Consider the following 53,655-nt stretch of genomic DNA (forward strand, 5'->3'; position numbering starts at 1 on the left):
TCCACAAATGGCATCGGAAGCCCTCCCTCCGACACACTATGACTTGTCGACCATCAACCCGGTTCATTCTGTCAGGTATCAGCCCGGGCTGTACCTCAGGCTGCCCCTCACCCTAGCCCTCTCCCCGTAAAAACGGGGAGAGGGGACGTGCCAAACGCAACGTCGAGGCTCAACGAAACCGGTGCGGCATATCCCCTTCGCCCCGTTTACGGGGAGAAGGTGGCGGCAGCCGGATGAGGGGCCGGCCACACGGTGCACCGTCAACGACACATCCGAAAATACTACCGCTTCGGGGCCACCAGGCAGAAGAAGGCGCCCTGCGGGTCGGTGGCCTGGATGATCCAGCTGCCGCCGGGGACTTCCATCGGGCCGTTGACGACCTTGCCGCCGCCCGATGTGACGCGTTCGATCGCCGCGTCGATGGCGGGGACGATGAAATAGTAGCTCCAGCAGGGCATGGGCACGCTGTCGGGCTTGGTCATCATGCCGCCGATCTGTCGGCCGTCATGGGAGAAGAGGTAATAGACGCCAATCGGCCCCATATCCATCTCGCTGTCCTTCGTCCAGCCGAACCGCTTGGAATAGAAGTCCAGCGCCTCTTTGCCGTTGCCGGCATAGAGTTCGTGCCAGCCGATGTTGCCGGGCGCGTCGGGGGCGAGTTCCGGCCAGGTCTGTTCCATCGGCGCCGGCGTCATGATGCAGATGACGGCGCCATGCGGATCGGCGACGACAGCGAAGCGGCCGACGGTCGGGATGTCCTGGGGCGGCCGGCGGACTGCGCCGCCATTGGCGGCGAAATCTCTCGCCGTCTGATCGACGTCGTCGACGCCGACATAGCCCGTCCAGTTCGGCGGGATGCCTTGGCCTTCGAGCTCGGCCGGAAACTCCATCAGGCCGGCGACCCCGATGCCGTTCGCCTCGAAGATCGTATAGGTCGGCATGCCCTCCACCTGCATGTCCGAGGTGGTCCAGCCGACGACGGAGCTGTAGAATCTCGCGGCGGCTGCGGTGTCGGGGGTCATCAGCTCGCACCAGATGAACTTTCCATGCGTCTTGGACATCATGTTCTCCCTCTTCTGACGCCGCCCTTTCGCTTGGGGGCGCCGTGATTGTCAGATTTTGCGGATGTAATGCGCTTCCATGAACTGCTTCCACGAGCCGTCCTCCTGCTTGGCGCTGGAGGTGAAAGTGCGGTGATTATCGTCGATGAAGGTGATCTGCTCGCGGTAATCGGCAAGGCCATCGCCGCTGAAATCGGGTCCAGTCGTATAGAGGTCGAGAACATTGCCGGAGGCGTCGACCTCGCCCTCATAGACCCACATATAGTCCATCATGCTGCCGATCCAGCTGCCGACATATTTGCCCTTCTCGGCGTTGTAGCCGAGCGTCAGGATCGTGGTGGCCGGCTTGCCGTCGGGCATATGGCCGGTCCCTTCGGCGACGAACCAGATGCCGTGAAGGGAGCGGACGGTCTCCGTCCAGTCGTGGCCGTCGGACATCTCGGGTGCGGTGACGCTCCAGTCGCCGACCAATCTTTCCAAAAAAGAATGCTCTTTCAGCACTTCGGCGGCCTTCATCATGCTCTCCTCCCTTCGAATGACGATATCCCAGATGTTTGATTGCTCAGTGACAGCAGGACGATGTCTTCGGAGCATCCTCATATTCATCATGGCGGCGTACGAAATTCATCGTGCTCTCCTCGTTGCGGCCCTTCGGCGCGCGGTCGAGGATCATCAGGGTCCCGATCAGTTCCTCCGGCCCGCGGGCATAACTGGAATAGGTATGAAAGACCTCGCCCTTGTCGTTGCGGTAGAAGGCGCTGAGGCCCGGCAGTTCGTCATGCGCCTCAGCCGGCTCGATAGAAGTGAAATTGTAGAAGACCTTGTCTTTGGCAAGGTCCTCCGGACTGAAAGAGACGTGATAATCGAAATTGAAATCGCTGCCGAAGGACGAGACCCAGGGAAATTTCCAGCCCATGCGCCTTTTGTAGGCGGCGATCTTGTCGAGTGGAGCACGCGAAACGGCCACCCAGGTGACGTCGTGATGGTTGAGATGCGGCAGCGCGCCATCGACGTGATCCGACAGGAAGGAGCAGCCGGGGCAGCCGGCCTGCCAGTCGGGACCGAGCATGAAATGATAGATCAGAAGCTGGCTGCGGCCATCGAAGAGATCGGCGAGCGATTTCTTTCCCTCGGGCGTTTCGAAGACATAGTCCTTGTCGACCTTCACCCAAGGCAGCGCCATGCGCTCGGCGTTGATGCTGTCGCGCAGCTTCGTCGCCTCCTTTTCCTTCAAGAGCAGGGCACGCCGGGCCTCCAGCCATTCCTCACGGGAAACAACTTCGTTCTGCATGAAATGCGCCCTCCTCCGGCGCTGCCGGCGAGCCGGCTCATCCCCTTCTCCTTGACTAATTACATTGATATCAATATAAAATGAGCATGTCAAATTCGATCGAGATTCCCTTTTCGACGACGCTGATGGTGCGCGACACCTGCCTCTGTCTGCATGTGCAGCGCGCGGCACGCGCGCTTGCCCGGCTGTTCGACGATGCACTGCGGCCGGCCGGCCTCACCAACGGACAGTTTTCCCTGATGATGTCGCTGAACCGGCCGGAACCGCCACCGATGGGGCCGGTCGCCGCCCTGCTCGCCATGGACCAGACGACGCTGACGGCGGCGCTGAAGCCCTTACAGCGCAGAGGCTGGGTGGCAGTGGTGGAGAACCCGAAGGACAGGCGCGGCCGGCTGCTCAGCCTTACCGCAGAAGGCAAGGCGGTACTGGCAAGAGCACTGCCAATCTGGGAAAGCACGCATGCGGCCCTTGACGATGAATTGCCGGGCGGCGGCGTTCTACGGCTGCGGCAGGATCTGCAGGCGCTGTCGGGGGTGGCGGTGGAAGCGCCGAAGCCGGCTGAGGCGTCGCGCCGGCCGCGTCAAAGTGGACGGGCGACGGGTGATTAGGGCGACCTGCCCCTCATCCGCCTGCCGGCACCTTCTCCCCATTTTGACGGGGAGAAGGGATATGCCGCAACCTCTCCGTCCCACGCCGACCTTTCGCAGGGCACGTCCCCACTCCCCGTCAGAACGGGGAGTGGGTCAGGGTGAGGGGCAATTCCAAGGCGCTGAATCGCCGTGATCAGGCAACGGTGACCGGAACTTCGGTCGAGGTGCGCATGGCGTGGCTGTAGGGGCAGACGATGTGGGCCGCGGCAGCAAGTTTTTCGGCGGTTTCGCGGTCGAGGCCGGGGATATCGACCGTCAGCGCTACTTCGATGCCGAAGCCGGTGCCGTCTTCGCGCGGGCCGATGCCGACCTTGGCGGAGACGGTCGTCTCTTCCGGAATCTTGACCTTCTGCTGGCCTGCAACAAATTTCAAGGCACCGAGGAAGCATGCGGAGTAGCCGGCAGCGAAGAGCTGTTCGGGATTGGTGCCGGTCGCGCCGTCACCGCCGAGTTCCTTGGGAACGGTCAGTGTCACGTCCAGAACGCCGTTTTCGGAAACGGCGCGGCCGGCGCGGCCGCCGGTGGCAGAGGCTTTGGTCGTATAGAGAATAGGCATGACGATCTCCTTTGGTTGGCCCTTAGATCGGGTGGAGTTTTACTATCGCACAATTAAGTTGTACGCAAGTTAATTTTGCAAATTGCATTTCACGAATGGAAAGAGGACAATCGCGGCCTCAGGGATGACGGATATGAAAGCGCAAACGGTAAAGACGATGGAGATACCTGAGGAAGAGAAGCGGCTGGAAAAGCAGCTGTGCTTCGCCGTCTACGCGACGGCGCATGCTTTTACCCGCGCCTATAAACCGATCCTCGACAGGGTCGGCCTCACCTATCCGCAATATCTGGTAATGCTGGTGCTGTGGGAACGCAGCGCCCTACCGGTGAAGACGATCGGCGAGCAGTTGGACCTCGATTCCGGCACGCTGTCGCCGCTGTTGAAACGGCTGGAGCAGAGCGGGCTGATCAAGCGCATCCGCGATCTGCGCGACGAGCGACAGGTGATCGTGTCGCTGACGCCGAAAGGCGAAGCGATGAAGTCAGAGGTCGATACGATCATGACGGCGATCGGAAAAGCCGCCGGCTGCACGATCGAGGAAATGGCCGAGATGCGCGACATGCTGCATCGGCTGCGGGCCAATCTCGGCCGGGCCGGCGACGGCTGAAAGCCCCTGCCCCAAGCCGGTATGACGTCTGCGGCGGGATCAGGACCGCCGAGTGGCGGCCTTCGCCGTCGTGCGGCGCTTTTTTGCAGGCGCAGGTGCGGCATCCGCGTCCTCGGCCGCCTGCTGCAGACGAAGCGCCCTCAGCTTCTCCGTCTTCTTGTCACGCGCCGATGCCTCGGCGGCAATGATGGCGCGGGCCGTGTGATCGGTCGCTTCGGCCTTGTCGCGAGACGAAAGCTTGGCGGGATTGAAGAATTCTCCCTTGGTGGCGGTCATGTGCCCCCTTTCTCGGGTAGTGTCGGCGTTTGATCCTTGCATTTCGGATGCCAACATCATTTTACGGCCGGGACGTACTTCCACAAGGCCGAGATGTGTCGACCGGCCCGTGACATTAGGCCCGGCATGCCACGGCCGGATCAGCGAGCGCGGACAGCCTTCTTCGGCGCCGGCAGCAGGCCCTCGCGCTGCAGCTTCTTGCGGGCAAGTTTGCGCTGGCGGCGAACGGCCTCCCCCTTTTCCCGGGCACGCTTCTCCGACGGCTTCTCATAAGCGCTGCGCGCTTTCATTTCCCGAAAAAGCCCCTCGCGCTGCATCTTTTTCTTAAGCACGCGCAACGCCTGATCGACATTGTTATCCCTAACGAGTACCTGCAAACGAATATCCTTCCTGTCGGCGGCGAGGCCGCTGTCATATGATAAAAAATGGCGGGCTACTTGCCCATGCGGATTCCCGAAAATTTCAGCCACGGCTCGGCATCATCGGCTTTGGCAGCCGCCTCAAGTGACGCCGCCCGTGGCGATTCCCCGATGTCGATATCGTCATCGGTGATGCGGCGCTCGAAATTCTCGCCGGTGAACTGAACGCGATATTGCACGTGCCCGTGATCGTTGGGCAGGATGCTGGCGATCCGGCACCGCTTGTCTGCCTTTGCCGTGCGGGTCAGGCCGGACTTCAGCACGATCATGTCGCCGACCTTGTAGCTTGGTCTGCTCATTCTGCGTCCCTCGACTCTTCGGCTACTCAACTTCAAAACAAAAGGCCGGGCTTGAACCCGACCTCTTCCAGTCATTCGGCCACCAAGCTGCCTTTGATGGTCAGCGCGCTGCCAGTACATCCGTGGTCAGCGCGCCGCAATCTGTGGTCAGCCAAGGCGAATGACAATCATGCGGCCTGAAGGTTGTCGGCCGCGCTCTTGCCGGAACGCTTGTCGCGGACCAGATCGTAGCGGACCTTCTGGCCTTCGGTGAGTTCGCGCATGCCAGCGCGCTCGACTGCCGAAATATGGACGAAAACGTCCGTGGAGCCGTCATCAGGCTGAATGAAACCGAAACCTTTGGTGCCATTGAACCATTTGACTACGCCTGAATTCATAACGATTTCCTTTTCAACCGTTTGAGTGCACCCGTGGCAGAATATCCGCGGGCAATATCGATGCTGAGAGGAGATCTGACGAAGCGCGTTGGCGCATGGACAAAGGTCACGAGCATATTCGATAGGCACCATGTAGGCCTTTTACCGAATTAAGCAATGCTAAATCGAAAATAAAACTTTTCCGAGCGGTGAGCAGAGGCGGCCGACTGGCGACCGCCCCGGCGGCGTCACTGCCAGACGACGATCGGCGCCTTTGTCGGAACGCGGTCGTAGAGATCGATGATATCCTGGTTCAAGAGCCTGACGCAGCCCGAGGAGACGGCCTTGCCGATCGAGCGCCAGTCGGGGTTGCCGTGCAGGCGGTAGAGCGTGTCTTCGCCATTCGAGAAGATATAGAGGGCGCGGGCGCCGAGCGGGTTCTTCAGACCCGGCTCCATGCCGCCGTTTTCGATCGAATATTTGACCAATTCCGGCTGGCGGGCAACCATCTCGTTCGGCGGCTTCCAGCGCGGCCATTTCTGCCGCCACTGGATGACGCCCGATCCCTGCCAGGCGAAACCCTCGCGGCCGATGCCGACGCCGTAGCGCATCGCCATGCCGTCGGCCTGAACGAGATAGAGGAAGCGCGACGGCGTATCGACGACGATGGTGCCAGGCGGCTGGCCGGTGGGATCGAGGACACGCTGGCGATAGTAGCGCGGATCGATCTGCTCATAGGGAACGGCGGGAATGAGGAAGCCGCCGTCCTCGATCGGGCCATACATGACGGCAAGCTCAGGCCCGCTCGGCACGCTGGAGGCACCAGGCGACTGGAACAGGCGCATCGGCGAGCGGTAAATGATCGATGTATCGCCCGATGTCACTGTGTTGACGGAGGAGGCGCAGCCGGTGAGCGCAGAGGCTGCCGTCAGAGCCGAAAGGGAAAGAAAGCTGCGGCGGGAAAGATGTCTATCGGAACTCATGACGCGGGACTGATTTCCTTTTGATGCGGGAATCCTGGAATAACGACACCAGGAAATCTATCGGCTTGCGCCAAATAAACCATAGCTTCACGCAGACGTGTTCCGGCCGGAGCCGACGATATGAAGAGCGCTGTTGCAGCGCTACATCACAACGATCTCGGCCTTGGCGGGAAGCCGGTCGTAGAGATCGACGACGTCCTGGTTCAGCATGCGCACGCAGCCCGACGATGTCGCCCTGCCGATCGACTGCCAGTCGGGCGTGCCGTGGATGCGATAGAGCGTATCCTGGCCGTCCTTGAAGATATACATGGCGCGCGCGCCGAGTGGGTTCTGAAGCCCGGGATTCATGCCGCCGTTTTCCGCCGAAAAGGCGCGGACTTCCGGCTGGCGCGAGACCATTTCGACCGGCGGCGTCCAGCGCGGCCATTTCTGCTTCCACTGAATGACGCCGCGGCCCGACCAGGCGTAACCGTCGCGGCCGAGGCCGACGCCGTAGCGCATCGCCTTGCCGTTAGCCTCGACCAAATAGAGGAAACGCGCCTTGGTATCGACGACGATGGTGCCGGGGCGCTCGGTCGTCTGATAGTCGACCTCCTGACGCAGGAATTGCGGCTGGATCCGGCTGACCGGGATCGCCGGCAGAGTGAAGTCCTCGGCGCGCTGCTCGCCATACATCGCCATATGCACGGGATTGGTGAGCGGCAGGCCGTAGGTCTGGTGGAACTGGGTCTTGTAAAGCTCGCGCGTCTGCGGCACCGGCTGATCGGGGATCGGCCGCACCCGGCGCGGATCGACGCCCGGCGGCTGATAGAAGACCGGCGAGGTTTCCTGGACGAAGCGGGCGGGCGAATCGGCAGCGACATCGGGGATCAGGATGTTGCAGCCGCTGAGCGGCGCGACAGCAATCATAAGCCCGGCAATCGGGAAAACCCGGTGCAGAAAATTCATGGGACCACCCTAGTCAACGATCGGCGAGACAGCGATATCTGGCGCGACGATTGCATTCGCGGCTGGTGCGAGGCTGGCGTTCGTTGCATTGCACGACCATGGCTGTTCCACCGGCGGCAGAGCTTACGCCGCCACCCCGTGGAAGAAGCGGATGCTCTGTTCGATCTCGGCCGGCAACGCCGAGGTGTGGTTGCCGGCGACGGTGTCGGTCTCGATATGGACGCCGGCGGCGCGGGCGCGGCGGGCGAGCAGATCGGCGCGGTCGTTGAAATGCGACTCTTCCGTACCGTGGACGACCCGGATGGGGCATTTGAAGCTGTGGGCGTAACAGAGCGCCGAGCGCACCTCGAATTCATGCGCATTGCTGTCGTCGAAGCGGATGTCCTGGGGATAGCGGCTGAAGAAACGGAAGGCGTTGGGATTGCCCGAAATCGGCGCGGCGGCGCGGAATTTTTGGCTGCTCATCGCCGTCAGCATGGTCAGCGTGCCGCCGATGCTATGGCCGGCGATGAACAGGCGGCCGGAATCGACGCCCGGCAGATGCGCCAGGCGCTCGGTTGCGGCAAGCACATCGTCGACCTCATCGTAGAAGCCGGAAAAATTGCCCCTCTGGCCGTTTTCGCCGCGCAGCGACGGCATCATCACGACATAGCCGGCATCCATGTAGGGCTTCATCAGCTGCCAATGGCCGATGCCCATGGCATTGCCGCCATGCAGGAAGAGCACGGCCGGCTTGGCAGTGCGCTCGCGTTTGTACCGGGAAACCCATGCCACCAGTTCGAGCTCGCCGCCATAGCCGGAGCGGTAGAATATCTTCTCGGCGTCGGCAGGCGCGGTCAGCGGTTCGTATTTATCCGGCGCCGGGCCCTTTTGCAGGAGTTTCGTGCGGAAGCGGCGGCGGACCGCGGCATAGTCGTGCTTGGCAAGGCGCGGCTCGTCGGGGACATCGAAGGCGGTCGCCATGCGCGGCAGGACGAGCGCGCCGGCAAGCCCCGCCAGCACGGCGCGGCGTTGGCGGAAAAAGGAATTTTGTTCATGCGAGCTCATGACGCGGCACCCAAATCATTTCCCCGGCACGCCAGATTTGCATCGGAAAACCGATGCCGCCAATACACATGATGTTGAAAATATGGCCCTGCGTCATTGTTGCGCAGGAGCGCAAAGCTCAGCCCGGCTTCGCATCGATCATGGCGATCAGCGTGCGCAGCCGGTCGGCCTCGTAAGGAGGTTTGTCGGGGCGAAGGCGGGCTATGCGCGGGAAGCGCATGGCGACCCCCGATTTGTGCCGGGTCGAACGGTTGATGCCCTCGAAGGCCACTTCGACGACAAAGCCGAACTCTCTGTCGGCGCGGACGGCCCGCACCGGGCCGAAACGTTCGGTGGTGTTGTTGCGCACGAACTTGTCGAGCAGTTCGAGTTCGGCATCGGTGAAACCGAAATAGGCCTTTCCGACCGGCACCAGCTGTTCGCCGTCCTCGTCATCGGCCCAGACGCCGAAGGTGAAATCGGAATAATAGCTGGAGCGCTTGCCGTGGCCGCGCTGGGCATACATTAGCACCGCATCGACATTATAGGGGTTGCGCTTCCACTTGAACCAGGGGCCTTTCATGCGGCCTGCCTGGTAGATGCTGTCACGCCGCTTGATCATCACGCCCTCGATCACCGGATCGGGCGGGGCCGCACGCAGCGCATCGAGCTCCTCCCACGAGGAGAAGGGCACGAGCGGCGAGAGGTCGAACCGATCATGGGGCGCGCGCTCGATGATATCGGAGAGACGCTCGCGGCGCTCGACATAGGTGCGCCCGCGAATATCCTCGTCATCGTCGAAGAGCAGGTCATAGGCGCGGATGAAGGCGGGATAATCGTCGAGCATCTTCGCCGTCACCGTCTTGCGGTTCAGGCGCTGCTGCAGGTCGGAGAAGGTGCGGGTCGGGCTGTTGGAACGGGCGGTGCCGCCGACCAGCAGCTCACCGTCGACGACGCCGGAAAAATTGATCGCCTCAAGAATATCGGGAAAGGCGCCCGAAATGTCGTCGCCGGAGCGGGAATAGATCTTCCGCCTGTCGCCGGAGCGCGACAGCTGGACGCGGATGCCGTCCCATTTCCATTCGGCGGCGTAGTCGGCCGGGTCGAGACCTGCCAGGTCTCCCTCCTCCACGGCATTGGCGAGCATGACGGAATGGAAGATCGCCGGTGTCGCCAGCGCCGGTTTGTCGCCGCCGCCCGCCAGCCATTGGAACAGCGTCTCGTAAGGCGGCTGCAGGCCGTGCCAGAGAGTCTCGATCTCGGTGACGTCCTTGCCGCCGAGATCGGCCAGCGCCTGTTTGGCAAGACGGGCGGAAACGCCGATGCGCAACGCGCCGGTGGTCAGCTTGATGAAGGCGAAACGGCCGGAGGAATCCAGCCGGTCGAGCAGATCGCGGACATAGGCGCGCACTTCGGTGCGGCCGAGCGCGTTCATGCGCTTGACGACCTCACCCAGGCGCGGCTGAGCCAGGGCCGATCGGTCTATGTCCCGCTCATTGTCCCAGACGAGTGAAATGGTTTCGGCGAGATCGCCGACATAGTCGTAGGAATAATGGAACAGCACCTCGTCCATGCGTTCCAGCACCAGGTCGCGCAACATAGCAGGCTTGACGTCGCGCACTTCGAGCGTGCCGGCGATGGCGGCAAGGCCGTAACCGCGGTCCGGGTCGGGCGTGTCGCGGAAATAATCCGTGAGCAGCTTGAGCTTGCCGTTGCGGCTGGGGGTCAGGACCAGGCGGTCGAGGAGGTCGGCGAAGGCTTTCATGCGGGCCTCCGCATTCCGGGGTAAGAGCCCTCCCCAACTTTGCGAGGAGAAGACCCCTTCCCAAGCCCTCCCCACAGGTGGGAGGGCCTAACTCGCGGCACTGCTCCGCCTTCTTTCAACCACAGCATTCGCGGCGATGATTTTGTGGCGGGACGGCGCAGCAGATTAAGCCCCTCCTCCTTGTGGGGAGGGGTTGGGGAGGGGTTTTGACGCGTTCTCCAGTTCATCTCAATCCGCCTCATCCTCATAGCCCACGAGATGCAACGGTTTCGCCTTGATACCCTGCAGGTGGCACCAGCGCACCAGCGCCTCCTCGCGGCCATGGGTTACCCAGACTTCAGCCGGATTCAGTTCGCGGATCGTTTCGGTCAGTTCCGGCCAGTCGCAATGATCGGAGATGACGAGCGGCAGTTCGACGCCGAGCTGTTTGGCCCGCTGGCGCACCATCATCCAGCCGGAGGCGAAGGCCGGCAGCGGTTCGTTGAAGCGTCGCGCCCAGCGGTCGGCGAAGGCCGAGGACGGGCCGATGACGACGGCGCCCCGGAAGGTGGATTTGTCGCGGCTTTCGATCGTGGCGGGCTGCAGCTCGCCGAGATCTATGCCTTGGCCGACATAATAATCACAGAGCTTTTCCATGGCGCCGTGGATATAGATCGGCTCGGCATAACCGGCATCGCGCAGCAGCCGGATGACGCGCTGGGCCTTGCCGAGCGCGTAGGCGCCGATGAGATGGGTGCGCTCCGGAAATTGCCGGAGCGAGGCCAGCAGCTTGCCGGTCTCGTCGATCGGATCTGGATGATGGAAGACCGGCAGGCCGAAGGTCGCCTCGGTGATGAAGACATCGCAGGCGACCGGCACATAAGGCGCGCAGGTCGGGTCTGGGCGGCGCTTGTAATCGCCGGAGACGACAATGCGGGTGCCGTTCTTCTCGATGGCGATCTGAGCCGAGCCGAGCACATGGCCGGCGGGGTGAAAACTCACCTTGACGCCATTGATCCCCAGCTCTTCGCCGAAATCGGCTATCTGCTCGCTGGCGCAGAAGCCCTCGCCATAACGCAGGCGCATGATGTCGAGCGTCTGACGGGTGGCGAGCACGTTCACATGCCCCGGCCGGGCGTGGTCGGAATGGCCATGGGTGACGAGCGCCCGTTCGACAGGCCGCACCGGATCGACGTAAAAGCCGCCCTCCGGGCAATAGAGCCCTTCCGGGGCGGGATAAAGCAGCGCATCAGCTCTCATGATGCAAGAGATAGCGGGAAACGGGCGCGGGGCCAGAGGAAGCGATCGTCATCACCTGATCCCGTCGAGAAAGGATATGATTGCTGCGTTGAACTCCGCCGGCCGCTGCAAAGGGGCGAAATGGCTGACGCCAGGCAGATAAATCATCTGAGCGTCCGGGATGCTGCCGGCAAGATATTCGGCATGCTCGGCTTTGATGAATTCGTCGTGTTCGCCGAGCACGATCGCGACCGGAACGCCGATGCGGCCGAGGTCGGCCGCCCCATAATTCGGCTCGGTCCGCATCATCAGGCTGACCGCCTCGACGAAGGAATTGAAATCGTCCGGCGTGGCGGACAATGCCGCATAATCCTTGGCGTGGCGGGCGAAACATCGGTCGATGACCGGGGTTGGAACGAATTCCAGCGTGCCGCTCGGATCCATGTTGCAGGCGAAGAAAAAGACGCCCTCCACACGCGACGGCGCCGTCATGGCGAGGATCAGCGCGATGCAGGCGCCGTCGCTCCAGCCGACGAACGCCGCCGTTTCCAGCCGCAGTTCGTCCATCACCGCCAGCACGTCGGCAGCCATCAGCTCATAGCTGTAGGGACTGACATCGCGGGTGCTTCGTCCATGGCCGCGGCTATCGATCAGCACGACACGGCGGCCACTGGCAAGGAGCGCCGGGACCTGGTAGCCCCAGTTGCCGCTATGGCCGAGGCCGCCATGCAGCAGAATGACGGCAGGGCCTGTGCCGTAGCTCGCATACCAGATGCGGGCGCCTGCGCGCCCGACATGGCCTTCGACAGCAGCCAATGGCAGCGGGGCCGCCCCCTGCGCTTCGAAATGAATGAGCTCGTCGTCCTGTCGTTCCATAGCGGTCCCAATCCTTTCCGGCGAATAATCCCGCGCATAGAAAAGCCGGAAAACAGCCCAAGAACAACCAGAATCGCTTTCTAGCTGTTGCCTTCGTCGATGCAATCAGGAGGAGCAGAGAGATGGGCAGGAAGCGTTTTCTATTGCGCGGCGGCGATCGCGCTCGCGGCCGCCGCCATTTATCTCAACAATACCAGCCGCATTGCCGAACATCGGCCGGGAAAGCCGGTGCTGCTCGCTCATCGCGGCATCGCCCAACGGTTCGACGAGAACGATCTGAAGAACGACACCTGCACGGCGAGCCGCATGCTGCCGCCGAAACACGACTATCTGGAGAACACTATTGCCTCGATGCAGGCGGGCTTCGTCGCCGGCGCAGATGTCGTCGAGATGGACGTGCATCCGACAACGGACGGCGAATTCGCCGTCTTTCACGACTGGACGCTCGACTGCCGCACCGACGGACACGGCGTGACCCGCAAGCAATCGATGGCTGAAATGAGAAGGCTCGACATCGGATACGGCTATACCGCCGACGGCGGCAAGACCTTTCCATTTCGCGGCCAGGGCATCGGCATGATGCCGACGCTGGCGCAAGTACTTTCGACCTTTCCGGATCGGCGCTTTCTCATCAACATCAAGAGCCGCGATCCGTCCGAGGGGGAAAAGCTCGCCGCCGTGCTGAACGCGCTTCCGGCGGCACAGCGGGCCGGCATCATCGTCTATGGCGGCGACGAGCCGATCGACGTTCTCGGCCGGCTCGCACCGGATATCAAAACCGCCTCGCGCAAAAGCCTGAAGGGCTGCCTGTTCGGCTATATCGGCTATGGCTGGACCGGCCTCCCGCCCGAGGCCTGCAAGCATCGGATGATGCTGGTGCCGATCAATATCGCGCCTTGGCTGTGGGGCTGGCCGGACCGCTTTCTCAACCGGATGCAGGATGCCGGAACGGAGTTTTCGTGCTCGGCCCCTGTCGCGGCGGCGATTTTTCCACCGGCATCGACGATGCCGCGCAGTTGGCGCGGCTGCCGCGGGATTATGCGGCAGGCCTATGGACGAATGAGATCGAGACGATCGGCAAGCTCATGAAATGAGGCAGAGTCTCCGCGCGCCTCAGAACTCCTGCCAATCGCCGCCGGCGACTGCCGTATTGCCGTGGAAGGCCGCGCTCACCTTCGCGGCCATTGCACGCGGTGCCGATGGAATAGGTCTGGAAGCCGCGGTTGCCACGGCGGGGCGTGATTGGCGCAAGCCCCCGCTTCCGATGTTAAACTGCCCCAGCAGCTGGAAGAGCGCGTCGGCCTCCTTGGCGAGGCTGTGGGCGGCGGCCGTCGATTCCTCGACCATGGCCGCATTTTGCTGCGTACCCTGGTCCATGGTGTTAACCGCGGTGTTGATTTCCTTCAATCCCGTCGCCTGCTCCTTGGAGCTTTCGACGATTGCCAGAACATTGCCGTTGACCTGCTGAACCTGAGCGACGATTTCTTCCAGAGCCTTGCCGGTCTCCCCGACTAGGCTCACTCCGCTCTTCACGTGCTCGTTGGAGGCGCTGATCAGCTCCTTAATCTCCTTCGCCGCTTTGGCCGATCTCTGAGCCAGCTCGCGAACTTCCTGTGCGACCACGGCAAAACCCTTGCCGGCATCGCCCGCGCGTGCCGCCTCGACGCCGGCGTTCAGCGCCAACAGATTGGTCTGAAACGCGATTTCGTCGATCACGCCGATGATATTGCCGATCTCGGCCGACGATGTTTCGATCTTGCCCATGGCTTCGACGGCGTTGCGGACAACCGCGCCGGAGCGCTCGGCATTCTCGCGGGTCCTCCGCACCAGCTGGCCGGCCTCCTGGGCGCGGTTGCTGGAGTCGGAGACGGTTGTGGTGATCTCTTCGAGCGCGGCGGCGGTTTCCTCGACGGAGGCCGCCTGCTGTTCCGTGCGCTTCGACAGATCGTCCGAGGCGGAACGAACCTGCTGGGCTCCGGCAGCGATGCCTGTTGCGTTTTCGGCCACGGCCTGCATCGCTGCGCGCAGCTTGCCGACGGCGGCGTTGAAGTCGGTCCGGATTTTTTCCAGCGTCGGAATGAATGGAGTTGCGACTTCCTGGGTCAGATCACCGCCGGACAGCGCCATCAGGGATGCCGCCAGCTGATCGACGTTGTTGACGCGGGCGGTCACGTCCGTCGCGAACTTGACGACTTTGAAGACCTTGCCGTTCATGTCGAAGATCGGATTGTACGATGCCTGGATATAGACCTTTTTGCCGCCCTTGCCGATGCGCAGGAACTCGTCGGCTACGAATTCGCCGGCTGACAGACGCACCCAGAACCGCCGATAATCGTCACTGTTGGCGTAAGCGCTGTCGCAAAACATCGAATGATGGCGGCCCTGGATCTCGGCCAGCTGATAGCCGAGCGCCGACAGGAAATTCTCGTTGGCCGTCAGTATCTCGCCCTTCGGCGTGAATTCGATAACCGCCTGGGCGCGCGACAGCGCGCTTATCTTGCCGGCATCCTCGGCGCTCTGCAGCTTCTGCTTGGTGATATCGGTCGCGAACTTCACGACCTTGTAGGGTTTTCCGCCGCTGAAGACCGGATTATAGGAGGCTTCGATCCAGATTTCCTTGCCGCCCTTGCCGATGCGTTTGTACTGGCGCTGATCGAACTCGCCTCGATTGAGCCTCGCCCAGAACTCGCGATAATCGGCCGACGAGGCTTCTGCCGGCTCGACGAACATCCGGTGATGCTGGCCGACAATCTCGGACAAGTCGTAACCGAGGGCAGCACAGAAATTGGCATTGGCCGTGAGAATCTTGCCGGTAAGGTCGAATTCGATGATGGCCTGCGACCTGCTCATCGCGGCAAGCACGGCCTTGGCATCCGAACCGAAGCCGAATCCTATCTTCTTCATGCTGTTCCCCCATCGCTCAAATCGAGCGCATGACTGCCGCCACCCACCGCGGGCTTGCGCTGGACGGGCACCCCGGAAATAAAATCCGATAAAATCTTTAAGCTTCCTTTAACCGAGCCGTCTCGAAACCGGATGCGTGACATCCGAGCAACGCTGAAAAATAAGGAAGCACAAACAGCGACTTGACCTGAGGCTTGGCCAGGGATGCTGAACTTTCGGGACGTTGTCAAACGTGCCGCCACCGATTTTTTCGCCTTGGCCGGGTTCGAATGGTTCGAAGATCCGTAAACTCTTTGTTAATCAACGGCCGCCCGCCCGTTGCCAACAGTCAAGGGCCTTTCCGTTTTTCTCTGCACATGCATATTTTTTCCGTCCTTCGAGCCGGCAGAATCAACTTCAGATACGAGCGGCAAGTGGACACATCAGCCGCCAAGCGCCGGATGCGAGGCAATCGGAGAAAGACATGCCGCTCGAGGCCGAGTTCAATCGAATTGAGGAAGTCGCTGCAGGCTTCAAGACGCATTACGAAGTCTTCAAATACATGAAGCGCCTCACCCAGGATCTGGGGATGACGGCCTTCCTGATCATGACGCTTCCTTCGGTCGATGTTGTCGAAATCGGCGCGACGAAGATCATCACCAACTGGCCGGCGGAAATGGTCGATTATTACGACGCCCATAACCTGATGGTCGACAGCCCGGTTATCCGAAGGATGCTGAGATCGACCAGCCCCTTCAATTATGATGTCGAGGCGATCAATACCGATCGCGGCGCAGGCAAAAAGTCCACCGTCATCGAGTTGTTCAGGCGGTACGGCATGGAAAAAGGCGCCTATTTTCCCGTTCATGATGCCGCGGCCGGACGCGGTGCGATGTCGATTTCGGGGTCTCGGAATTTCAGCATGGTCGAAATGGTGAAACTCCTGTTTATCGCGACGCTCATCTATGATCGGCTGTCCCAGCTGACATTGAACGAGAAACACAAGCCGGTTGCCTTTACGCAGAGCGAGCTGGACTGCCTGAGGATGACGGCCGGAGGCAAGAAGAGCAGCGAAATTGCGAAGCTTCTCGATCTGTCGGAAAGCGCGGTTAACAATCAGATCGGCAGCGTGATCAGGAAGCTGGGATGCACGACGAGAACGCAGGCGGTGGTCAGCGCTCTGCGTCTCAATATCATTCGAGTCTAAACCAACGATCGGCTGGCGACCGGCTTAGGAAAAGTTCAGAGAAGCTGCGCCCGCAGCAACAGCGGCACCACCTCCGGCGGGACGGGCTTGGAGAAGCGGTAGCCCTGCGCCTCCTCGCAGCGTGCCTGCCGCAGGAAATCCATCTGGGCATCGGTCTCGACGCCTTCCGCGAGAACCGAGAGCTTCAACGTCTGCGCCAGCGAGATGACGGCCGAGGCGATGGCGACGGCTGTTTCATCGCCCGGCAATGCCTCGACCAGCGAACGATCCATCTTCAGCCGGTCGAAGGGGAAAGTCTTCAGTGCCGCAAGGCTGGAATAGCCGGAGCCGAAATCGTCGATCGACAGGCGCACGCCGAGCGCCCTCAGCTGCTCCATCATGGCGAGCGCACGCTCGGCATCCTGCATCACCACGCTTTCGGTGACCTCGAGCTCCAGCCAGCGGGATTGCAGGCGGCTGCGCTCCAGCGCCTCGCCGACATGGCTCGCAAAATCCGGATCGGCGAACTGCTTCGCCGAAACATTGACGGCGATCGTCACCGGCGTCAGGCCCATATCCTGCCAGTTGCGCGCCTGGCGGCAGGCCTCGTTCAGCACCCAGAGGCCGAGGGGAACGATGAGGCCGGTCTCTTCGGCAATCGGGATGAAACTCGCCGGCGGCACCCTGCCCTTTGCCGGGTGGTTCCAACGGACCAGCGCCTCGATGCCGGTGATGCGGCCGGTGGCGACGTCGACCTGCGGCTGATATTCCAGGAACAGCTGATCGGCTGTTATCGCCTGATGGAGCTCCTCCTGCTCGCCGCGCGGCATGCCGACCCCGCTGCTGTCGCCATCATGATGCTGCAGCGTGTTGCGGCCGAATTGCTTGGCGCGATACATGGCGCGATCGGCATTTGCGAGAAGCTCTTCCGAGGTGGAGCCGTCGACGGGAAAGGCGGCGACGCCGATACTCGAGGTGATGATGATCTCACCGCTCTCGCCTTGCATCGGCCGAGTAATCGCCTTCTGCAGATCGCGAAGGCGGCGGGTGATGCCGGCATCGTGGCTCGACTGGTGGACGAGCACCACGAGGAATTCGTCGCCGCCGAGCCGCACCACCATATCCGAGGGACGGATGCTGTTGGCCATGCGGGTGGCGATCTCCTTCAACACCTCGTCGCCGGCGGCGTGGCCGCGGCCGTCATTGACGTCCTTAAAGTTATCGAGATCGATACAGGCGACCGTGACCTTGCGATTGTTGCGCCGGGCCTGGTCGAGGATGCCGGCCAGCCTTTCCTTCAGAAAGGCGCGGTTCGGCAGGCCAGTGAGATCATCATGATGCGCCATGAAATGGATGCGATCGTCGACGCGCTTGCGTTCGATGGCGATGCCGGCGATGTGGGTGGCGAGCGCCACCAGCCTCATTTCATGCTCCGTCGGACGGCGTACCTCCCTGGAATAGAGGGCGAAGGTGCCGAGCACATTGTTCTCAGAGGTAGCGATCGGCGTCGACCAGCAGGAGCGAAAGCCGAAAGGCGCAACCAGCCCGCGGAAATCCTCCCACAGCGGATCGCTCATCACGTCCTCGACGATGACGGGCTGGCCGCGCCAGGCGGCGGTACCGCAGGAGCCGACCTTGGGGCCGATGGTGACACCGTCGATGAGCCGGCTGTAGCCTCCGGGAAGATTGGGAGCCGCACCGTGATAGAGCCGGGTGCCCTGGCCGTCGAGCAGAAGAACCGAGCCGTCGATATCCGTCAGCTGGGCTTCGATCATCAGCACCAGCGCCTCGAGGATCATCGGCAGCGGTTCATTGCGGGCGATCATCTCGAGCAGTTTCGCCTGGCCGCGATGGAGATCCTCCTGCAGCTTTCGTTCGGTGATATCGCGGGAAACGCCGATCAGCCCGACGACCTCGCCGCGATCGTTGCGCAGCGGTATTTTCGAGGTCAACCGGCATACCGGCTTGACGGCGCCGGGAAGGACGACCGTCTCCTCCATGTCGATGCGGGCTATGCCGCTCGCCATGATCTGCTGCTCGATATCGAAATGGCGGCGCGCCGCCTCGAAATCGAACAGGTCGAAATCACGCTTGCCGGCGACCTCTTCGGCGCTGAGGCCGAGGCTGGCCGCCGTGACGGCGTTGGCGAAGACGAAGCGGCTGTCACGGTCCTTGACGTAGAGGAAGTCCGGAAGTTCGTGGATAATCGCCTTCAGGCGCAGGTTCTCAACGCCTTCCGAGAGGTGATGGGCGGTCGACGCCATCATCGCCTCGGTCGCGGCAACGAAGCGCCGTGTTTCGGCCGTCAGGGAATCGAGCGATTCCCATCGCCCGGCACTCGCTTCGTGCATAACGCCATTCTCCCGCAGCGGCTGAAGGCCCGCAACATCCATTTATTTTCCCTTCAAAGTAGTCTCCATTCCCTTCGGGTTGTTTAAATGAAAGAGTGAATAACACACCAATATAAGTGGCGAGATCCTGCCATCGGTCCCTGTCGCAGCAAGAGTTTCGGATTGATGTGACGGGCCTGTGCCAAAAGAGGACAGGCGGGCTGGCACGTTTTCTGCTACGGGCGCTTCATGACAGGAGAGCCCGCAATGCCTTTTCGCCGCGACATGCTTCTCTTTCTCGGCGCCTCCGCGCTTGCGGGCGGGACATCGCGCACGCTTGCCTCGCCGCTGACGGCTGCCAGCCAGCCGGATCTCCGCGGTACGATCGACGCGGTGGAATATCGCGCCGTTCCCGAAATTGGGGACCGCAAAATCCGCAACCTGGAGCAGATGATCAGACAGGCGGCGGCCGAGAACGTGCCGGTCTTCCTGCCGCCCGGCACCTATAAGATCTCCAACCTCAGCCTGCCCGACAATACCCGCATATCAGGCGTGCCCGGCGCCTCGCGGATCGTCTATACCGGCGACGGCCATCTGTTTGCGGCCGAAAACATCAGGCGCATCGAGCTTTCCAATCTCGTCATCGACGGCGGCAACCGCTGGCTCGGCGACTACGCCGGCGGGCTTCTGCAATTTTCCGGAGTCGACGAGGTGCTGATCGACAATTGCGAGATCGGCGGCAGCCGCAAACACGGCCTGCAGATGGAGCGCTGTGGCGGGCGGATCGAACGCAGCCGCATTTCGGGCGCCGCCCAGTCCGGCCTCTACGCTGTCGATTCCGCCAATCTTTCGATCGTGGCAAATACGGTCTTGGATTGCGGCAATGGTGGCATTCTCGTGCATCGTTGGAGACAGGCGGAGGACGGCACGGTCGTCTCCGGCAACCGGATTTCCAACATCCGAGCCAATGACGGCGGCACCGGCCAGAACGGCAACGGCATCAATGTCTTTCGCGCCGATGGGGTGATGGTGGTGAACAACCAGATTTCCGACTGCGCCTTTACCGCCATCCGCGCCAATTCGGCCTCGAACATCCAGATCAGCAGCAATCAGTGCCGGCGCTCGGGCGAGACGGCGATCTATGTCGAATTCGCCTTCGAAGGGGCGGTCGTTTCCGCCAACGTGATCGACGGGGCGGCGAACGGCATTTCGATCGCCAATTTCGACGAAGGCGGCCGACTCGCAAGCGTCACCGGCAATGTCGTGCGCAACCTGACGCTGAAAGGCCCCTACGCGCACGAGGTCGGCTTCGGCATCGGTATTGCGGCGGAGGCCGATACGCTGGTGTCGGGCAATGTGATCGAGGGCGCGCCGCGCTGGGGCCTGCAGATCGGATGGGGGCCCTATCTCAGAAATGTCGTCGTTAGCGGCAACGTGGTACGCAAGGCGCCTGTGGGATGCGCCGTCTCGGTCGCCGAAGGCGCCGGCACCGCCGTCATCACTGACAACCTCTTCCAGGAGACGGCCGAAGGGGCCGTTCTCGGCTTCGAATGGGACAAACAGGTCTCCGGCGAGATGGCGGGCGGCGGCTCACCCTATAGGCAACTCACCGTAGAACGGAACCGTATTTCATGACAGGCGGCTCGGCCTATGGTCAGTGCGTCTGATAGGTGCCGGTGACGGTCGCTTCCGCCAATGCGTGTTTCTTCGCCTCCGCCCACATTGCGCTGATACCGGCGGCATCCGGAGTAGAAAGCTTCGGCACGTCGAGGGCCGCCAGGCGGAAGATGTAGTGATGCGGGCGATCGCCTGCCGGCGGCTGCGGACCGTCGTATCGGGCATTGCCGAAATCGTTCTTGTAGAAGCGGGGGGCTTGCTCCGGCGCCGTATCGACGCTTTCGGCAAGGGCGCTCCACTGCACCGGGATATTGGCAATGCCGCAGTGGCGGAACGTGCCGCGCGGAGCATCCGGATCCTCGACCACCAGAGCGAAGCTCCGGGTCCCGGCGGGAGCACCGCTCCAGGCAAGCGGCGGAAAGAGGTTCTCGCCGGCTCGCGCATATTTCTTCGGGATCGGCTGATCCTGGGCAAAAGCCTTGCTGATCAATGTCAAGGTCATGAAACTCTCCTTTCCTGATCGGGGCTCCTTCCTAATCGGGGCTCCTTTGTGATCTGGGCTCCTTCACCGTCAGGGACGACCGCTCCCTTTTTTATGCTCGCTCTCCTGATTGCGGCCACGCATGATGCCCCGATCGTCATTGCGAGGGTCCGGATCGGCCTTCAGATCGCCTTTCCGATAGGCCTCCTTTGCCTGCGCATTGCGTTGCAGATCCGCCTTGGCGTCGAAATCCTCGCCGGCATTTGCGGTTTTCTCGCGTTTCTCGATGACACGAAGCTGTTGTTCATGTGTCTTCTTGCCCGTCATTTGTTCCTCCTTTGCCTGGTGCGCGCTGCGCACGCGGGTCATCGCATTCGACGCCTCGACGGCGCCAATCTCTGGGTCCAACCCGCCGGCCCTTTTATTGTTCCCCCTGTCAGGCAATTGTGCTCGATCTGCCGCCGGGGAAGGCGCTCGCCAGATCAAAACCTTTCATCATCCCATCAGCGGGGAGGACTTTTCCTGGGGTGATCCGGCGTTTACCTTTTCTGCGACACATCGAGGGGGTATCGTCATGCTGACAATCTATGGAGTCTATCGATCGCGCGCTTCGCGCGTCTACTGGATGGCGGAGGAGCTCGGGCTCGAATTCCGCTCCGTGCCGGTGCTGCAGGCCAGGGGGCTCGCCGACCCGCTCGCCGAAGAGGCGCCGCTCAACACGCATTCGCCTGATTTCGCAGCCCTCAACCCGATGGCCCAGATCCCCAGCATTCGCGACGGCGATCTCGTCATGCACGAGTCGCTGGCAATCAATCTCTACCTCGCGCGTAAGTATGGCGGGCCGCTTTCCGGCCAAACCGTCGAGGAAGACGGATTGCTGACGATGTGGACGATCTGGGCGGCTTCGCAAGTCGAGCCGCATTCGGTGCGCATCGTGCTGACCTATGACAACGGGCTTGAAAACAGCGAGGACGGCAAGCAGACGATCGCCGCCGCCTGCTACGGGCTGCGCCGGCCATTTGTGGCGCTAGAAAGCCATCTCGCCGGCCGTCAGTGGATCGTCGGCGAGCGCTTCACCGTCGCCGATCTCAACATCGCCGAGGTGCTGCGTTATGCCCAGAGCGAGGCGGATCTTTTCGATGCACATCCGAACATCAAGGCCTGGATCGAGCGCTGCCAGTCTCGCCCAGCTTACAAGGCGATGCAGGAGGCCCGCGGCAAAGAGCCGATCGAGGTTTGAAACTTACGGGAAAAGCGCCAAGGTGACGGCCATTTCCTCGCGGATCCAGGCCTTGAAATCCTTGACCTTCTTCGGTTCGCGCGCGCCTTCGGCCGTCACAAAATAATGGCCGAAGCCGGTTTTCGCGCGAATGCCGAAGGGTGCCGCCAGCCGGCCTTCGGCCAGCGCGAAGGCGGCAAGCGTCTGCCAAGCGAGCATGACGCCCTGGCCGGCGATCGCCGCATCGAGGCAGAGCGAGGCGTCGTTGAAGACGTGGCGCGTCGACAGTGTCGCGCCCGACAGCCCGGCCTCGCGCATCCAGACTTCCCAGCTGAACATGGCAAGGCCATCGATGATGGCAGGCAAAGCGAGGATGTCGGCGGGCTGTTTCAGGTTCGCCGCCATCTCGGGCGAACAAACGGGAAAGACCTCCTGCTCCAGCAGCAGTTCGGCCTTCACATCGGGCCATTTGCCGGCGCCGACGCGGATGCCAATGTCGACGTCTGAGATCGCGGGATTGACGAGATTGGTCGTTGCATCCAGCCGCAGCTTGATGTCGGGGTAACGTTCGGCGAACCGATGAAGCCGATGGACGAGCCAGCGGGCGGCGAAGACCGGCGCCACCGAAATGGTCAGGATCGTATCGTCCTTTCGGCTTGCGATCGAGACTGCGTGCGAAAGACGGGCAAAGCCTTCGTCGAGCGCTGCAAGCACCGGCCGGCCGGCTTCGGTAGCGATCATGCCCCGGGCGGTGCGCTCGAAGATCACTTGCCCCAACTGCGCTTCGGCCTTGATCACCTGCTGGCTGACGGCGCCGACCGAGACGCCGAGCTCGTCGGCGGCCGCCTGCAATGAGCCGAGACGACCGACGGCCTCGAGCGCGCGCAGGCCGTTGAGATGGACGCTATTCAGGTTCTTCATATAGTTTTTCTATAACGGCACCGCAGTAATCTCAATTGAAAAACCACCGGCGCAGGCAGACATTGCAAGCATAAATGATCCCCGCTCGGCCAGCGACGGCACGATGAGCGGGAGAGCCTGTTCGGCACCAGCCGCCGGGTGATCATCTTTCCGCGCCGCTGGAGAATGCGAGGTTTGCCATGTCATGGCTGAAGTTTTTCTTGAAGTCTGCCGCGGGGTCGCAGATCGACCCGGCCTGGAAGGATGACCCGTTGCGGCATCCCGAGGTCCAACGCATGTCGCTGCGCGAAATCGCCGATCTGCCGCTGGGAGCGGAGACCGGTTTTCATGCCGAGGCCAGGCCGCAGCTGGCGAAATGCGCGTGAGCACCGCTGCCGCACATTTGCTGAATTAGACGAGGCGAGCGCGCCGGTGGTGAATGCAGGAAGCAGCGCTGGAGGGCGTCCTTCGAGGCTCCGCCCTTTGGGCTGCGTGCCTCAGGATGAGGAGCGTTGGAGGGTGCCGCAGCCAATTGGAGGCGTTGGTGGTTCCGAACCGAAGCGCTCCGAGAGCCTTATCCTGAGGTGCCCCGCAGGGGCCTCGAAGGACGAGGCGGGCATACTGCCGTTGAAACATGCCGTTCATTATCTCGTCGGATTGCCCGGATCCTCGCTGACGCCGACGCGGTGGCGATAGACCATTTCCCAACCCTTCCAGCCGTTGAACAGAAGAAGGGCGGTTGCGACCAGAGACAGCACCAATCCGGTCGGCACGATGAAGTCGCTGCCTTCGGCCATCCGCCGCCAGAGGTTGAAGGCCTCGATCAGGACGAGGACGATGTTGCCGATCATATGGAACCAGGCGTCGCGCAGCCCGCGAATGCGGCTGTCGCCGAGAAAGTCGGTCAATCCGGCAACGGCCGCCAGCGCCGCCATGACAAGGCCGGCGCCGAGCATCCAGTTGGTCGCATCTGCCCAGGCGGGATCGCCTGATCTGGCGTAGAGGATGTCGACGACCAGCGTGCCGACGAAGGCAGCGACCGGGAACGGGATCAACATCGGGTGGATCGGATGACCGGCAATACTCAGGGTGCTTTTCGGATTCATCTTATTGTCCTCCGACCTTTTTCAAAGCGTCTTCCCTATGGGCGGCTATAGTGGATCGCAATGATGCGGCCGGAGATCTGCCCGACCTCCGAATTCCAGGTAACCTGATCTCCCCGAGCAAATTTGGCCATGTCGAACAACTCGCCGGATTCCAGTTGCATCTAACATCTGAACCGCCTTGTTTGTTCCCGTCATAATCGACATGCTGAAACCTGCGGCTGTGGAGAAGAGACGCCGGCACAGAAGGTCCGCGCCTCGCAAAAAGCATCGCCCGGCAGAAGCCTCTCTGCCGATATGCGCTTATCCGCGTTGATCGCCAGCTCATCAAGGAGAGCCCACTATGAAAGACGTCGTCGCTTTGGTCACCGGCGGGAGCCGCGGCATAGGGCGCGGCATTGCCCTTGCTCTGCTTGCCGAAGGCGCCACCGTTCATGTGACCGGCAGGACGCGTTTCGAGGCGGAGGCAAAGCAAGCGGGATCGGCGGGATCGCTCGAGGGGCTCGAGTTTGAAGCGGCAAAACTGCCGGGGCGCCTTTCCGTCCATCGATGCGATCACGCTAGCGACGCCGACAGCGAGCGGGTGGCCGAAGCGATCCGGGCCGGCGGCAGGCTGGATATTCTGGTGAACAATGCATGGCCGGGCTACGAACGTATGGTGGAAGACGGGGAATTCACCTGGCCCAGGCCATTTTGGGAGCAGCCGGTGTGGCGGTGGGAGGCGATGATTGGCACCGCGCTCAGGGGCGCTTTCATGATGTCGCGCGCGGTCGCTCCGTTGATGATCTCGGCGCGACGCGGCCTCATCGTCAACATATCCTTCTGGGCCGCCCAGCTCTACGATGGCAATGCGGTCTATGGCATCACCAAGGCCGCCGCCGACAAGATGGCCGCAGACTTCGCCCATGAGCTGCGCCCTCACAGTGTCGCCGCCGTTGCGCTTTATCCGGGGCTCGTCCGCACCGAAGCCGTTCTTGAGAACGCCGAGCATTTCGACATGAGCAATTCGGAATCACCTCAGTTCATCGGCCATGTCATTGGCGGGCTGTGGCGCGACCCGCTGCTCATGTCGAAATCCGGGCGCGTGCTGATCGCCGCGGCATTGGCGCGGGAATACGGCATCGCCGATGTCGACGGCACCCGGCCGGTTCCGCTTAGCGCTGCCGACTTTGCGGGGAACGCCGGACCCTCTGCCGGAGCCAGCGAACTGGAAGACTGTTGAAATATCGAGGGCCCGATGATAATCGCTGAGTCGGGTCTGCAGTTCACCCAGGCATCGCCGTTCTTCGGAACACGCTAAACCTGACAATAACCGAGATATGGACATCGATCCCGTGCCATGTCGGAAGGGCGATCACCGGTAATCCATCCGGAACGGCACGACCAAAGGATAGGTCATGTCCAGAAAACTCATTCCTCTCCAGGTGAGCGATGCGTCCTCATTTGCCAAGTCGCTGCGCCTCCAGCTCTCCGCCCACGAAGGGCTTCCATCTCACCTCCAATTCTTGAACATGCTGGCACGGGCTGCCGGTTACGGCAATTTCCAGAGCCTGCGTGCAAAAGCCGGTCCCGCAGAGAGCGAGGGGCAGCTACCGGCATCCGTGCCTGCCGCCAATGTCGAGATCGACCGGAAGCATATCGATCGCGTTCAACGCAGCTTTGACGAAGAGCTCCGCCTGGTGCGCTGGCCCTCGCGGCGCATGGATCAGATCACAGCGCTTTGGCTTCTGTGGTCGCAGATTCCCTCGACCACGGAGATGTCCGAGAAGGAGGTCAATGCTCTTCTTCGCGACAGGCACCTGTTTGGAGATCACGCATTGCTGCGTCGGGAACTCTGCGAGCTCGGACTGATGAGCCGGACGCGCGACGGCAGCGTCTACCGGCGCGTCGAACGGCCGATGCCGATACACGCATCGGCAATCCTCAGTCAGCGTTCCGAACGCCAAGCGAGCTGATGCCGACCTCCGCGGAAGCGCCTGATCGAAGAGAGCCTTCGATCAGGCGCTTCATTCTTCTTGCGTATCATCATCGCCGCCCCGCCTCTTGCGGCGCGGACGGAGATTGCCGAAGCCGATATAGTGATCGGCATCCGAGGTGTTCCATCGGCCTGCGAGGAAGATGATCGCAATGGCCGCGGCAACGATGAGCAAGGCGTAGATCTTGTCCATGCCTTCAATGTAGCGCAGGCGGAGATCGGTCAAGGTCGTGGCGACACAAGGCCGAAGTGATCGATCGAAACGCAACTTCAGCTTGAACGAATCCCACTTCGCGTTAGCCTGCGTTCTCAAGCCCATCGCCGCCCGAGTCGGCTCGCTTCATATCCGAGGGAATAGACATGCCGGCTTTGATCGAAGCACGGGGCGTCAGCAAGCGCTTCCGGCAGCACAAGAGATTTCCGGGTCTCATCGGCGCCTTCAAGACGCTGGTGACCAGCGAATATACCGAGGTTAAGGCCGTTTCCGATATCAGCTTCGATATTACGGCCGGCGAGGCCGTCGGCTATCTCGGCCCGAACGGCGCCGGCAAATCGACGATGATCAAGATGATGACCGGCATTCTGGTGCCGAGTTCAGGAACGCTTTCGGTGCTCGGCCGCACGCCGCATCTCTCCCGCATGGATAATGCGCGCGAGATCGGCGTCGTCTTCGGCCAGCGCAGCCAGCTATGGTGGGATCTGCCGCTGATCGACAGCTTTACCCTGCACCAGCGCATCTATGATATCCCGGCCGCCCGCTATACGAACAATCTGCGCCAGTTCAGCGAGCTGCTCGACCTCTCGCCCTTCCTCGACCGGGCGGTGCGCCAGCTCAGCCTCGGCCAGCGCATGCGCGCCGAGATCGTCATGTCGCTGCTGCACGATCCGAAGATCCTCTTCCTTGACGAACCGACGATCGGGCTCGACGTGGTCGCCAAGGATGCGGTGCGGCGCTTTCTCGCCGAGATCAACCGGGAACGCGGCGTCACGATCATCCTCACCACTGCAGGACATCGAGACGATCTGCCCGCGACTGATCACGGTCGATCACTCCAGGCTGATCTTCGACGGCGAATTGCGCAGCCTGCGCGCCGCCCTCGGCTCGGCCCGGCGGCTGACGCTGGAATTTGCCAGCGACCCGGGGCCATTGCGGCTCAGCACGGCGTCGCTCGTCAGCGATGAGGGCCTGCGCAAGGAATATCTGATCGAGCGCGAGGACGTGTCGCTGGTCAAGATCCTTTCGGAGGTCGGCAGCGACCGCGACCTCAAGGATGTAGCGCTGCACGAGCCCGACATCGAAGAGGTCATCCGCACCTTCTACTAGGGCCGCAACGCCAGGGCCCGAGCCTCATGAGCACCTATCTCGCCTTCACCCGCAATGCCCAGGCGCCCACACCATGAGCGCTTATCTGGCCTTCACACGCAGCGCCTTCCACGCGCAGCTCGCCTACCGCAACGAGGTCTGGGCCAACATATTCGGCAAGCTGGTGCAGGTCGTCGCCCGCGTCGCCATCTGGCTCGCCGTTTATGCCGGCGTCGGCGCGACCGTCGTCGACGGCGTCTCGCTGCAGCAGATGGTGACCTACGCCCTGCTCGGCGGCGCTGTCATGGGCGCCACCCGTCCTGAAAGGGTCATCGGCGAGATCGGCCGGTCGCTCAAAACAGGCGATATCGCCGTCTGGCTGCTGAAGCCGCTTTCCTATCCGCTCTATCTCTTCGCCAATGAATGCGGCAGCTTTTCCTACCGCCTGGCGACGCAGGTGATCCCGACCGTCGCCTTCACCGCCTTGTTTTACGGCATGCTGGCGCCGGCGAGCCTGTTTCACGGTCTGATGTTTATCGCCTTCTGGGCGCTATCTTTCGTGCTGATCTTCCTGATGTCGGCGCTGTTCGGGCTGATCGCCTTCTGGCTGATGACGAGCTTCTCGCTGGACTGGATTCTCGGCGCCCTGCTGCATCTGTTCTCCGGCCTGCTGGTGCCCTTCTGGTTCTTCCCCGAGCCCTTAGCGACGATCGCCCGCCACTTGCCCTTCGCCTGGGTCGTCTATTATCCCAACGCGGTCTATCTCGGCAGGCTTTCCGTCGCCGATACCTGGCTGCATCTCGGCCTCGGTCTCGGCTGGGCCGGACTGTTCCTTTTGGGCGTGCTCTGGCTATGGCGCCTGGCCTCGCGCCGCATAGCCGTGCAGGGAGGCTGATCGTGCTCCTCCATCACCTGCGCGTTATTCCGATTCTGGTGCGCATGCATGTGCGCTCGCAAATGGAATATCGCGGCGCCTTCTGGCTCGACCGGCTTGCGCAGATCCTTTCCTATGGCAGCGTCTTTGCCACGATCGGCATTCTGCTTGCCCGCTTCCAGACGCTTGGCGGCTGGACCTGGCCGGAGCTGGCGCTGCTCTTCAGCTTTCAGCTGCTTGCCTATTCTCTCGGTGCGGCTATGAGCTTCGTGCAATTGCGCGATCTCGAGGAGCTGGTGCGACTCGGCACCTACGACACGCTCCTGGTCAAGCCGTTCAGCCCCTGGGCCTATCTCGTCTTTTCCGGCCTCAATATCGGCTATGCCGGCCATATTATCCTGGCAGTGCCGCTGCTCTGCTGGGCTGTCCTGTCGGTCGATTTCGCCTGGACGGCCGCGTCCGTGGCGTTCCTGCTGGCCGCGATCGCCAGTGCGACGCTGCTCACCGGTGCGATGATCACCATGATCGGCGCGACGGCTCTGATGTGGGTACGCTCGAACCACCTGTTCTCGATCTTCTTCGGCTTCTGGGAACTGACGCGTTATCCGCTCAACATCTTTCCCGGCAGCATCCAGCTGACCCTGATCACCGCCGTGCCGCTGGCGCTGACCAGCTCGGTCCCGGTCGGCGCCCTGCTCGGAAAGCCGATCCCGATTCTCGGCGATTGGGCCGAGCCGGTGGCGCTCGCCGCCGGCCCGGTCTGGGTGCTCATCGGCATCGCCCACTGGCGCTACGCCACCCGCAAATACCAGGGCGCCGGCGGCTGATGATCGGCCAGCCGAGAACACCCTCATTGACCTGCCGCCCTTCCTCTCTTATATAGCTAGACAGTCTAGCCAGGATCAGTTTTATGGAATGGCAATTGCAGGACGCGAAGAACCAGTTCTCGAAAGTGGTGCAGAAGGCGCGAGACGAAGGACCGCAAGTGGTCACCTTGCGCGGTGAGCGCGCGGCTGTCGTATTGTCCGCCGGCGATTACGACGCCCTGCGTGCCGGCCGTCCGACGCTGGTCGATGATCTGCTGGGCGGTCCTGCCTGGGACGATGATCTCGCCGATGCGGTTGAAGCGAGGGCCAAGAGTCCCAGCCGTGGCGTGACCTTCTGATGTATCTCGTCGATACCAATATCGTCTCTGAGGCGCGACGCAGCACGCCGCAGGCGGTTTCCTGGCTGCGCTCCGTCGATCCGCTGAGCATCCATCTGAGCGCGTTGACGCTCGGCGAGATCATGCGCGGCATTGCCCTCAAACAGAGGTCGGATCCGAAGGCCGCGACCCACTTAGCCGAGTGGCTGCGCAAGCTGCGCCACGACCATGGCAGCCGTATCCTTCCGGTGACCGATCAGATTGCCGTGGAATGGGGCCGCATCGCAGCAATCCGGCCGCGCGGCGACATTGATGGACTGATCGCTGCGACGGCGATCGTCCACGATCTCATCGTCGTCACCCGCAATGTCGGCGATTTCCGCGACACCGGTGCATCCGTAATCGACCCCTGGCAGACGTCAGCGTGAATGCAGGGGCGGCTACGACCGGCCCCGCATCACAGACGGGTTTTAACATCTCAGGGCGGATCAGCCCCGGTCATAGGCCAGCGCCCGCTGGACGGCGGGGCGCTGCAGCATGCGGGCGTGATGGTCGCTGACCTTTGCGAAACGGGCGGGATCGACGCCGTCGGACGGCAGCCAGTCGGTCATGACGAAGAGATAGGGATCGGCAAGCGAATAGGTCTCACCCATCACCCACGGGCCTTCGAACATCTTCTCTTCGATCAGCGTGAAGCAATCGGCCATATTCTGCGGCACCTTCGCCTTCATCGCATCGAGCGCCGCCGGCTCGTCGGCCCAGCGGGAGCCGCGCGGGCGGTGGGCATGGTTCACATGCACGGTCGAGCAGAGATAGCTGTTGAAGGATTGCAGCCGCGCCATTTCGAAGGCATCGCCGAGCGGCGCGAGCTTCGCGGCCGGGGCGCTTTCAGCGATGAAGCCGAGAATCGCCGGCGTTTCCGTCAGCACGCCGCGCTCGGTAACGAGCGCCGGCACCCGGCCCTTCGGATTGATCTTCAGATAGTCCGGCGAACGCTGCTCGCCGTCGCGGAAGTTGAGCTTTTTCGTTTCGAATGCAAGGCCGGATTCTTTGAGAGCAATCAGGCTTGCGAGCGCGCAGGTTCCGGACGCGTAATATAATGTCAGCATGGTTATCGACTCCCTTTCGGCACGTCTTATAGCGCGGGGATTGGTGCGCCGGAACCGGGGGAGATGGCGGTTGCCTAGGCTTTCGGGAGCCGGACAATGAACGGCGTGCCGGGAGGCTGCCCCTCATCCGGCTGCCGCCACCTTCTCCCCGTTCTGACGGGGAGAAGGGGTATGCCGCACCCGCTTCCTCTATCTCAAGGTTGCGTTTGGCACGTCCCCTCCCCGTCAGAACGGGGAGAGGGCTAAGGTGAGGGGCGCCCCACGGGGCACCCTTACTCACCCGCAGCCCGGCACATCCTCCAGCCGATGCCAGACCGGGATGCCGCGTTCCCTGGCGATGCGAACGTCGTTGTCCGCGCCCTTCGATTCACCCGGCAAGCGCAGCACGCCCTCGCAGAGCTGCAGCAGCCGGCCGGCGACCGGGTGGAAGATCTGCTCGTAGAGCGCATCGCCGACCGATCTGCCGCCGGCGGCGTGCCAGATCGGCAGGGCCACCCATTCGCCGATCATCGGCACATGGCCGGCCTCGAACAAGGCATAAGAGGGTTCCTCCAGCCGCTTCAGGTTGGCGGCCATCTTTTCCGGGTCGTCGCCCGTCCCGGACCGATAAGGCCCGGCAATCAAAATCAACATGATCCACTCCATCGCTCCGCTTCTGTGCGAGCACTCCCGGCCTCATGCACGGGATTTCCTGAAAATGCACGATATTTCTTGAATGTCGAGTCATTTCGTGCAATATCATGCCATATCGTGAATTTTCGTGCGGAGACACAATGCTGACGACGCAGCGCAAGACCCTGATTCTCGACATATTGCGCCGCGACGGCCAGGTGATCGCCAGGCGTGTCGCCGAGGATTTTTCGCTTTCGGAAGACACGATCCGGCGGGACCTCAGGGAAATGGCGGCGGAGGGACTCTTGAAACGCGTGCATGGCGGTGCGATGCCGCTGGCACCGGAGCTGCCGGATTTCACGGCGCGGCGCAGCGTCTCGTCCGAAATCAAGGCGCGGCTCGGAGCCGCGGCGGCGGCGATGGTCAGGCCGGGGCAGATGATCTTCCTCGACGGCGGCACGACGACCGCCGAAATCGCCCGGCATTTGCCGCGCGACATGGCGCTGACGGTCGCGACCCACAGTCCGACGATTGCCGCCGAGCTCGAGCACCATCCGACGGCCGAGGTGATCCTGGCGGGCGGACGGCTCTACAAACATTCAATGGTGGCGACCGGCGCTGCGGCGATGGCGGCGATTTCGCAGCTGCGCCCCGATCTCTTCTTCCTCGGCGTCACCGCCGCCCACCCCGTGCACGGGCTTTCCACCGGCGATTTCGAGGAAGCGGCGATCAAGCGGCATATCGCCCGCTGCTCGGCCGAAACGCATGTGCTGCTGACGGAGGAGAAGTTCGATCTCGTCTCGCCCTGCCCGGTGCTCGGCATTGCCGAGGTGGCGGGACTGATCGTGCAGGCCGAGATTCCGGCCGAGCGGCTGAAGCCCTATCGCGACCTCAACGGCACGATCGCTGAAGCGTAATCCTGCGCAGAAAAGTCAGGGGCTCGATGGCGTACGAAAACCGTGCGCAGTTTTCCGCATCATGCGGAGAAGACGGTGGTCGCGCTGATATCGCCGACATGGATGCCGTTCCAATTGCGCATCGCGGTTGCGGCAAAGCCCATCAGAGCGGCATGCACCGTCTCTTCCGTCTCGAAGAAGCGGGCGAGTGTGGCCGCCACCATGGCCTCGGCGGCGCGGGTGGCGCCATCCTCGCATTTGAGCGCGATGGCGATGCCCTTTTCCGGGATGGCGGCGCAGAAGACACCCTCGGCGCCCGTCTTGACGAAGATGCGACCGGGAGCGATCTGCATCAGTTTGGTGCAGGCGCGGCCGGAGCCGGCGACATAGAAGGGCTCGGCCATGCAGGCCTCGATCAGGCGCCGGGATGCTTTGGCGCGCAGGGGCTCCAGACTGGTGCCGGTCGCCATCTTCGCAAAGCCGTGGGCCAAGCTGCGCAAAGGCACGGCATAGGTCGGGATGGAGCAGCCGTCGGTGCCGCAGCTCTCGGCGCCGAGCGCGGCTCCAGTCAGGCTTTCCATCACTGCTCGGATCTCGACCTGCAGCGGGTGCTCGTAGCCGACATAACCCTTCGGGTCGATATCGCGGTGGCAGCAGGCGCAGATGAAACCGGCGTGCTTCCCCGAGCAATTGTTGTGCAGCGCCGTCGGTGCGGCGAGCGTGCGGGCCTGATGGATCAGGACTTTCTGGTTCATCGACCAGTGGGCGCCGCATTCCAGCGCTTCGGCATTGCGGCCGGCGCGCGACAGCATCGAGGCGGCAAGCGCCACATGTTCGTCCTCGCCATTATGCGAGGCGCAGGCGAGCGCCAGCTCCTTATCACTGAAGCCATAGGCATCGGCCGCACCGCTCTCGACAAGCGGCAGCGCCTGCATCGCCTTGCAGGCCGAGCGTGGGAAGACGGCGGCGTCGATGTTGCCGAGCGAAAAGACAAGCTTGCCGTCGCCATCGACGACCGCCACCGCGCCACGATGACGGCTTTCGACGAGCAGGCCGCGGGTGACTTCGACGGTGACGGGATTGGTCATGGGCTCTCATCCGAATGCTGGCGGGATGCGGCAGGCATAACGCGTCGGGGCGCGAAAGCCAACGGGGTGGCCTGTTTTGTGGCTGCGCGGGCTCCTGCTGCCGGCGGCGCCGACGATGTTTGGCAGAGACTTTAAGAGAGAGTGGGGAGGCTTCCGCGCTTATTGCCTTTCGACGACAATTTTCCGCAGCACACCGCCACTATCAACCCCCGCGAGCACTAAGAGCAGAAGATGGGTAGAGTCAACGGGCCGGGGCATGGCGCATTTACACCGGGCGACTACGCGACGTACGGCGGAGTAACAAGTGTAGCACCAATGCTCCGCAGGGCAGTCGCGCTTTCTATCGGTCGACCCCCTATCCTCCGTCATTCCAGGCCTTGAGCCTGGAATCCAGCCGGAGCTCGACCCGGCAGCTCCGTCAGACGGCCATCAGGTCATGCCGATAACCATCACAGAAACTGACGCATGCGATCGAAAACTATCGTTTCTCTGGCGTGTGCGATCCGGCTAAGAGTGGTGCATCAGGAACCGCCCCCATGTCATCCAGCTTCTCCCTCATCCTGCGCGACAACAGGATCCGCATTCCCGCCGTGACGCTCGTCGCGCTTGCCTTTACCTATGCCTCCACCGTACCTTACCAGTCGATCATCGGCATCAACGAGCTGGACTTAAGCAACGGCGCCTATTCGGCGCTGGTGTTCTTCTCGGCGGTCGTCAACGTTGCGACGAGTCTGACGCTCGGCATCTGGTCGGACAGGCTGAAGGAGCGCCGGCCGCTGGTGCTGGGGCTTTCGGTCGCCGGCATGCTCGGCTTCGGGTCGATCGCGATCATTCACAGCCCGGCAATCTTTATCTTTTCGACGCTGCTGCTGGTGCCGATGAGCGGCTCCACCTATTCGCTGCTCTTCGCCAGCCTGCGCGCCAGGACCAACCAGATGGAGCGTGGCGAGGGCGCGGCGGTGACGGCGACGGTGCGGGCGCTGTTTTCCGGCTCTTGGGCGCTGGCGCCGGGGCTGATCGGCCTTTATCTCGTCAATTCGCCATCGATGACGCCGGCCTATGGCATCGCGGCACTCGCCAGTTGCACCTGCTTCTGCCTGTATTTCTTCTTCGCCCCCGGCAACGGCAGCGCCGGCCCTGCTGCCGATCCGGTGGGTTTCCTCGCTTCGCTGAAACGGATCTTCATGCCGAACGTGCTGATCCGCGTCGTCATCATGTCGCTGCTCTTCGCGTTGCAGCGGCTGAACGGCATGCTTCTGCCGCTGATCATCACACGTGCGGCGGGCGGAAACGTCGCCGATGTCGGTTTCATCGCCGGGCTGACGGCGCTTCTCGAAATGCCGTTCATGATGATGTGGGGCCTAGCGCAGCGGCGCTTCCGCACCGCGCATGTGCTGGCCTTCGGCGCGCTGATCTACTGCGCCTACCTGCTGCTGCTCGGATTTGCTTCCGCGCCCTGGCACATCTATGCGCTGCTGCTCGTCAATGCCTGCGGCGCGGCGGCAATCCTCAGCGTGCCGATCACCTATCTGCAGGACCTGATCGCCGACCGGCCGGGGCTCGGAACCTCGCTGCTCTCGCTCAATACCTTCATCGGCACCGGCATCGCCGCCGGGCTCTTCGCATTCGGCACATCGCTCACCGATTATTCCGGCACCGCCTTCGTCGGCGCCGGCGCGGGTCTCGCGGCGATCGGAGCGTTGCTCCATCTGGAAAGCAGCAGGCGGCAGGCGCGGCAGCCGGCCTGAGTGCGGCGCAGGGCACACGCCCGCTTCAATCGCCAAGGCTTACCGCGTCGTGATGCGGTAGGCGCAGCGGCGGGCGCCGGTGAGGATATGTTCGCTGCGCTCGACGTCGGCGCTGAGGACAGCGCGGAACGTTTCGAGTTCGGAGCGGCAGAAGCCGGCGCAGGCGGTGGCCGCCGCGCAGATCGGACAGTGATTTTCAACCAGCATGAAGGAGCCGTCCGCCTCCTGCCAGCTGTCGGCCATATAACCCTCGCGGGTGCGGATCGCAGCCAGGCCCTCGACACGCGCAGCCAGGTCGCCGGCGTTTTCGAGCTCGTGGCGATAGCGCTTCAGCGTCTCGGCCTCGCGGGCGGAGATGACGGTGTCGAGCGCTCCTGCCCCAAGCTGATCGCCGAGACAGGTGAAATTGAAAAGGCGCCTCGGCTTGGGGACGCCTTTTCACCACTGAATGATTTCCGGGTTCTCAGGCGACGTTGCGCTCTGGTTCCGGCTCCTGCTGGATGGCCTCCTGCTTGACGCCGAGATAGAGAACGGAGCCGCGGCCGATGCCATAGGTATCGCAGACGTCTGGCGTCAGGAAGTCGGTGACCGGAATCTGCTGGACCGCCAAACCGGCGCGCCGGATCACTTCGATGAAGCCGGACCTTGAGAAGATGCGCACATGGTCGTCCTGGCCGAAATGCGCCCAGCGGCCTTCCGGTGTCGTCACCTCGGGATTTTCATAGGTGTCTTCGATCGACAGGCAGATCGGCGCCATCAGGATAGCCACGCTGTCCTGCTTGAGAACACGCCTGATTTCTGCGGTGGCTCGTACTGGATCGTCGACATGTTCAAGCACATGAGAGCAAAGCACGAAGTCGAAGCTCTCATCGGCATATGGCAGGTTATGGATATCAGCCTTGTCGTCTGCCTCCGGCATATGCATGTCGCAGCTGCGGTAGAAGACATGCGGGTGGCTCTTGAGCCAGAAGCTCAAGGCCCGGCCCGGCGCAATGTCCAGGAAGCGCACCGCCTTTGCCTGGTCGAGCCGCTGGAACACCGGCGTCAGAAACAGCGCGTAGAGCCTGTCGCGATCGGTCGAATGACAATTGGGGCAGCTATAGGCCTGATGATTGATCGTCTCGAATTCATCGATGCGATAGGGAAAGCCGTGCTCAACCGCCTTGTCGATGTAATAGCGCGGAAGCGGTACGAAATGCGGGATTCTGCTGCGGCAGATGGGGCAGGCGTGGAATAGAGCCATTGTATTCCTCGTAGGGACCGTACAACGCGCAAGCAACGCCACATCATGATGCGCAGTTTCGGGGCCGGGTTTCGATCAGACAACTGTTCAACGACCCCAGAGACTCACAGACAGCCAAGGTCAGCTTCACCTTGCCCACGAATGCTGGCCCGAAGCTGACCTCAAACGGTGAGCATGACCTTGCCGACATGGCTGCCCTCTTCCAGCAGCCGGTGCGCCTCGACGACATCCTCGAAGGCGAACACCTTGTGGATGACGGGGGCGATCGTGCCCGCTTCGAGCAGCGGCCAGACCTCTGAGAGCAGATCGTCGCGGATGGCTCGTTTTTCCTCGGCCGTGCGCGGGCGCATGGTGGAGCCCGTGACCGTCAGACGCTTGACCATGATCGGCGAGAGATTGACCTTTTCGGCGACGGCCCCGCCGAGGAAGGCGATGATCGACAAGCAGCCGTCCTTGGCGAGCGAAGCGATGTTGCGCTCGAAATAGGCGGCGCCGATCATGTCGAGAATGATGTCGACGCCGTGGCCGGTCTCGGCCTTGATGACTTCGGCGAAATCCTCGCTCCGGTAGTTGATCGCGCGCCTGGCGCCGAGCCTTTCGCAGGCCTCGCATTTTTCCTTTGAGCCTGCCGTGGCGTAGACCTCGGCGCCGAAGGCGCGGGCAAGCTGGATCGCCGTCGTGCCGATACCGCTCGTGCCGCCATGGATCAGCACGCTTTCGCCTTCGGTCAGCCCGGCCATCTGGAAGAGATTGGCCCAGACAGTGAAGAAGGTTTCGGGAAGGGCCGCCGCCTTGACCGCATCATAGCCCTTGGGAAAGGGCAGAACCTGCCCTGCCGGCAGCAGGCAATATTCGGCATAGGCGCCGCCATTGGCAAGCCCGCAGACCTTGTCGCCGACCGCGTGACCTACGACACCCGGGCCGACGGCGACGATTTCGCCTGCCAGCTCCAGCCCGAGAATCGGGCTCGCATCCTTGGGTGGAGGATAGCTGCCCTGACGCTGGGCAATATCGGGACGGTTGACGCCGATCGCCTCGGCGCGCACGAGGACCTCGCCTTCGCCGGCCTTCGGCAGCGGACGCTTGCCGATCACCATCACATCAGGCCCGCCGAAGGACTTGAGATCGACGAAACGCATTTCCTGAGGCAGTGACATGGCGCGGCCCTCCTGATCCCGGAGGTTCGGAATAGATCAGCCCGGCCGGCTTGGGAAGGCTAGAAGCGGCAAGGGCGTCAATTCGCCTCGCCCAGGAAATGGAAGGCGAGGCCCTCCTCGCTCTCCTTGGCGGCCGACTTGATGACGGCAATTTCGGCGCTGACGCGGTTGATATCGTCGATGACGAGGCCTTCCGGCAGCTCGAGAACGCCGATCGAGCAGCGCATCAGCGGGAACAGGGCCTCGGCGCCGGTGCGGTCGTGGCCGAGGACGCGCCCGGCGGCGCGGTGCTCGTCGGAATAAAGATCGAGCACGTCGTCGTGGAAATCGCTGATCAGCCGGTCGAGGATCTCGGTCAGCTCCTCCTTGGTCCAGCCGACGACGCCGATGAAAAAATCGTCGCCGCCGACATGGCCGAGGAAATGGCGCTCGGCGAAGAAATAGCGGCGCATCAGCGCGGCAAACAGCGAGATCGCGTGGTCACCGAGATGGAAGCCGTAAGCGTCGTTGAAAGGCTTGAAATTGTCGAAGTCGCAATAGCAGAAATGCCGGACCTCATCGCCGTCGCGGCCGGACTGGCGCATGAAATCACGGATGGCGTGGTTGCCCGGCAGGCCAGTCAGAGGGTTCTGGTCCTGGGCAGTCTTCAGCTGTTTCTCATTGATGACCTTGATCAACGATGCGGCGGAAACGACCCCGGCATAACGCATATTGTCGGTCAGGATCAGGCAGTTGCTGCCTTCCATATTGGCGAAGATCGCCATCAGCTGTTCGGCATCACTGTCGAGGCCGACGATCGGCGCCATCTCGACGAAATGCGAAATCGAGCGCTCGTACATCTTGTTCTTCAGGAGGTCGCGGCCGAAAGGCTGATAAATATATTCCTTGAGGTGATGCTCATGGATAATGCCGCGCGGCTCGTCATTAGCGTTGAGGACGGGAAAAAAGGCCTGGCGCGGATTGCGGCGGAAAAGTTCGAAGACGCTGTCGATGCTGTCGTTTTCGTAGACCGTCGGCAAGAGCTCGATCTGCTTGCGGATGAGAATTTCGTCGAGCGACTGGCTGCCGCGCTTGCTCTTCCCGAGCTCCTGCAGATGCGGAAAGGATGGGGCCAGCTCCGACATATGCGTCGTCGGCCGGGAAATGAACCAGCCCTGGACGAGATCGACACCATATTCGCGGCAGGCGATGAATTCGGCTTCGGTCTCGATGCCTTCGGCGATGACGCGCGTTCCGAGCACGTGGGCGATGTTGACTATGCTCTTCAGCAGATGGCGCTTGCGCGGGCTGCGGTCGATCTCAGCTACGAAATGGCGGTCAATCTTCAGATAATCCACGGCATGATCGCAAAGCAGTTTCATCTCGCCGTGACCGACGCCGAAATCGTCGATCGCCAGCTTGAAGCCGGCCTTGCGCAGCGTGGAAACCAGGGCGGCGAATTCCGGCACGCTGGTATTGTCGAAACGTTCGGAGAATTCGAAACAGATGGAGGACGGCGGAATATTCGCGGTTCGCAAATGTTGCAGGAGGCTCTCGACCAGGCGCTCGCCATCGCGGATCAGCCGGACGTCGAGATTGAGGAACAGGGTCGAGGTGGAGAAATTCGACAACGTCGCGAACTTGGCGAGCGCACGGCTGGCGACCATCTGTTCGAGCTGCAGCAGCTGGCCGGTCCGATGCGCCTCGTCGAGAATGTCGGCCGGCGTGTCGTAGCCGATGCGTTCCTGGCCGCGCATAAGGGACTCGTAACCGAAAACCGTACCGGTGCCGGCTTCGACGATCGGCTGGAAGGCGTTCTCGACCACGAGCTTGGCAAGAGTTACCATCTGATCGCTCGCATAACGGCGGAGCACGCCCGGCTCGACGGCGCCAGCCAAGGATATTGCAGTGTTCATTGTGGGCCGATCTCCACTGCGACTTGTTCTTCTTGCTCAGAAACCTGCCGCAGAAGGATCAACGAACCCTTTCGCCAATATGAAAGTTTTGTGAAAGACGCGGATACCCGCCACGCTCCCGCGTGAATTCGAATTCCCGAGCACAATCAGGCGCTTGTTCAGGCGGAGCGACGGCGCTGCGCCTCGTGATCGGCGAACATGTCGGCGACGCATCTGCCGCCGGAGGCGACGCTCTCGTCGTCGAGGAGATCTGCCTTGATTTCGCCGAGCTTGCGGGCGGTATCCCAGAGGCGAAGCGCCTCGCGGACGACCTCACTGCTCGAGGCGTAACCACCCGTGTCGACGGCGGCACGGATGCCCGCTGCCTGTTGCGGAGAGAGGGAAACGGTGACCATCGGCATGAACTTCCTCCCTTTTTTTCTTCAGGCAGAACCCTGCCGTTGGGGGACGCATGACCATTTTCGGCATTCCCGGCGCTTCAAGCCGGCGCCTTGGTGCGTTCGCACAACCATCCGGCATGCCGGACGGTCCTAATCCGTAAAGTCTAATCCCCCGCCATTCCCTTGTCAAAAAAGAAAAGGTCCATCGCGGTTCAACTGCGCAAGCCAAGCCCAACGGCGATCATCGTCCACCCCTGGACCATCAGGTCGAAGGCTAGAAAAAGGCCAAGGATCCAGAGGCTGTTGACCGGCCAGCCCAGTGCGATGACAAAGCCGGCCAGCGCCGTCATGACGCCGCTTGCAGCGATCCAGCGCCAACCCTTGAGCGGTCGCATGCGCATCCCGACCCAGAGACGGAATATGCCGGCCACCAACAGCGCAATGGCAAGAAACAGGGTCAAGGCGGCCGAGGTGAAGATGGGATTGACGAAGGCGCAGATACCGGCAAGCACGTAAAGCACACCGCTCAAAGCCCAGAAGAGCACCTGATCCCAGCGGCGCAACTGAAAAGCGTGGACGAGATAGATGACGCCGCCGGCCAGCATGAGCATGCCGACATAAAAAACCGAGGCGACGGTCGCCATCAGCAAATTGCTGAGAGCGATGAGGCCGCAGATAAGAAGCAGAACCCCGAGGCCGAGGAACCATACCCATTTCGACCGCAGCGAGGATTCCGGCATTTCGTTGAAGACGCTGGTCATAGCACACCTCCTGATCACTTGAATATGTTGCCCCAGCTCTTCCGGAAAAGATGTGAGTCAAATCAATTCGCCGAAGATTTTTGTTGATTGATCAGTCAATCAAAAATACCATGGCACGGTTTTCAGAGGGTTGTCGTTTGCCGAAAGTCGGAATGGAGCCAGTGCGCCGCAAGGCGCTTGTCGATGCGGCGCTGCGGGTGATCGGCGATCACGGCTCGCTTGCCGTCACCATGTCCGACATCGCCCGCCAGGCCGGCGTCTCGCCTGCCCTCGCCCATCATTATTTCGGCAGCAAGGAACAATTGCTGATCGAGACGATCCGCTCGCTCCTGAGACAGTTGCGCAGCGATACGGTGGCAGCACTCAAGGCAGCGAAGACGCCGCGCGAACGGCTTTCGGCGGTGATCCGCGTCAGCTTCCACGCCGACCAGTTCGCGCCGGAGACGATTGCCGCCTGGCTTGCCTTTTACGCCGAAGCGCAGCGTTCCGAGGAGACGCGGCGCTTTCTGGTGATCTATGCCAGGCGGCTGCGCTCCAACCTGCTTGCCGATCTAAGGGCGCTGCTGCCGGCCGACGCCGCAGAACGCATCGCCGAGGGCGCAGCGGCGATGATCGACGGGCTCTATATCAGGCAGAGTCTGAAATCGGCACCGATCGGCATCGAAGCCTCGATCGCGCTGACGGAGGATTATCTGAACGCGCTTCTATCCACCACTTCCGCCAAGGACAAATGACATGAAAGCCCAGCCGAAATCCTCGCACTTCATCGACGGCGAATATGTCGAGGATACCGACGGCACCGTCATCGAGAGCCTCTACCCTGCCACCGGCGAGGTGATCGCCCGGCTGCATGCGGCAACGCCTGCGATCGTCGAGAAGGCGATTGCGGCGGCCAAGCGCGCCCAGCCGGAATGGGCGGCGATGAGCCCGATGGCACGCGGCCGCATCTTGAAGCGCGCGGCTGAGATCATGCGTGAGCGCAACCGCGAGCTTTCCGAACTGGAGACGCTCGATACCGGCAAGCCAATCCAGGAAACGATCGTTGCCGACCCGACCTCGGGCGCTGATGCCTTCGAATTTTTCGGCGGCGTCGCGCCGGCCGGCCTCAACGGCGCCCACATTCCGCTGGGGCAGGATTTTGCCTATACCAAGCGCGTTCCCCTCGGCGTCTGTGTGGGCATCGGCGCCTGGAACTATCCGCAGCAAATCGCCTGCTGGAAGGCTGCCCCGGCGCTTGTTTGCGGTAATGCCATGGTGTTCAAGCCCTCCGAAAACACGCCGCTCGGCGCCTTGAAGATTGCCGAAATCCTGCATGAGGCGGGGCTGCCGAAGGGCCTCTTCAACGTCATCCAGGGTGACCGCGACACCGGGCCGCTGCTCGTCAATCATCCCGACGTCGCCAAAGTGTCGCTGACCGGCTCGGTGCCGACCGGACGCAGGGTCGCGGCGGCAGCCGCCGGCCGCCTCAAGCACGTCACCATGGAGCTCGGCGGCAAGTCGCCGCTCATCGTCTTCGACGACGCCGACCTCGATTCGGCGGTCGGCGGGGCGATGCTCGGCAATTTCTATTCCACAGGCCAGGTCTGCTCGAACGGCACGCGCGTCTTCGTGCAGAAGGGCATCAAGGCTGAATTCCTCAAGCGGCTGAAGGCGCGCACTGAGGCGATGCTGATCGGTGATCCGTTGGACGAGGCGACGCAGATCGGCCCGATGGTCTCCTGGGCGCAGCGCGAGAAGGTGATCGCCTATATCGAGAAGGGCAAGGCCGAGGGCGCGACGCTTGTTGCCGGCGGCGGCATTCCGAACAATGTCTCGGGCGAGGGCTATTACGTGCAGCCGACCGTCTTTGCCGATGTCACCGACGATATGACCATCGCCCGAGAGGAGATCTTCGGGCCGGTCATGTCGGTGCTCGATTTCGACGGTGAGGAAGAGGTAATCGCACGCGCCAATGCCAGCGAATTCGGCCTCTCCGGCGGCGTCTTCACCGCCGACCTCACCCGCGCCCACCGCGTCGTCGACCGGCTGGAGGCCGGCACGCTGTGGATCAACACCTATAATCTCTGCCCGGTGGAAATCCCCTTCGGCGGCTCGAAACAATCGGGCTTCGGCCGTGAGAATTCTCTGGCGGCGCTGGAGCATTATTCCGAGCTGAAGACGGTTTACGTCGGCATGGGGCCGGTGGCGGCGCCTTATTGAGAAACATTTGCCTCCGCCCCTGCCCCTCACCCTAACCCTCTCCCCGTAAGAACGGGGAGAGGGGACGTGCCAAACGCAGCGTCAAGGTTGAGCGAAGCCGGTGCGGCATATCCCCTTCTCCCCGCAGGCGGGGAGAAGGTGCCGGCAGGCGGATGAGGGGCAGGCTCCAGGAAAAACAAGAAGCAGCCGGATGATGGCAGCTCAAGGGAAACAAATAGATGCAAGCAGATTTCGTCATCATCGGCTCGGGCTCGGCCGGTTCGGCGCTGGCCTACCGTCTCTCCGAAGACGGCAAGAACAGCGTTCTCGTCATCGAGGCCGGCGGCAGCGATTTCGGGCCGTTCATCCAGATGCCGGCAGCCCTTGCCTGGCCGATGAGCATGAAACGCTATAATTGGGGCTATCTCTCCGAGCCGGAGCCGAACCTCAACAACCGGCGCATCACCGCGCCGCGCGGCAAGGTGATCGGCGGCTCCTCCTCGATCAACGGCATGGTCTATGTGCGCGGCCATGCCGAAGACTTCAACCGATGGGAAGAACTTGGCGCCAGCGGCTGGGCCTATGCCGACGTTCTCCCCTATTTCAAGCGGATGGAACATTCGCACGGCGGCGAAGAGGGCTGGCGCGGCACGGACGGGCCGCTGCACGTGCAGCGCGGCGGCTTCACCAATCCGCTCTTCCGGGCCTTCGTCGAGGCCGGCAAACAGGCGGGCTTCGAGACGACGGAGGATTACAACGGCAGCAAGCAGGAAGGCTTCGGCCTGATGGAGCAGACCATCTTTGCCGGCCGCCGCTGGTCTGCCGCCAACGCCTATCTGAAGCCGGCGCTGAAGCGCCACAATGTGGGGATCGTCTATGGCCTAGCGAGCAAGATCGTCATCGAGAACGGGCGGGCGACCGGCGTGGAGATCGAACGCGGCGGCAGGACAGAGGTGGTGAAGGCCAACCGCGAGGTGATCGTCTCCGCCTCCTCCTTCAATTCGCCGAAGCTCCTGATGCTGTCCGGCATCGGCCCGGGCGAGCATCTGAAGGAAATGGGCATCGAGGTGAAGGCCGACCGTCCTGGTGTCGGCGCCAACCTGCAGGACCATATGGAATTCTATTTCCAGCAGGTCAGCACCAAGCCCGTGTCGCTCTATTCCTGGCTGCCCTGGTTCTGGCAGGGAGTGGCAGGCGCGCAATGGCTGCTCTCCAAGGGTGGGCTCGGCGCTTCCAACCAGTTCGAGGCCTGCGCCTTCCTGCGCTCGGCCCCCGGGCTGAAGCAGCCGGATATCCAATATCACTTCCTGCCGGTGGCGATCAGCTATGACGGCAAGGCGGCGGCCAAGAGCCACGGCTTCCAGGTGCATGTCGGCTACAATCTGTCGAAATCGCGCGGCAGCGTGACGCTGCGCTCACCCGATCCCAAGGCCGATCCGGTGCTGCGCTTCAACTATATGAGCCATCCGGAGGACTGGGAGAAATTCCGCCACTGCGTTCGGCTGACCCGCGAGATCTTCGGGCAGAAGGCCTTCGACGCCTATCGCGGCCCGGAGATCCAGCCGGGCGAAGAAGTGCAGAGCGACGATGAGATCGATGCCTTCCTGCGCGAACATCTGGAAAGCGCCTATCACCCCTGCGGCACCTGCAAGATGGGCGCCAAGGACGATCCGATGGCGGTGGTCGATCCGCAGACGCGGGTGATCGGCGTCGATGGCCTGCGGGTCGCCGACAGCTCGATCTTCCCGCACGTCACCTACGGCAACCTGAACGGCCCGTCGATCATGACCGGCGAGAAGGCGGCGGATCATATTCTCGGCAAACAGCCGCTGGCGCGCTCGAACCAGGAGCCGTGGGTCAACCCGCGGGCGGCGGTCAGCGACCGGTGATATTTGGGGTGAACATCTATCGTCACAACGACAGAAATACGGATGCCGGAATCAGAAACCGCTCACTCAGCGCGCGCGCTTGCCGAACATTGATCTGTCGCTTGCCGCTCAATATCTCAGACACGACGGACTGAGCCCCCACTTCCGGCAGATCTGACTGGGCAAGGCTCCGCTCCTCCATGACATAGCGGAGTGCATCGGCGCCGGTCACTGGAGGCATTGGGCGGTTTTGCTCGTCATAGGCCTCAACGAGATCCGCCATGCGAGACGCGAGCAACGCCAAGGGATGATCCTCGTCGTCGCCCACTTCAGCAAGAATCTCGTCAAGTTGCTTCACGAGATGATCATACTCAGCTTCACTGGCCGGCATGGCAAGAAGAGGAGCCACATGCATCCAGTGCTCGCTTACCCGTTCTACAAGTGCGCTCATCGCCCTAACCCTTCCATGCTCCCTTGTCGTACTCGGCATGATCCATGATCCGCTGAATATAGACCTTCCTGAATTTGTAATGTACGACCGCGATCAAGCGCAGCTTATTGCCGCCGATGTCGAACACGTGGTGCTGCCCGACTTTATCCGTTGCCGGAAACAGTGACTTCATATCGGCGAAGTCTGTCGGCTCCGACGACTTCATCAGTCGATACCAAGTATCCAGGGCATTGGCCGCATGAGGCCATCGATCCTTCGCCTCCCAGATCTTTTTCTGCGTGATGACGTGCATGAACTCGAAAGCGCGTATCGCATTTTGCTATGACTGCAATCTAGCGCAACCATCTAATTATCGCAAGTTGCTATGAGGAGATCGAAGACCTGCGGGCGGGCTTTTTGCCTCAGAGGAAACCGATCCACCGGCCAGCAAGCACGGCAGCGATCCAGACCGTGGCCGACAATGCCGCAGAGAAGCGCAGGCGGGGCCGGATGATGCCTGACGACACCGCCGTTTTCCAGCCTCGCCCGAAATGCACGATCGACAGGTTGAGAACACCTAGGGTGATCAGGCACAGCTTGGTAAGGAAGGCGGGATTGGCGGCATATTCGACCGCTCGTACGCTGAAGAGGCAGAAACCGGTGAGGATGGCCCCGACGAGGCCGATGCCGGCGGCGCGCGACAGGAACGGGGCGAGGATTTCCACCGGCGCCTTTCGGAAGAAGCCGGCGAGCCTCAGATCAAGCGGCAGAATGGCGCCGACGAGCAGGCCGATTGCCAGGATATGAGCGGCATTGACAAGCATGTAGAGCGTTCCGGAGCGCCGGAGGGCGACCGCAGGCGTCGTCGCCGACACCCATTCGAGAATCTCGATCACAGCCTGGTTCGCCCGGAAATCAGTTCGTCCGGATGCGGTCGGGATAGATATCGTAGCGCTTCTCGCCGATGGTGATGCGAACTGCCTTTAGCCGCTTTTCTTTCTGATCCTGGGAACGGTTTCCGAGCGCCACGACCTGATCGCCGGGCTTGGCGACGCCTTCGACGAAGCCTGAGCGTTCGGTCTGCCGTGGATTGCCGAGTTCGACGCGCCAGACGCCGTCATCGGCGGTAGCGATATCGAGCGTCGGATGCGGCCAGCCCATCGATATTCTCTCGATGGTGCCGCGCAGCTCGATCTGGTCCGCCTCGGCCCACGACCAGCCGTGATGGGCGGCAGCACCCGTGGCAAAAACCGCCACGAGCATTGCCACGGCAACTACCCGCTTTACTGAAATTATCGGCATGATGGTTCTCCCTACCCGAATGGGCAAGCAGGTGGAGCATGCCGGCGGCGAGAAAAGGTATTTCACCAAATCTTGAAGAAAGAGGTGGTTCCCTTCCGGCAAACCGGTTTAGGAAGGGTCGGCTTCGCCAGGCTTGCGGATCTGGCGCAGCACTCCTTTGCCGGCATGGCCGCTTCCGGGCAATGGGGTTTTCTGCTGCCGCTTCTCATCACGCCGCTCGGCTTCATGCGCCGCTCGCCGCATCGTCTTCGCCATCGAGGAAATGAGCCGGACCTATGAGTCCCGTGCGAACGGGATGGTGTTGACGGCCGTCATCCTTTCGGGCCTTGCCGCCCTCGGGCTTGCCGGCAGCTACAATTATTCGGAATTATGTAGCAAATGCCACCAGCCGGTGATCGTGCGCGGTGACCGCTTGCGCGGCCAACAGCGGTCATGGGTAGTTTCACCATGCACGCTGAAACAGTCAGGCCGACAGAAGCTTTCCGATGTCTCGGCGTGGCGGAGCCCCGAACAGCCGGGCATATTCCCGGCTGAACTGTGAGGGGCTGGCATAGCCCACCTCAAAGGCGACCGTTTCCGCCGACATTTCGCGCGACAGCATCAGCCGGCGCGCCTCCATCAGGCGGATCTGCTTTTGAAACTGCACCGGTGTCATCGCAGTCAATGCCTTGAACTGACGATGGAAGGCTGTCGGGCTCAGGCCGGCGAGCGCGGCAAGATCATCGACGCGCACCTGCTTGTCGAAATTGCCCCGCAATGCGTGGATCGCTTCGACCAGACGCCTGTTTCGCTCCGCGCCGACGACCATGCGGGCGAAGACAGCGCCATGTGGCCCGGCCAGCAGGCGGTAGCAGAGTTCGCGTTTGACGCCGGGATACAGCAGCGGGATTGCCTGCGGCTCGCCGAGCAGGCTGACGGCGCGCGCGGCGCAGCCGAGGATCGCCTCGCTGAGCTCCATAACGAAGGCGGCGGCATGCTCGTCGGAGGCCGGAGTGGGCGGTGCCTCCATGCTTTCATAGACTTCGCGTAGGATCGCCTGGTCGAGTTCGATGACGACGCTGAGATAGGGCGCATCCGGCGCGCCATGCACCACCTGGCTTGCACCCGGCATCTCGACGCTGACGACCATGGCCTGGCTGGTGCGATAATGGAGCCTCCGTTCGCCGAACGTCGTCCATTTCGCCCCCTGCACCACGATGCAGAGCGCCGGCCGGTGAATCAGGTGGTTCGGATGCCGCTCGGAAAAGGATCGGAGCAAGGCCAGCCCGTCGATCGGTGTGAAATAGGGGCTCCTGTTTCCATGAGCCGCAAACGCGGCGACGACAGCATCATACAAGATCGAAAGAGCGCCCAATCGCATTCCCCGCAATTCTGGAATTCCAAACTAACGCCGGAGGCAGGATCAGGCAAGAAAGAAGCTGATTCCGGCATGTTCGCCCGTGCTTCGCCCTCTTATGTTCAGCGTCGTCAGTCAAAGGAGAACGGCGATGACACAGAATTCTGAACGCAAAATCGCAATCGTCACCGGCGGCAGCCGCGGGTTGGGCCGCAACACCGTGCTCACCCTCGCCAGACGCGGTGTGGACTCGATCCTCACCTACAATTCCAGCAGGGCGGAAGCCGAAAAGGTCGTGGCCCTGGTTGCTGAAGCCGGCGCCAAAGCCACTGCCCTCAAGCTCGACACGGGTGATGCCAACGGTTTCGACCTTTTCGTCGACGCCGTAAAACAGGCGCTTGCCGATCTAGGCGCCGAGCGCTTCGACTGCCTCGTCAACAATGCCGGAACCTCGCACCACAACAGCATCGAGGCGACGACGGAAGATGAACTGGACATGCTTTACAATGTGCACTTCAAGGGCGTTTTCTTCTTGACGCAGAAACTCTTGCCGCTGATCAATGACGGCGGCCGGATCGTCAACCTGTCGAGCGGCCTGACTCGCATCATCGTTCCTGGCAGCGCTCCTTACGGTGCAATGAAGGGAGCGGTCGAGGTGCTGACCCGGTACATGGCAAAAGAGCTGGGACCGCGTCGCATCGCCGTCAATGTCGTCGCGCCCGGCGCCATCCAAACCGACTTTAGCGGCGGTATGGTGCGCGACAATCCGGATCTGAACCAGCGTGTCGCCGAAATGACGGCGCTGGGCCGCGCTGGCCTGCCCGACGATATCGGCCCGATGATTGCCTCGCTGCTCTCCGAGGACAATCGCTGGGTCAATGCCCAACGCATCGAGGTCTCCGGCGGCATGTCAATCTGAGACGCCGGTCCGGGCTGAGTTCAAATAATCCTACCGTTTCGCAAACGATGGAGATTCGATCATGATGATGAACAGACGCACATTTTCGAAAACTTTGCTCGTCGGTGCCGCCACGTCACTTGTTGCGACACATGCCGGCCTTGCCGCCACACCCACGCCTGCAAAGGCGCGCAATGTCGTTCTCGTGCATGGACTTTTCGCCGACGGATCATGCTGGACCGAGGTTATCGGCCGGCTGCAGGCGAAGGGCCTGAACTGCACGGCGGTCCAGAACCCTCTTACTACGCTTCCCGATGCCGTGGCGGCCGCCAGGCGCGTCCTCGACCGGCAGGACGGTCCGACCGTCTTTGTCGGGCACTCCTTTTCGGGGATGATCCTCACCGAAGCAGGCGTACATCCGAACGTCTCTTCACTGGTTTATGTCGCTGCCCGAGCACCGGATGCAGGTGAGGACTATGCAGCTTTGGCAAAAACCTACCCGACACCACCCGCAACCGCGGGCATTGTCTTCGACGGCGACGAAGGACGGCTGACGGAAGAAGCGTTCCTGCGCGATTTCGGGGGCGATCTTCCCGAGGCGAGGGCAAGGGTGCTCTATGCCGTTCAACAACCATTCCAAAGGGCGTTGCTCACCGGCAAAACCTCAAACGCTGCTTGGCGCTCCAAGCCAAGTTACTACGCCGTTTCGACGCAAGATGGGACGATAAATCCAGACCTGCAGCGTTTCATGGCCAGACGCATGGGCGCTAAAGCCATCGAACTCGAATGCAGCCACCTGTCGCTCATTTCACATCCGGATGAGATCACCAAGCTCATTCTGGAAGCTGCCGGGCAATCATGACATTGGATCCCCTGACGCCGCGCGAGCCGATATTCCGAGCCTAATTGCTGCCGGCAAGGCCAACGGGGAGCTCGCCGAGGCACTCGGAAAGACGCCGGCCCGGATGACGATCCGATGGCGGCGGTCGATCCGCAGACGCGGGTGATCGGCGTCGACGGCCTGAGGGTCGCCGACAGCTCGATCTTCCCGCACGTCACCTACGGCAATCTCAACGGCCCTCGATCATGACCGGCGAGAAGGCGGCGGATCATATTCTCGGCAAGCAGCAGCTGGCGCGCTCGAACCAGGAGCCGTGGGTCAGCCCGCGGGCGGCGGTCAGCGATCGATGATGAGTGGCGAAAGCTGCCAGGCCGCCATCACAGAAGCAATTTTCGGAAGAAAGAGGTGGCCCAATCCCTGCAAACCGGTTTAGGAAGAGGCCTGTCCAACATCCGCGCTCCGGCATGCCCGTGTTCCATCGCAAGTCCAGACTTTTCCGTAGATCGCGTGTCCTGTGGGGCTCCTTCTCCCTCTGGCGTCCACGGTTGATCTTCTGGTTCGGCGCCTTTGCGATCGGCATCATCAGCGTCGGCTTCGCCAGGCTTGCCGATCTGGCGCAGCGCGGCTTTGCCGGCGTGACCGCTTCCGGGCAATGGGGTTTTCTGCTGCCGCTTCTCATCACGCCGCTCGGCTTCATGCTATCGGCCTGTCTCGCGGCAACATTCTTCCCGAACGCGCAGGGCAGTGGCATTCCGCAGGCGATTGCCGCGCGGCATCTGCGCGATGCGGAGGACCGCACGCGGCTGCTGTCGCTGCGGCTCGTCTTCGGCAAGATTCTGCTGACCGTGCTGGGGCTCGCAAGCGGTGCATCGATCGGCCGCGAGGGGCCGACCGTGCAGGTGGGCGCTTCGATCATGCTGGCCGTCGCGCGCTTCGGCGGCATGGCGCAGGCGCGCGGGCTGATCCTCGCCGGTTCGGCGGCCGGCATCGCCGCGGCCTTCAACACACCGCTCGCCGGCATCGTCTTCGCCATTGAGGAAATGAGCCGGACCTATGAGTCCCGAGCGAACGGTCTGGTGTTGACGGCCGTCATCCTTTCGGGTCTTGCCGCGCTCGGACTTGCCGGCAGCTACAATTATTTCGGGTCCACCGCGGTCGCCCCGGCCTCGGTGGGCGACTGGGAACTGGTGCTCATCTGCGGCATCGGCGGCGGCGCACTGGGTGCGGCTTTCAGCGGGCTTGCGCTCCATCTCGGACAGCAGGTTCGCCGGTGGGCACATCCGCAGCCGCTGCCGCGGATGGTGATGCTGGCAGCGGCCTGCGGGCTTGTCGTCGCGGCGATCGGCATCCTCTCGGGCGGCATGACCTTCGGAACGGGCTACGACCAGGCGAAAGGCGCCGTCGAGGGCAATCCCCTGCCCCTGCTGTTCTTCCTCGAAAAGCTTCTTGCGGGCTTTCTGTCGATGATGTCGGGGATTCCGGGCGGCATCTTCGCGCCCTCGCTCTCCGTCGGCGCCGGCTTCGGCAGCACGATCGGCCAGATCATGGGCAGCAGCATAGCGCTTGCGGCTATTCTCGGCATGGCCGGATATTTCTCCGGCGTGGTGCAAGCACCGATGACCGCCTTCGTCATCATTCTGGAAATGACCGGCGACCATCAGGCCGTCATTCCGATCATGGCGGTATCGATGATCGGCTACATCACCTCGCGCATCCTGTGCCGCGAGCCGCTCTATCACGGCCTGTCGCGCGTCTTCATCGCCGCAGCGATCCGAGCCCGGCGCGCCAGGGAAACGGCTGAGAACTGATCAGGCGAGCAGGCGGGTGACTTCGGCGCCTTGCCGCGGGGCGACGGCATCGGCGATCGTAGTCGAAAACAGCACCTTACGGGTGGCGTCAGCCACTTTGGCGAAGACGTGTCTGATTTCGCAATTCTGTTCGCCGTCGCAATCGTCGCACCTGCGATAGGCGGTGATCGACAGGCACGGCAGCGGGGCGATCGGACCGTCGATGATGCGCAGGATTTCGCCGAAGGTGATGGTGTGGGCGGGCTTGAGCAGGAGATAGCCACCCTGCTTGCCCCGGCGGCTGACGACGATGCCGTGATGTTTGAGGTCGAGCAGGATCTGTTCGAGGAACTTCTTCGGGATCTTCTGCTGCGCGGCGATATCGGAAATCATCACGGGTTCGTCGGCACCGGCATCCGCCAGAACCGTCAGCGCCCGCAGCGCATATTTCGCCTTTTGCGTAATCATCTCAGACCGTCAACACACACAGGCGGCGCGCATCCCGCGCCGCTTCACACGTATATTCGCCTCTATGGCACAACCAGCATGAACGGAATTTGAACGCGCCGGCAGAACGCCTTGAGGGACAAGCATTTTTGGCCTTGTTTTTCACGCTTGGCCAAGCCCTCGCAAACTACGCCAAATCAGTGCCTTCCGCACCTTTTTCAGCATCACTTCAGATTTCGGATTGACAGGCTGCGTGTAAGTCTACTAATTCGATAGACATTGAAGCTGCCGACGCGGATTTCGCCCGCGGGCGGCTGCTTTTCTGCATTGCGGCAGCTTCGGAGAGATATTTGCTCTTCCGGCCGCAGCTTTCGAAATCCCTTTTTCTGTCCGATCCAGGCTTGAACTGCGATACTCCCGGCAACTAAGGACAGGATTTCCATGACTGTTATCAATCCGAATACAGAAGCCGAGGCGCTGAACGACAAGCTGGCAGGCCTCGACCTTGCCGGACGTCTGTCGCTGGTGGCAGGCCTTGGCGGCCGCGTGGTGTTCACCACCTCGCTCGGCATCGAGGACCAGGTGATCACCGCCGAGATCGGCACGCATCGCCTGCCAATCGACATCGCGACACTGGAAACCGGCCGCCTGTTTGCCGAGACGCTGGCGCTGATCGACGAGACGGAAGCCCAGTACGACATCCATATCCAGCGCTTCGCGCCAGAGAAGGCCGATATCGACGCCTATGCCGCGCAATACGGCCTCAACGGTTTCTACGAGAGCGTCGAAGCCAGGCATGCCTGTTGCGGCGTGCGCAAGCTGAAACCGCTTGCGCGTGCGCTCGAAGGGGCGACGATCTGGATCACCGGTCTGCGCCGCGGGCAATCGGCCAACCGCGCCGAGACGCCCTTTGCCGAATATGACGCCGAACGGCACCTCCTGAAGGTCAATCCGCTAGCCGATTGGGACATCGAGGCGATCAAGGCCTTCGTTGCCGAAAACGGCGTGCCGGTCAATCCGCTGCATGCGCGCGGCTATCCCTCGATCGGCTGCGAGCCCTGCACAAGGGCGATCAAGCCCGGCGAGCCGGAACGCGCCGGCCGCTGGTGGTGGGAGCAGGACGAGAAGCGCGAATGCGGCCTGCATGTCGCCGAAGAGGCCGCGGCGATCGCCGCACAATAACTATCTTCCCGGCTTTTCGGATCAGGGCGCGGCGATCGCCGCAGGCCCCGAAGAGCCACAATCGAGAAAGCCCTGCGGGCAGCCGCAAGGACCGACAGTCTGGAGTAAGACATGCCCGATAGCCGTCCGGATACGGAACTCAGCAATCCCCAGAGCGCCAAGGCGCCGCTCGACCCGCATCTGAAAGCGCTCGAAAACGAATCCATCCACATCTTCCGCGAAGTCGCAGCCGAATTCGAGCGTCCCGTCATGCTCTATTCGATCGGCAAGGATTCCTCAGTGCTGCTGCACCTGGCGCGCAAGGCTTTCTATCCCGGCCGCGTGCCCTTCCCGCTCTTACATGTGAACACCGGCTGGAAGTTCCGCGAGATGATCGCCTTCCGCGACGAGACCGCGAAGAAGTACGATCTCGATGTCATCGAGCATATCAATCCGCGAGGCGCGGCCGAAAACATCACGCCCTTCACCCATGGCTCGGCTGCCTTCACCGACATCATGAAGACCGAAAGCCTGCGCCAGGCGCTCGATGCCGGCCAGTTCGACGCCGCTTTCGGCGGCGCCCGGCGCGACGAGGAGGCAAGCCGCGCCAAGGAGCGCATCTATTCCTTCCGCACTCCGGACCATCGCTGGGATCCGCGCAACCAGCGACCGGAACTCTGGAACATCTACAACGGCATGATCCGCAAGGGCGAGAGCGTGCGCGCCTTCCCGCTGTCGAACTGGACCGAGGTCGATATCTGGCGCTACATCCAGGCCGAGGACATCCCGCTCGTGCCGCTCTACTACGCCCGCAAGCGCAAGTTCGTCGAGCGCGACGGCATGATCATCCTTGCCGAGGATCCGCGCCTCGAGCTGCTGCCCGGCGAAGTGCGCCAGGAGGGCATGATCCGCTTCCGCACGCTCGGCGACTTCCCGCTGACCGGCGCCATCCGTTCCGAGGCGAGCACGCTCGAAGAGGTGATCGCCGAACTCGAAATCGCAACGGTGTCCGAACGTCAGGGCCGCGCCATCGACCGCGACCAGTCCGGCTCCATGGAAAAGAAGAAGCGTGAAGGATATTTCTGAGATGACCGCAGCCAACACCGCCGTCTCGGCCGCAACCGTCGCCAGCCTGCCCGCCGCCGAGCCGCAGAAGGCCCAGCGCGACTCGC

At 62.2% G+C, this 53,655-nt stretch carries 58 protein-coding genes and 6 pseudogenes (1 of these 64 only partly in view); 28 read left to right on the forward strand and 36 right to left on the reverse strand.

Annotation, left to right across the window (positions count from 1 at the left end; all coding sequences use genetic code 11):
• Positions 1-281: 281 nt before the first annotated feature.
• The 3 genes from FHT70_RS17350 to FHT70_RS17360 are packed head-to-tail and all read right to left on the reverse strand — an operon-like array spanning position 282 to position 2,352.
• On the reverse strand, positions 282-1,061 hold the full coding sequence (locus FHT70_RS17350; RefSeq protein ID WP_183703390.1) for a VOC family protein: 780 nt from the start codon (positions 1,059-1,061) through the stop codon (positions 282-284).
• 51 nt (positions 1,062-1,112) lie between these two features.
• Complete coding sequence (locus FHT70_RS17355; RefSeq protein ID WP_097599905.1) at positions 1,113-1,580, reverse strand: DUF1579 domain-containing protein; 468 nt, start codon at positions 1,578-1,580, stop codon at positions 1,113-1,115.
• A gap of 43 nt (positions 1,581-1,623) precedes the next feature.
• Positions 1,624-2,352: a thioredoxin family protein gene (locus tag FHT70_RS17360; RefSeq protein WP_183703393.1), complete on the reverse strand. Its 729-nt coding sequence runs from the start codon at positions 2,350-2,352 to the stop codon at positions 1,624-1,626.
• Between the two features lie 86 nt (positions 2,353-2,438).
• On the opposite strand from FHT70_RS17360, the gene FHT70_RS17365 reads away from it, so the two are divergent.
• Positions 2,439-2,960 (forward strand): MarR family winged helix-turn-helix transcriptional regulator, encoded by a 522-nt coding sequence (locus tag FHT70_RS17365; RefSeq protein ID WP_183703396.1) that lies wholly within the window; start codon positions 2,439-2,441, stop codon positions 2,958-2,960.
• Positions 2,961-3,135: 175 nt separating this feature from the next.
• Here the strand turns inward: FHT70_RS17365 and FHT70_RS17370 are convergent, their stop codons facing one another.
• A complete protein-coding gene (locus FHT70_RS17370) occupies positions 3,136-3,558 on the reverse strand; it encodes an organic hydroperoxide resistance protein (RefSeq protein WP_064837534.1) in 423 nt (140 codons plus the stop codon).
• Between the two features lie 124 nt (positions 3,559-3,682).
• Here FHT70_RS17370 and FHT70_RS17375 point away from each other — a divergent pair, with 124 nt between their 5' ends.
• Positions 3,683-4,165 carry a MarR family transcriptional regulator gene (locus tag FHT70_RS17375; RefSeq protein WP_085777402.1) on the forward strand — a complete coding sequence of 161 codons (483 nt, stop codon included), beginning with the start codon at positions 3,683-3,685 and terminating at the stop codon, positions 4,163-4,165.
• A gap of 39 nt (positions 4,166-4,204) precedes the next feature.
• On the opposite strand, the gene FHT70_RS17380 is transcribed toward FHT70_RS17375, so the two are convergent.
• The 10 genes from FHT70_RS17380 to FHT70_RS17425 form a co-directional block, all read right to left on the reverse strand.
• Positions 4,205-4,441, reverse strand: coding sequence for a hypothetical protein (locus tag FHT70_RS17380; protein WP_085777401.1), 237 nt, complete (start codon positions 4,439-4,441; stop codon positions 4,205-4,207).
• Between the two features lie 140 nt (positions 4,442-4,581).
• Positions 4,582-4,818, reverse strand: coding sequence for a 30S ribosomal protein S21 (rpsU, locus tag FHT70_RS17385; RefSeq protein ID WP_011424510.1), 237 nt, complete (start codon positions 4,816-4,818; stop codon positions 4,582-4,584).
• Positions 4,819-4,874: 56 nt separating this feature from the next.
• Positions 4,875-5,159: a cold-shock protein gene (locus tag FHT70_RS17390; RefSeq protein ID WP_085777400.1), complete on the reverse strand. Its 285-nt coding sequence runs from the start codon at positions 5,157-5,159 to the stop codon at positions 4,875-4,877.
• Positions 5,160-5,326: 167 nt separating this feature from the next.
• On the reverse strand, positions 5,327-5,536 hold the full coding sequence (locus FHT70_RS17395) for a cold-shock protein (RefSeq protein WP_085777399.1): 210 nt from the start codon (positions 5,534-5,536) through the stop codon (positions 5,327-5,329).
• 227 nt (positions 5,537-5,763) lie between these two features.
• Positions 5,764-6,498, reverse strand: a complete 735-nt coding sequence (locus FHT70_RS17400; RefSeq protein ID WP_183703397.1) for a L,D-transpeptidase — start codon at positions 6,496-6,498, stop codon at positions 5,764-5,766.
• Between the two features lie 141 nt (positions 6,499-6,639).
• Entirely contained in the window at positions 6,640-7,446 is an 807-nt protein-coding gene (locus tag FHT70_RS17405) for a L,D-transpeptidase (protein WP_097599909.1), read from the reverse strand.
• A gap of 123 nt (positions 7,447-7,569) precedes the next feature.
• Positions 7,570-8,493: an alpha/beta fold hydrolase gene (locus FHT70_RS17410; protein WP_097599910.1), complete on the reverse strand. Its 924-nt coding sequence runs from the start codon at positions 8,491-8,493 to the stop codon at positions 7,570-7,572.
• 118 nt (positions 8,494-8,611) lie between these two features.
• Positions 8,612-10,237 carry a cisplatin damage response ATP-dependent DNA ligase gene (locus FHT70_RS17415; RefSeq protein WP_183703400.1) on the reverse strand — a complete coding sequence of 542 codons (1,626 nt, stop codon included), beginning with the start codon at positions 10,235-10,237 and terminating at the stop codon, positions 8,612-8,614.
• 228 nt (positions 10,238-10,465) lie between these two features.
• Complete coding sequence (locus FHT70_RS17420; RefSeq protein WP_097599912.1) at positions 10,466-11,476, reverse strand: ligase-associated DNA damage response exonuclease; 1,011 nt, start codon at positions 11,474-11,476, stop codon at positions 10,466-10,468.
• A 51-nt stretch (positions 11,477-11,527) separates the two neighbouring features.
• Positions 11,528-12,331: an alpha/beta hydrolase gene (locus tag FHT70_RS17425; RefSeq protein ID WP_183703402.1), complete on the reverse strand. Its 804-nt coding sequence runs from the start codon at positions 12,329-12,331 to the stop codon at positions 11,528-11,530.
• Between the two features lie 99 nt (positions 12,332-12,430).
• On the opposite strand from FHT70_RS17425, the pseudogene FHT70_RS17430 reads away from it, so the two are divergent.
• Positions 12,431-13,425, forward strand: a pseudogene (locus FHT70_RS17430) (glycerophosphodiester phosphodiesterase family protein).
• A 19-nt stretch (positions 13,426-13,444) separates the two neighbouring features.
• Here the strand turns inward: FHT70_RS17430 and FHT70_RS17435 are convergent.
• Entirely contained in the window at positions 13,445-15,235 is a 1,791-nt protein-coding gene (locus tag FHT70_RS17435) for a PAS domain-containing methyl-accepting chemotaxis protein (RefSeq protein ID WP_183703405.1), read from the reverse strand.
• Between the two features lie 463 nt (positions 15,236-15,698).
• On the opposite strand from FHT70_RS17435, the gene FHT70_RS17440 reads away from it, so the two are divergent.
• Entirely contained in the window at positions 15,699-16,421 is a 723-nt protein-coding gene (locus tag FHT70_RS17440; RefSeq protein WP_183703408.1) for a LuxR family transcriptional regulator, read from the forward strand.
• 35 nt (positions 16,422-16,456) lie between these two features.
• Here the strand turns inward: FHT70_RS17440 and FHT70_RS17445 are convergent, their stop codons facing one another.
• Positions 16,457-18,751 (reverse strand): EAL domain-containing protein, encoded by a 2,295-nt coding sequence (locus tag FHT70_RS17445; RefSeq protein ID WP_183703636.1) that lies wholly within the window; start codon positions 18,749-18,751, stop codon positions 16,457-16,459.
• Positions 18,752-18,997: 246 nt separating this feature from the next.
• Here FHT70_RS17445 and FHT70_RS17450 point away from each other — a divergent pair, with 246 nt between their 5' ends.
• Entirely contained in the window at positions 18,998-20,365 is a 1,368-nt protein-coding gene (locus FHT70_RS17450; protein ID WP_183703411.1) for a TIGR03808 family TAT-translocated repetitive protein, read from the forward strand.
• Between the two features lie 19 nt (positions 20,366-20,384).
• On the opposite strand, the gene FHT70_RS17455 is transcribed toward FHT70_RS17450, so the two are convergent.
• Both FHT70_RS17455 and FHT70_RS17460 read right to left on the reverse strand, forming a co-directional pair.
• Positions 20,385-20,849, reverse strand: coding sequence for a YbhB/YbcL family Raf kinase inhibitor-like protein (locus tag FHT70_RS17455; RefSeq protein WP_183703415.1), 465 nt, complete (start codon positions 20,847-20,849; stop codon positions 20,385-20,387).
• Between the two features lie 69 nt (positions 20,850-20,918).
• The gene (locus tag FHT70_RS17460; protein ID WP_183703637.1) at positions 20,919-21,155 is read right to left on the reverse strand and encodes a hypothetical protein; all 237 of its coding nucleotides are present in this window, start codon (positions 21,153-21,155) and stop codon (positions 20,919-20,921) included.
• 247 nt (positions 21,156-21,402) lie between these two features.
• Here FHT70_RS17460 and FHT70_RS17465 point away from each other — a divergent pair, with 247 nt between their 5' ends.
• Positions 21,403-22,068 carry a glutathione S-transferase family protein gene (locus FHT70_RS17465; RefSeq protein WP_183703417.1) on the forward strand — a complete coding sequence of 222 codons (666 nt, stop codon included), beginning with the start codon at positions 21,403-21,405 and terminating at the stop codon, positions 22,066-22,068.
• A gap of 3 nt (positions 22,069-22,071) precedes the next feature.
• Here the strand turns inward: FHT70_RS17465 and FHT70_RS17470 are convergent, their stop codons facing one another.
• Positions 22,072-22,968: a LysR substrate-binding domain-containing protein gene (locus FHT70_RS17470; protein ID WP_183703420.1), complete on the reverse strand. Its 897-nt coding sequence runs from the start codon at positions 22,966-22,968 to the stop codon at positions 22,072-22,074.
• A 179-nt stretch (positions 22,969-23,147) separates the two neighbouring features.
• On the opposite strand from FHT70_RS17470, the gene FHT70_RS17475 reads away from it, so the two are divergent.
• Positions 23,148-23,333 (forward strand): hypothetical protein, encoded by a 186-nt coding sequence (locus FHT70_RS17475; protein WP_183703423.1) that lies wholly within the window; start codon positions 23,148-23,150, stop codon positions 23,331-23,333.
• A 258-nt stretch (positions 23,334-23,591) separates the two neighbouring features.
• Here FHT70_RS17475 and FHT70_RS17480 read toward each other — a convergent pair whose 3' ends face one another.
• Positions 23,592-24,053 carry a DUF2231 domain-containing protein gene (locus FHT70_RS17480; protein WP_183703426.1) on the reverse strand — a complete coding sequence of 154 codons (462 nt, stop codon included), beginning with the start codon at positions 24,051-24,053 and terminating at the stop codon, positions 23,592-23,594.
• 340 nt (positions 24,054-24,393) lie between these two features.
• On the opposite strand from FHT70_RS17480, the gene FHT70_RS17485 reads away from it, so the two are divergent.
• Together FHT70_RS17485 and FHT70_RS17490 are read left to right on the forward strand one after the other, a co-directional pair.
• The gene (locus FHT70_RS17485; RefSeq protein WP_183703428.1) at positions 24,394-25,272 is read left to right on the forward strand and encodes an SDR family NAD(P)-dependent oxidoreductase; all 879 of its coding nucleotides are present in this window, start codon (positions 24,394-24,396) and stop codon (positions 25,270-25,272) included.
• A 175-nt stretch (positions 25,273-25,447) separates the two neighbouring features.
• Entirely contained in the window at positions 25,448-26,005 is a 558-nt protein-coding gene (locus FHT70_RS17490) for a DUF2087 domain-containing protein (RefSeq protein WP_183703431.1), read from the forward strand.
• A 51-nt stretch (positions 26,006-26,056) separates the two neighbouring features.
• On the opposite strand, the gene FHT70_RS17495 is transcribed toward FHT70_RS17490, so the two are convergent.
• Positions 26,057-26,338, reverse strand: a complete 282-nt coding sequence (locus FHT70_RS17495; protein ID WP_183703434.1) for a hypothetical protein — start codon at positions 26,336-26,338, stop codon at positions 26,057-26,059.
• A 47-nt stretch (positions 26,339-26,385) separates the two neighbouring features.
• On the opposite strand from FHT70_RS17495, the pseudogene FHT70_RS17500 reads away from it, so the two are divergent.
• From FHT70_RS17500 to FHT70_RS17520, 5 genes and pseudogenes are all read left to right on the forward strand, one after another.
• Positions 26,386-27,349: pseudogene (locus FHT70_RS17500) on the forward strand (ATP-binding cassette domain-containing protein).
• A 73-nt stretch (positions 27,350-27,422) separates the two neighbouring features.
• Positions 27,423-28,223 (forward strand): ABC-2 family transporter protein, encoded by an 801-nt coding sequence (locus FHT70_RS17505; RefSeq protein WP_183703437.1) that lies wholly within the window; start codon positions 27,423-27,425, stop codon positions 28,221-28,223.
• A gap of 2 nt (positions 28,224-28,225) precedes the next feature.
• Positions 28,226-29,029, forward strand: coding sequence for an ABC-2 family transporter protein (locus FHT70_RS17510; protein ID WP_348649554.1), 804 nt, complete (start codon positions 28,226-28,228; stop codon positions 29,027-29,029).
• 83 nt (positions 29,030-29,112) lie between these two features.
• Positions 29,113-29,367 (forward strand): type II toxin-antitoxin system Phd/YefM family antitoxin, encoded by a 255-nt coding sequence (locus tag FHT70_RS17515; RefSeq protein WP_097599927.1) that lies wholly within the window; start codon positions 29,113-29,115, stop codon positions 29,365-29,367.
• Complete coding sequence (locus tag FHT70_RS17520; RefSeq protein WP_183703443.1) at positions 29,367-29,774, forward strand: type II toxin-antitoxin system VapC family toxin; 408 nt, start codon at positions 29,367-29,369, stop codon at positions 29,772-29,774. The genes FHT70_RS17515 and FHT70_RS17520 overlap by 1 nt, the downstream gene beginning before the upstream one ends.
• Positions 29,775-29,834: 60 nt before the next feature.
• On the opposite strand, the gene FHT70_RS17525 is transcribed toward FHT70_RS17520, so the two are convergent.
• Both FHT70_RS17525 and FHT70_RS17530 read right to left on the reverse strand, forming a co-directional pair.
• Positions 29,835-30,455 carry a glutathione S-transferase family protein gene (locus FHT70_RS17525; RefSeq protein WP_183703445.1) on the reverse strand — a complete coding sequence of 207 codons (621 nt, stop codon included), beginning with the start codon at positions 30,453-30,455 and terminating at the stop codon, positions 29,835-29,837.
• Positions 30,456-30,731: 276 nt separating this feature from the next.
• Complete coding sequence (locus FHT70_RS17530) at positions 30,732-31,088, reverse strand: DUF4406 domain-containing protein (RefSeq protein ID WP_097601544.1); 357 nt, start codon at positions 31,086-31,088, stop codon at positions 30,732-30,734.
• A gap of 140 nt (positions 31,089-31,228) precedes the next feature.
• Between FHT70_RS17530 and FHT70_RS17535 the strand changes: the two genes are divergently transcribed.
• Positions 31,229-31,984, forward strand: a complete 756-nt coding sequence (locus FHT70_RS17535) for a DeoR/GlpR family DNA-binding transcription regulator (protein ID WP_097601539.1) — start codon at positions 31,229-31,231, stop codon at positions 31,982-31,984.
• Between the two features lie 59 nt (positions 31,985-32,043).
• Here the strand turns inward: FHT70_RS17535 and FHT70_RS17540 are convergent, their stop codons facing one another.
• Positions 32,044-33,051 carry an asparaginase gene (locus tag FHT70_RS17540; RefSeq protein WP_183703448.1) on the reverse strand — a complete coding sequence of 336 codons (1,008 nt, stop codon included), beginning with the start codon at positions 33,049-33,051 and terminating at the stop codon, positions 32,044-32,046.
• 536 nt (positions 33,052-33,587) lie between these two features.
• Here FHT70_RS17540 and FHT70_RS17545 point away from each other — a divergent pair.
• Positions 33,588-34,799 (forward strand): MFS transporter, encoded by a 1,212-nt coding sequence (locus tag FHT70_RS17545; protein WP_097601537.1) that lies wholly within the window; start codon positions 33,588-33,590, stop codon positions 34,797-34,799.
• A gap of 39 nt (positions 34,800-34,838) precedes the next feature.
• Here the strand turns inward: FHT70_RS17545 and FHT70_RS17550 are convergent.
• From FHT70_RS17550 to FHT70_RS17575, 6 genes and pseudogenes are all read right to left on the reverse strand, one after another.
• Positions 34,839-35,189 (reverse strand): annotated as a pseudogene (locus tag FHT70_RS17550) (MarR family transcriptional regulator); the annotation flags it as partial.
• A 73-nt stretch (positions 35,190-35,262) separates the two neighbouring features.
• Positions 35,263-36,042, reverse strand: coding sequence for a class I SAM-dependent methyltransferase (locus tag FHT70_RS17555; protein WP_097601536.1), 780 nt, complete (start codon positions 36,040-36,042; stop codon positions 35,263-35,265).
• 161 nt (positions 36,043-36,203) lie between these two features.
• Positions 36,204-37,199 carry an NAD(P)H-quinone oxidoreductase gene (locus FHT70_RS17560; RefSeq protein WP_097601535.1) on the reverse strand — a complete coding sequence of 332 codons (996 nt, stop codon included), beginning with the start codon at positions 37,197-37,199 and terminating at the stop codon, positions 36,204-36,206.
• A gap of 77 nt (positions 37,200-37,276) precedes the next feature.
• A pseudogene (locus tag FHT70_RS17565) lies at positions 37,277-39,134 on the reverse strand (EAL domain-containing protein).
• A 118-nt stretch (positions 39,135-39,252) separates the two neighbouring features.
• Complete coding sequence (locus FHT70_RS17570) at positions 39,253-39,495, reverse strand: type II toxin-antitoxin system ParD family antitoxin (RefSeq protein WP_064801122.1); 243 nt, start codon at positions 39,493-39,495, stop codon at positions 39,253-39,255.
• A gap of 191 nt (positions 39,496-39,686) precedes the next feature.
• Entirely contained in the window at positions 39,687-40,235 is a 549-nt protein-coding gene (locus tag FHT70_RS17575) for an HdeD family acid-resistance protein (RefSeq protein ID WP_085777365.1), read from the reverse strand.
• 152 nt (positions 40,236-40,387) lie between these two features.
• Between FHT70_RS17575 and betI the strand changes: the two genes are divergently transcribed.
• From betI to betA, 3 genes are all read left to right on the forward strand, one after another.
• A complete protein-coding gene (betI, locus tag FHT70_RS17580; protein ID WP_245421402.1) occupies positions 40,388-40,969 on the forward strand; it encodes a transcriptional regulator BetI in 582 nt (193 codons plus the stop codon).
• 1 nt (position 40,970) lies between these two features.
• Complete coding sequence (gene betB / locus FHT70_RS17585; RefSeq protein ID WP_097601532.1) at positions 40,971-42,434, forward strand: betaine-aldehyde dehydrogenase; 1,464 nt, start codon at positions 40,971-40,973, stop codon at positions 42,432-42,434.
• A gap of 218 nt (positions 42,435-42,652) precedes the next feature.
• Positions 42,653-44,302: a choline dehydrogenase gene (betA, locus tag FHT70_RS17590; protein WP_097601531.1), complete on the forward strand. Its 1,650-nt coding sequence runs from the start codon at positions 42,653-42,655 to the stop codon at positions 44,300-44,302.
• Between the two features lie 22 nt (positions 44,303-44,324).
• Here the strand turns inward: betA and FHT70_RS17595 are convergent, their stop codons facing one another.
• From FHT70_RS17595 to FHT70_RS17610, 4 genes are all read right to left on the reverse strand, one after another.
• Entirely contained in the window at positions 44,325-44,732 is a 408-nt protein-coding gene (locus FHT70_RS17595) for a transcriptional regulator (protein WP_097601530.1), read from the reverse strand.
• Positions 44,733-44,736: 4 nt separating this feature from the next.
• Complete coding sequence (locus FHT70_RS17600; RefSeq protein ID WP_183703451.1) at positions 44,737-45,024, reverse strand: type II toxin-antitoxin system HigB family toxin; 288 nt, start codon at positions 45,022-45,024, stop codon at positions 44,737-44,739.
• A 109-nt stretch (positions 45,025-45,133) separates the two neighbouring features.
• Entirely contained in the window at positions 45,134-45,607 is a 474-nt protein-coding gene (locus FHT70_RS17605) for a DUF6644 family protein (protein ID WP_183703454.1), read from the reverse strand.
• Between the two features lie 19 nt (positions 45,608-45,626).
• Complete coding sequence (locus FHT70_RS17610) at positions 45,627-46,013, reverse strand: DUF6152 family protein (RefSeq protein WP_097601527.1); 387 nt, start codon at positions 46,011-46,013, stop codon at positions 45,627-45,629.
• Between the two features lie 105 nt (positions 46,014-46,118).
• Here FHT70_RS17610 and FHT70_RS30365 point away from each other — a divergent pair.
• Positions 46,119-46,374 (forward strand): annotated as a pseudogene (locus tag FHT70_RS30365) (hypothetical protein); the annotation flags it as partial.
• A 102-nt stretch (positions 46,375-46,476) separates the two neighbouring features.
• On the opposite strand, the gene FHT70_RS17615 reads toward FHT70_RS30365, so the two are convergent.
• Positions 46,477-47,271: an AraC family transcriptional regulator gene (locus tag FHT70_RS17615; RefSeq protein ID WP_245421401.1), complete on the reverse strand. Its 795-nt coding sequence runs from the start codon at positions 47,269-47,271 to the stop codon at positions 46,477-46,479.
• A gap of 42 nt (positions 47,272-47,313) precedes the next feature.
• On the opposite strand from FHT70_RS17615, the gene FHT70_RS17620 reads away from it, so the two are divergent.
• The 5 genes and pseudogenes from FHT70_RS17620 (at position 47,314) to FHT70_RS17640 (ending at position 50,896) form a co-directional block, all read left to right on the forward strand.
• On the forward strand, positions 47,314-47,517 hold the full coding sequence (locus FHT70_RS17620; RefSeq protein WP_176536403.1) for a hypothetical protein: 204 nt from the start codon (positions 47,314-47,316) through the stop codon (positions 47,515-47,517).
• Complete coding sequence (locus tag FHT70_RS17625) at positions 47,501-48,268, forward strand: SDR family oxidoreductase (RefSeq protein ID WP_183703457.1); 768 nt, start codon at positions 47,501-47,503, stop codon at positions 48,266-48,268. The genes FHT70_RS17620 and FHT70_RS17625 overlap by 17 nt, the downstream gene beginning before the upstream one ends.
• A 61-nt stretch (positions 48,269-48,329) precedes the next feature.
• The gene (locus FHT70_RS17630) at positions 48,330-49,109 is read left to right on the forward strand and encodes an alpha/beta hydrolase (RefSeq protein WP_183703459.1); all 780 of its coding nucleotides are present in this window, start codon (positions 48,330-48,332) and stop codon (positions 49,107-49,109) included.
• 105 nt (positions 49,110-49,214) lie between these two features.
• A pseudogene (locus FHT70_RS17635) lies at positions 49,215-49,438 on the forward strand (GMC oxidoreductase); the annotation flags it as partial.
• A 114-nt stretch (positions 49,439-49,552) separates the two neighbouring features.
• The gene (locus tag FHT70_RS17640; RefSeq protein ID WP_183703461.1) at positions 49,553-50,896 is read left to right on the forward strand and encodes a chloride channel protein; all 1,344 of its coding nucleotides are present in this window, start codon (positions 49,553-49,555) and stop codon (positions 50,894-50,896) included.
• On the opposite strand, the gene FHT70_RS17645 is transcribed toward FHT70_RS17640, so the two are convergent.
• Entirely contained in the window at positions 50,897-51,343 is a 447-nt protein-coding gene (locus FHT70_RS17645) for an Rrf2 family transcriptional regulator (RefSeq protein WP_097601523.1), read from the reverse strand.
• Between the two features lie 420 nt (positions 51,344-51,763).
• Here FHT70_RS17645 and FHT70_RS17650 point away from each other — a divergent pair, with 420 nt between their 5' ends.
• The 3 genes from FHT70_RS17650 to cysN all read left to right on the forward strand — a co-directional run.
• Positions 51,764-52,504 (forward strand): phosphoadenylyl-sulfate reductase, encoded by a 741-nt coding sequence (locus tag FHT70_RS17650; RefSeq protein ID WP_097601522.1) that lies wholly within the window; start codon positions 51,764-51,766, stop codon positions 52,502-52,504.
• 111 nt (positions 52,505-52,615) lie between these two features.
• Positions 52,616-53,569 (forward strand): sulfate adenylyltransferase subunit CysD, encoded by a 954-nt coding sequence (gene cysD, locus FHT70_RS17655; protein WP_183703464.1) that lies wholly within the window; start codon positions 52,616-52,618, stop codon positions 53,567-53,569.
• 1 nt (position 53,570) lies between these two features.
• A protein-coding gene (gene cysN, locus FHT70_RS17660) for a sulfate adenylyltransferase subunit CysN (RefSeq protein WP_097601520.1) crosses the window boundary here: on the forward strand, positions 53,571-53,655 show its beginning. Its footprint extends 1,412 nt past the window's final position; only the first 85 of its 1,497 coding nucleotides appear in the window; the start codon lies at positions 53,571-53,573; its stop codon lies beyond the right edge, outside the window.

Source organism: Rhizobium sp. BK049, from assembly GCF_014193135.1.
In the GTDB taxonomy this organism is placed as follows: domain Bacteria; phylum Pseudomonadota; class Alphaproteobacteria; order Rhizobiales; family Rhizobiaceae; genus Rhizobium.

What these genes read in the sequence shown, in the direction of transcription:
- FHT70_RS17405 (WP_097599909.1), bottom strand. Translation starts at nt 7,446, where the DNA reads ATGAATTTTCTGCACCGGGTTTTCCCGATTGCCGGGCTTATGATTGCT.
- FHT70_RS17620 (WP_176536403.1), top strand. Translation starts at nt 47,314, where the DNA reads ATGAGCCGCAAACGCGGCGACGACAGCATCATACAAGATCGAAAGAGC.
- FHT70_RS17365 (WP_183703396.1), top strand. Translation starts at nt 2,439, where the DNA reads ATGTCAAATTCGATCGAGATTCCCTTTTCGACGACGCTGATGGTGCGC.
- FHT70_RS17515 (WP_097599927.1), top strand. Translation starts at nt 29,113, where the DNA reads ATGGAATGGCAATTGCAGGACGCGAAGAACCAGTTCTCGAAAGTGGTG.
- FHT70_RS17485 (WP_183703428.1), top strand. Translation starts at nt 24,394, where the DNA reads ATGAAAGACGTCGTCGCTTTGGTCACCGGCGGGAGCCGCGGCATAGGG.
- FHT70_RS17420 (WP_097599912.1), bottom strand. Translation starts at nt 11,476, where the DNA reads ATGAGAGCTGATGCGCTGCTTTATCCCGCCCCGGAAGGGCTCTATTGC.
- FHT70_RS17625 (WP_183703457.1), top strand. Translation starts at nt 47,501, where the DNA reads ATGACACAGAATTCTGAACGCAAAATCGCAATCGTCACCGGCGGCAGC.
- cysD (WP_183703464.1), top strand. Translation starts at nt 52,616, where the DNA reads ATGCCCGATAGCCGTCCGGATACGGAACTCAGCAATCCCCAGAGCGCC.
- FHT70_RS17525 (WP_183703445.1), bottom strand. Translation starts at nt 30,455, where the DNA reads ATGCTGACATTATATTACGCGTCCGGAACCTGCGCGCTCGCAAGCCTG.
- FHT70_RS17425 (WP_183703402.1), bottom strand. Translation starts at nt 12,331, where the DNA reads ATGGAACGACAGGACGACGAGCTCATTCATTTCGAAGCGCAGGGGGCG.
- FHT70_RS17395 (WP_085777399.1), bottom strand. Translation starts at nt 5,536, where the DNA reads ATGAATTCAGGCGTAGTCAAATGGTTCAATGGCACCAAAGGTTTCGGT.
- betB (WP_097601532.1), top strand. Translation starts at nt 40,971, where the DNA reads ATGAAAGCCCAGCCGAAATCCTCGCACTTCATCGACGGCGAATATGTC.
- FHT70_RS17600 (WP_183703451.1), bottom strand. Translation starts at nt 45,024, where the DNA reads ATGCACGTCATCACGCAGAAAAAGATCTGGGAGGCGAAGGATCGATGG.
- FHT70_RS17455 (WP_183703415.1), bottom strand. Translation starts at nt 20,849, where the DNA reads ATGACCTTGACATTGATCAGCAAGGCTTTTGCCCAGGATCAGCCGATC.
- FHT70_RS17460 (WP_183703637.1), bottom strand. Translation starts at nt 21,155, where the DNA reads ATGACGGGCAAGAAGACACATGAACAACAGCTTCGTGTCATCGAGAAA.
- FHT70_RS17535 (WP_097601539.1), top strand. Translation starts at nt 31,229, where the DNA reads ATGCTGACGACGCAGCGCAAGACCCTGATTCTCGACATATTGCGCCGC.
- FHT70_RS17355 (WP_097599905.1), bottom strand. Translation starts at nt 1,580, where the DNA reads ATGATGAAGGCCGCCGAAGTGCTGAAAGAGCATTCTTTTTTGGAAAGA.
- FHT70_RS17470 (WP_183703420.1), bottom strand. Translation starts at nt 22,968, where the DNA reads ATGAAGAACCTGAATAGCGTCCATCTCAACGGCCTGCGCGCGCTCGAG.
- betI (WP_245421402.1), top strand. Translation starts at nt 40,388, where the DNA reads ATGGAGCCAGTGCGCCGCAAGGCGCTTGTCGATGCGGCGCTGCGGGTG.
- FHT70_RS17440 (WP_183703408.1), top strand. Translation starts at nt 15,699, where the DNA reads ATGCCGCTCGAGGCCGAGTTCAATCGAATTGAGGAAGTCGCTGCAGGC.
- FHT70_RS17450 (WP_183703411.1), top strand. Translation starts at nt 18,998, where the DNA reads ATGCCTTTTCGCCGCGACATGCTTCTCTTTCTCGGCGCCTCCGCGCTT.
- FHT70_RS17480 (WP_183703426.1), bottom strand. Translation starts at nt 24,053, where the DNA reads ATGAATCCGAAAAGCACCCTGAGTATTGCCGGTCATCCGATCCACCCG.
- FHT70_RS17390 (WP_085777400.1), bottom strand. Translation starts at nt 5,159, where the DNA reads ATGAGCAGACCAAGCTACAAGGTCGGCGACATGATCGTGCTGAAGTCC.
- FHT70_RS17435 (WP_183703405.1), bottom strand. Translation starts at nt 15,235, where the DNA reads ATGAAGAAGATAGGATTCGGCTTCGGTTCGGATGCCAAGGCCGTGCTT.
- FHT70_RS17380 (WP_085777401.1), bottom strand. Translation starts at nt 4,441, where the DNA reads ATGACCGCCACCAAGGGAGAATTCTTCAATCCCGCCAAGCTTTCGTCT.
- FHT70_RS17640 (WP_183703461.1), top strand. Translation starts at nt 49,553, where the DNA reads ATGCCCGTGTTCCATCGCAAGTCCAGACTTTTCCGTAGATCGCGTGTC.
- FHT70_RS17475 (WP_183703423.1), top strand. Translation starts at nt 23,148, where the DNA reads ATGTCATGGCTGAAGTTTTTCTTGAAGTCTGCCGCGGGGTCGCAGATC.
- FHT70_RS17575 (WP_085777365.1), bottom strand. Translation starts at nt 40,235, where the DNA reads ATGACCAGCGTCTTCAACGAAATGCCGGAATCCTCGCTGCGGTCGAAA.
- FHT70_RS17410 (WP_097599910.1), bottom strand. Translation starts at nt 8,493, where the DNA reads ATGAGCTCGCATGAACAAAATTCCTTTTTCCGCCAACGCCGCGCCGTG.
- FHT70_RS17555 (WP_097601536.1), bottom strand. Translation starts at nt 36,042, where the DNA reads ATGGCTCTATTCCACGCCTGCCCCATCTGCCGCAGCAGAATCCCGCAT.
- FHT70_RS17350 (WP_183703390.1), bottom strand. Translation starts at nt 1,061, where the DNA reads ATGTCCAAGACGCATGGAAAGTTCATCTGGTGCGAGCTGATGACCCCC.
- FHT70_RS17630 (WP_183703459.1), top strand. Translation starts at nt 48,330, where the DNA reads ATGATGATGAACAGACGCACATTTTCGAAAACTTTGCTCGTCGGTGCC.
- FHT70_RS17610 (WP_097601527.1), bottom strand. Translation starts at nt 46,013, where the DNA reads ATGCCGATAATTTCAGTAAAGCGGGTAGTTGCCGTGGCAATGCTCGTG.
- FHT70_RS17520 (WP_183703443.1), top strand. Translation starts at nt 29,367, where the DNA reads ATGTATCTCGTCGATACCAATATCGTCTCTGAGGCGCGACGCAGCACG.
- FHT70_RS17360 (WP_183703393.1), bottom strand. Translation starts at nt 2,352, where the DNA reads ATGCAGAACGAAGTTGTTTCCCGTGAGGAATGGCTGGAGGCCCGGCGT.
- FHT70_RS17650 (WP_097601522.1), top strand. Translation starts at nt 51,764, where the DNA reads ATGACTGTTATCAATCCGAATACAGAAGCCGAGGCGCTGAACGACAAG.
- FHT70_RS17370 (WP_064837534.1), bottom strand. Translation starts at nt 3,558, where the DNA reads ATGCCTATTCTCTATACGACCAAAGCCTCTGCCACCGGCGGCCGCGCC.
- FHT70_RS17645 (WP_097601523.1), bottom strand. Translation starts at nt 51,343, where the DNA reads ATGATTACGCAAAAGGCGAAATATGCGCTGCGGGCGCTGACGGTTCTG.
- FHT70_RS17530 (WP_097601544.1), bottom strand. Translation starts at nt 31,088, where the DNA reads ATGTTGATTTTGATTGCCGGGCCTTATCGGTCCGGGACGGGCGACGAC.
- FHT70_RS17570 (WP_064801122.1), bottom strand. Translation starts at nt 39,495, where the DNA reads ATGCCGATGGTCACCGTTTCCCTCTCTCCGCAACAGGCAGCGGGCATC.
- FHT70_RS17400 (WP_183703397.1), bottom strand. Translation starts at nt 6,498, where the DNA reads ATGAGTTCCGATAGACATCTTTCCCGCCGCAGCTTTCTTTCCCTTTCG.
- FHT70_RS17415 (WP_183703400.1), bottom strand. Translation starts at nt 10,237, where the DNA reads ATGAAAGCCTTCGCCGACCTCCTCGACCGCCTGGTCCTGACCCCCAGC.
- FHT70_RS17545 (WP_097601537.1), top strand. Translation starts at nt 33,588, where the DNA reads ATGTCATCCAGCTTCTCCCTCATCCTGCGCGACAACAGGATCCGCATT.
- betA (WP_097601531.1), top strand. Translation starts at nt 42,653, where the DNA reads ATGCAAGCAGATTTCGTCATCATCGGCTCGGGCTCGGCCGGTTCGGCG.
- FHT70_RS17490 (WP_183703431.1), top strand. Translation starts at nt 25,448, where the DNA reads ATGTCCAGAAAACTCATTCCTCTCCAGGTGAGCGATGCGTCCTCATTT.
- FHT70_RS17505 (WP_183703437.1), top strand. Translation starts at nt 27,423, where the DNA reads ATGAGCGCTTATCTGGCCTTCACACGCAGCGCCTTCCACGCGCAGCTC.
- FHT70_RS17465 (WP_183703417.1), top strand. Translation starts at nt 21,403, where the DNA reads ATGCTGACAATCTATGGAGTCTATCGATCGCGCGCTTCGCGCGTCTAC.
- FHT70_RS17595 (WP_097601530.1), bottom strand. Translation starts at nt 44,732, where the DNA reads ATGAGCGCACTTGTAGAACGGGTAAGCGAGCACTGGATGCATGTGGCT.
- FHT70_RS17445 (WP_183703636.1), bottom strand. Translation starts at nt 18,751, where the DNA reads ATGCACGAAGCGAGTGCCGGGCGATGGGAATCGCTCGATTCCCTGACG.
- FHT70_RS17540 (WP_183703448.1), bottom strand. Translation starts at nt 33,051, where the DNA reads ATGACCAATCCCGTCACCGTCGAAGTCACCCGCGGCCTGCTCGTCGAA.
- FHT70_RS17560 (WP_097601535.1), bottom strand. Translation starts at nt 37,199, where the DNA reads ATGTCACTGCCTCAGGAAATGCGTTTCGTCGATCTCAAGTCCTTCGGC.
- FHT70_RS17375 (WP_085777402.1), top strand. Translation starts at nt 3,683, where the DNA reads ATGACGGATATGAAAGCGCAAACGGTAAAGACGATGGAGATACCTGAG.